Origin of the sequence: uncultured Rothia sp. (assembly GCF_916049665.1) — a bacterium.
Taxonomy (GTDB): Bacteria; Actinomycetota; Actinomycetes; order Actinomycetales; family Micrococcaceae; genus Rothia.
In genome coordinates this window covers 1-42,406 of the sequence record NZ_CAJZIE010000008.1, presented here as the reverse complement: position 1 = coordinate 42,406, position 42,406 = coordinate 1, and the positions used below count along the sequence as shown (strand labels likewise).

The 42,406-nt window shown below is 61.7% G+C and carries 34 protein-coding genes and 1 CRISPR repeat array; of the genes, 28 read left to right on the top strand and 6 right to left on the bottom strand.

Annotation, left to right across the window (positions count from 1 at the left end):
• Positions 1-329: 329 nt before the first annotated feature.
• From QZ540_RS01515 to QZ540_RS01465, 11 genes are all read left to right on the top strand, one after another.
• Positions 330-2,009 carry a transposase gene (locus QZ540_RS01515; RefSeq protein WP_294627191.1) on the top strand — a complete coding sequence of 560 codons (1,680 nt, stop codon included), beginning with the start codon at positions 330-332 and terminating at the stop codon, positions 2,007-2,009.
• Between the two features lie 120 nt (positions 2,010-2,129).
• Positions 2,130-2,399: a CRISPR direct-repeat array (repeat unit 19 nt; unit sequence TTTCCCCGTATGCGCGGGG).
• A 141-nt stretch (positions 2,400-2,540) separates the two neighbouring features.
• Positions 2,541-3,677 (top strand): acetate/propionate family kinase, encoded by a 1,137-nt coding sequence (locus QZ540_RS01510; RefSeq protein ID WP_294627189.1) that lies wholly within the window; start codon positions 2,541-2,543, stop codon positions 3,675-3,677.
• A 239-nt stretch (positions 3,678-3,916) separates the two neighbouring features.
• Complete coding sequence (locus tag QZ540_RS01505; protein ID WP_294627188.1) at positions 3,917-5,512, top strand: M48 family metallopeptidase; 1,596 nt, start codon at positions 3,917-3,919, stop codon at positions 5,510-5,512.
• A 201-nt stretch (positions 5,513-5,713) separates the two neighbouring features.
• A complete protein-coding gene (locus QZ540_RS01500) occupies positions 5,714-6,703 on the top strand; it encodes a bile acid:sodium symporter family protein (RefSeq protein WP_294627186.1) in 990 nt (329 codons plus the stop codon).
• Positions 6,704-7,353: 650 nt separating this feature from the next.
• Positions 7,354-8,700 carry a glycosyl hydrolase family 28-related protein gene (locus QZ540_RS01495; protein ID WP_294627184.1) on the top strand — a complete coding sequence of 449 codons (1,347 nt, stop codon included), beginning with the start codon at positions 7,354-7,356 and terminating at the stop codon, positions 8,698-8,700.
• Positions 8,701-9,112: 412 nt separating this feature from the next.
• On the top strand, positions 9,113-10,441 hold the full coding sequence (locus tag QZ540_RS01490) for a glycosyl hydrolase family 28-related protein (protein WP_294627182.1): 1,329 nt from the start codon (positions 9,113-9,115) through the stop codon (positions 10,439-10,441).
• Positions 10,442-10,944: 503 nt separating this feature from the next.
• On the top strand, positions 10,945-11,754 hold the full coding sequence (locus QZ540_RS01485) for an S-layer homology domain-containing protein (protein WP_294627180.1): 810 nt from the start codon (positions 10,945-10,947) through the stop codon (positions 11,752-11,754).
• Positions 11,755-11,957: 203 nt separating this feature from the next.
• Positions 11,958-12,758 (top strand): exodeoxyribonuclease III, encoded by an 801-nt coding sequence (locus QZ540_RS01480; RefSeq protein ID WP_294627179.1) that lies wholly within the window; start codon positions 11,958-11,960, stop codon positions 12,756-12,758.
• Positions 12,759-13,087: 329 nt separating this feature from the next.
• Complete coding sequence (locus QZ540_RS01475; protein ID WP_294627178.1) at positions 13,088-14,050, top strand: metal ABC transporter substrate-binding protein; 963 nt, start codon at positions 13,088-13,090, stop codon at positions 14,048-14,050.
• Between the two features lie 163 nt (positions 14,051-14,213).
• Positions 14,214-15,029, top strand: a complete 816-nt coding sequence (locus QZ540_RS01470) for a metal ABC transporter ATP-binding protein (RefSeq protein WP_294627177.1) — start codon at positions 14,214-14,216, stop codon at positions 15,027-15,029.
• The gene (locus tag QZ540_RS01465) at positions 15,030-15,914 is read left to right on the top strand and encodes a metal ABC transporter permease (RefSeq protein ID WP_294627176.1); all 885 of its coding nucleotides are present in this window, start codon (positions 15,030-15,032) and stop codon (positions 15,912-15,914) included.
• A 147-nt stretch (positions 15,915-16,061) separates the two neighbouring features.
• On the opposite strand, the gene QZ540_RS01460 is transcribed toward QZ540_RS01465, so the two are convergent.
• The 5 genes from QZ540_RS01460 to dacB form a co-directional block, all read right to left on the bottom strand.
• On the bottom strand, positions 16,062-16,793 hold the full coding sequence (locus QZ540_RS01460) for a metal-dependent transcriptional regulator (protein WP_294627175.1): 732 nt from the start codon (positions 16,791-16,793) through the stop codon (positions 16,062-16,064).
• Positions 16,794-17,014: 221 nt separating this feature from the next.
• Positions 17,015-17,635: a hypothetical protein gene (locus tag QZ540_RS01455; RefSeq protein ID WP_005507641.1), complete on the bottom strand. Its 621-nt coding sequence runs from the start codon at positions 17,633-17,635 to the stop codon at positions 17,015-17,017.
• A gap of 241 nt (positions 17,636-17,876) precedes the next feature.
• Positions 17,877-19,118, bottom strand: coding sequence for an MFS transporter (locus QZ540_RS01450; protein WP_294627174.1), 1,242 nt, complete (start codon positions 19,116-19,118; stop codon positions 17,877-17,879).
• A 423-nt stretch (positions 19,119-19,541) separates the two neighbouring features.
• On the bottom strand, positions 19,542-22,571 hold the full coding sequence (locus QZ540_RS01445) for a DEAD/DEAH box helicase (RefSeq protein ID WP_294627173.1): 3,030 nt from the start codon (positions 22,569-22,571) through the stop codon (positions 19,542-19,544).
• 211 nt (positions 22,572-22,782) lie between these two features.
• Positions 22,783-24,339 carry a D-alanyl-D-alanine carboxypeptidase/D-alanyl-D-alanine-endopeptidase gene (gene dacB / locus QZ540_RS01440; protein WP_294627172.1) on the bottom strand — a complete coding sequence of 519 codons (1,557 nt, stop codon included), beginning with the start codon at positions 24,337-24,339 and terminating at the stop codon, positions 22,783-22,785.
• Positions 24,340-24,670: 331 nt separating this feature from the next.
• Between dacB and ppa the strand changes: the two genes are divergently transcribed.
• The 8 genes from ppa to folE all read left to right on the top strand — a co-directional run bounded on the left by ppa (position 24,671) and on the right by folE (position 32,839).
• Positions 24,671-25,156, top strand: coding sequence for an inorganic diphosphatase (gene ppa, locus QZ540_RS01435; RefSeq protein ID WP_012902761.1), 486 nt, complete (start codon positions 24,671-24,673; stop codon positions 25,154-25,156).
• 249 nt (positions 25,157-25,405) lie between these two features.
• Positions 25,406-26,236 (top strand): S-layer homology domain-containing protein, encoded by an 831-nt coding sequence (locus QZ540_RS01430; RefSeq protein WP_294627170.1) that lies wholly within the window; start codon positions 25,406-25,408, stop codon positions 26,234-26,236.
• 238 nt (positions 26,237-26,474) lie between these two features.
• Positions 26,475-27,305 carry an S-layer homology domain-containing protein gene (locus tag QZ540_RS01425; protein WP_294627168.1) on the top strand — a complete coding sequence of 277 codons (831 nt, stop codon included), beginning with the start codon at positions 26,475-26,477 and terminating at the stop codon, positions 27,303-27,305.
• A 258-nt stretch (positions 27,306-27,563) separates the two neighbouring features.
• Positions 27,564-27,788: a helix-turn-helix domain-containing protein gene (locus tag QZ540_RS01420; RefSeq protein WP_005504337.1), complete on the top strand. Its 225-nt coding sequence runs from the start codon at positions 27,564-27,566 to the stop codon at positions 27,786-27,788.
• A gap of 32 nt (positions 27,789-27,820) precedes the next feature.
• Positions 27,821-28,954, top strand: a complete 1,134-nt coding sequence (gene tilS, locus QZ540_RS01415; protein ID WP_294627166.1) for a tRNA lysidine(34) synthetase TilS — start codon at positions 27,821-27,823, stop codon at positions 28,952-28,954.
• A 196-nt stretch (positions 28,955-29,150) separates the two neighbouring features.
• Entirely contained in the window at positions 29,151-29,702 is a 552-nt protein-coding gene (gene hpt / locus QZ540_RS01410) for a hypoxanthine phosphoribosyltransferase (protein ID WP_005504342.1), read from the top strand.
• A gap of 325 nt (positions 29,703-30,027) precedes the next feature.
• Positions 30,028-32,268, top strand: a complete 2,241-nt coding sequence (gene ftsH, locus QZ540_RS01405; RefSeq protein WP_294627164.1) for an ATP-dependent zinc metalloprotease FtsH — start codon at positions 30,028-30,030, stop codon at positions 32,266-32,268.
• A complete protein-coding gene (folE, locus tag QZ540_RS01400; protein WP_005504347.1) occupies positions 32,255-32,839 on the top strand; it encodes a GTP cyclohydrolase I FolE in 585 nt (194 codons plus the stop codon). Before ftsH ends, folE begins: the two co-directional genes overlap by 14 nt.
• A 155-nt stretch (positions 32,840-32,994) precedes the next feature.
• Here the strand turns inward: folE and QZ540_RS01395 are convergent, their stop codons facing one another.
• On the bottom strand, positions 32,995-33,201 hold the full coding sequence (locus QZ540_RS01395; protein WP_294627161.1) for a hypothetical protein: 207 nt from the start codon (positions 33,199-33,201) through the stop codon (positions 32,995-32,997).
• 157 nt (positions 33,202-33,358) lie between these two features.
• Between QZ540_RS01395 and folP the strand changes: the two genes are divergently transcribed.
• From folP to lysS, 9 genes are all read left to right on the top strand, one after another.
• On the top strand, positions 33,359-34,309 hold the full coding sequence (gene folP, locus QZ540_RS01390; protein WP_294627159.1) for a dihydropteroate synthase: 951 nt from the start codon (positions 33,359-33,361) through the stop codon (positions 34,307-34,309).
• A 50-nt stretch (positions 34,310-34,359) separates the two neighbouring features.
• The gene (folB, locus tag QZ540_RS01385; protein WP_294627157.1) at positions 34,360-34,773 is read left to right on the top strand and encodes a dihydroneopterin aldolase; all 414 of its coding nucleotides are present in this window, start codon (positions 34,360-34,362) and stop codon (positions 34,771-34,773) included.
• The gene (gene folK, locus QZ540_RS01380; protein ID WP_294627155.1) at positions 34,773-35,378 is read left to right on the top strand and encodes a 2-amino-4-hydroxy-6-hydroxymethyldihydropteridine diphosphokinase; all 606 of its coding nucleotides are present in this window, start codon (positions 34,773-34,775) and stop codon (positions 35,376-35,378) included. The genes folB and folK overlap by 1 nt, the downstream gene beginning before the upstream one ends.
• Before the next feature lie 45 nt (positions 35,379-35,423).
• A complete protein-coding gene (locus tag QZ540_RS01375) occupies positions 35,424-35,942 on the top strand; it encodes a DUF3180 domain-containing protein (protein WP_005507616.1) in 519 nt (172 codons plus the stop codon).
• Complete coding sequence (locus QZ540_RS01370; protein WP_294627153.1) at positions 35,929-36,762, top strand: PH domain-containing protein; 834 nt, start codon at positions 35,929-35,931, stop codon at positions 36,760-36,762. The genes QZ540_RS01375 and QZ540_RS01370 overlap by 14 nt, the downstream gene beginning before the upstream one ends.
• A complete protein-coding gene (locus QZ540_RS01365; protein WP_294627151.1) occupies positions 36,762-38,636 on the top strand; it encodes a PH domain-containing protein in 1,875 nt (624 codons plus the stop codon). The genes QZ540_RS01370 and QZ540_RS01365 overlap by 1 nt, the downstream gene beginning before the upstream one ends.
• A gap of 133 nt (positions 38,637-38,769) precedes the next feature.
• Entirely contained in the window at positions 38,770-39,732 is a 963-nt protein-coding gene (locus QZ540_RS01360; RefSeq protein WP_294627149.1) for a Rossmann-like and DUF2520 domain-containing protein, read from the top strand.
• A complete protein-coding gene (gene panC, locus QZ540_RS01355; protein WP_294627147.1) occupies positions 39,729-40,676 on the top strand; it encodes a pantoate--beta-alanine ligase in 948 nt (315 codons plus the stop codon). Before QZ540_RS01360 ends, panC begins: the two co-directional genes overlap by 4 nt.
• 103 nt (positions 40,677-40,779) lie before the next feature.
• Positions 40,780-42,312: a lysine--tRNA ligase gene (gene lysS / locus QZ540_RS01350; RefSeq protein ID WP_294627193.1), complete on the top strand. Its 1,533-nt coding sequence runs from the start codon at positions 40,780-40,782 to the stop codon at positions 42,310-42,312.
• Positions 42,313-42,406 lie beyond the last annotated feature (94 nt).

Here is a 42,406-nt window from a genome sequence, read left to right as displayed (position 1 = left end):
GTCTAGCACCCTAACTGCCTATTTGTGACCTGGATTATGAAAAAATCGCCGATTTTTTCACTATTTTCTGAGAATTAGGGGGATAGTGAAAAAATGGCGATTTTTTACACTATTTTTCTCGCTGCCACCCCGGTGTAGTCCTCGTTTCTAAACGTTGCACCCCAACAAAAATCCCATGTATCGGTTCTGTGGCTGTGGAAGAATTTATTTTCAAAATATTCTTGGGTACCCCAAAATACCCCTTATCTTGTCAGGGGTATCCCCTACGGTTGTTATAAGAGATTTCCAAACAGCTTATCTCTATAGCTCGTAGAAGAGGAGGAAAGGCCATGGCTATGAAAATCAGCACCGACGCTGACACTACGCTCCGCGCCTATAAGTTCCGTCTCGACCCCACCCAGGCACAAAAAATTGCCCTGGCACAATGCGCAGGCGCAGCACGCTACGCCTACAACCTCCTCACTGCCCACAATCTCGATGTCTCCCGCGCCCGAGCAGACTACTGGCACGCCCGCATTGACGCAGGCGACGACGAGGCCACGGTTAAGGCTGAGCTCAAGACTTTATCCAAAAGTGACGCAACGTATAAGTCCATTGGTTATGGGGCATACGGAACCAATTACCTGACCCCTGAAATCAATCGTCACCGAGCCGCAGGCAAAGCCATCGACGCCGGTGCCGACCCCACCACCGTATGGCCCGAGACCGAGCGGTCCTCCGAGCCGTGGATGCACACCATCCCCCGCCGAGTCCTCGTCTCAGGGCTGCAATCTGCCGATAAGGCGTGGAAAAATTTTTTCGATTCCCGTACCGGTGCTCGTGCTGGCCGACTCGTCGGCACGCCCCGCTTCAAGCGCAAGGGTGCTAGCCGTGATTCTTTCACTATCCCCGCCCCGGAGACTATCGGCGCCTACGGCACCGCATACCTACGCGGCGAGCCCGAATACGCACGCCGCAAGGCGCAGCTGAAGCGCCGCGGCATCAATACTACCCCGACCATTGAGGACTACCGCCACGTGCGCCTCTCGCACCTGGGTGTTATCCGCACCCATGACACTACTCGTCACCTCGTCAAGGCGGTGCGTGCTGGTGCTGAAATTCGTTCCTACACGGTATCTCGTGCCGCTGACCGGTGGTATGTCTCTATCCTCGTGGAGCTCACCCGCCCGTCTACTACCCCTACCCGCGCCCAGCGTTCTGCTGGTGCTGTCGGTGTAGACCTGGGCGTACGCTACCTCGCCGCGCTCTCTGACGAGCAGGCACCGCAACGTTTCGCGCGGTACCCTTCCCTGGAGTTCACTGGTGACGGTGACCCTACCCTGGCTAATCCCCGCTGGGCACGTACCGCTGAGAAACGCCTGGTGCGTCTTCAGCGTGCCCTCGCGCGCGCTCAGAAGGGCTCTAAGCGTCGTGCCCGTATCGTGCAGCAGATTGCACGGCACCACCACCTGGTAGCCTTGCGCCGTGAGTCTGGTTTGCATCAGGTTTCTAAGCGCTTGAGCACTGGGTATACCCTCATTGGGCTTGAAGACTTGGCTGTGGCGGGTATGACTGCCTCAGCTGCCGGTACCGTTGAGGCACCGGGTAAGCGTGTGCGCCAGAAGGCCGGGCTGAACCGGTCCATTCTGGACGCCGCTTTTGGTACACTGCGCCGTCAGCTGGAGTATAAATCCAGCTGGTACGGCTCGCAGGTACAGATTATTGACCGCTTCTTTGCGTCCTCTCAGGCGTGTAGCGCCTGCGGAGCACGAGCGAAAACCAAGCTCGACCTTCGCGTGCGTGTCTTTGAGTGCGCGGCCTGTGGTGTGCGGATTGATCGTGACGTGAATGCGGCACGTAATATCCGTGCGGAGGCCGTGCGGATGCATGAGGCGCAACTCGCCCCCGGCACGGGGGAGAGTCTAAATGGACGCGGAGTTGCTGACTCTGATGCCGCTGTTTCGGTGGTGTTGGGGGATGCGGCGTTGGATGCGTCAAGGCCAGCCGCCACGGGCGGCGGGTCACCGTAGGCGAGTAATCGTCTACTCATCCCTTTTATATATGTATACGTGTGGAAACTGAATATTTTTTTTGGTCTTTGGATGGGTATTATGCCTTGTCAGTCAGCCACTCGTCGTAGAGGGTCATGTTTTCCCCGTATGCGCGGGGGTGAGCCCGTGCGCCAGAAGGCTGGGTTGAACCGGTCTATGTTTTCCCCGTATGCGCGGGGATGAGCCCTAGTCACGCTTACGGTTCTTCAAAGCAGAAGCGTTTTCCCCGTATGCGCGGGGGTGAGCCCGCTGTCCGGGATCGTGTACTCGGTGACGCACTGTTTTCCCGTATGCGCGGGGATGAGCCCCGACTCACGCACACCCGCATCCTCAACCGAAAGCGTTCCCCGTATGCGCGGGGATGAGCCCCCGCGCCTCCTGCCCCCGTTAATGCCCTGATACCGCCCGCGACAAAAACCCCCGCCAAAAACACAGTCGGGGCCGTCTCGCACGCAGGCTCGAAAAGTGCGAGAATGGAACGAAAAGAAAACTACGAAAGAAGATACTTTCATGCTTATTCTCGTTGTGAACGCTGGTTCTTCCTCCCTGAAGTACCAGGTGCGTGACACCTCCCTGCCCGAGGCAGAGCAGATGCTGACCTCCGGCCTCGTCGAAAACATCGGCACCGACGTCCCCAACCACGAAGTCGCATTCGACATCATGTCTGAGAAGCTTGAGCCCGTCCTGCACGGCCGCGAGCTGCAGGCAGTCGGCCACCGCGTGGTGCAGGGTGCAGAGAAGTTCACCCACCCCACCCTGCTGACCGAGGAAGTTGTCCAGCAGATCGACGACCTCTCCCCGCTGGCACCGCTGCACAACCCCGCACACGCTCAGGGTATGCGCGCAGCAATGCACAAGTGGCCCTCCCTGCCGCAGGTTGCTATCTTCGACACCGCGTTCCACTCCACCATGCCTGAAGAAGCATGGCGCTACGCAATCCCCTACGACCTGGCTGACAAGTACAGCATCCGCCGTTACGGCTTCCACGGCACCAGCCACGAGTACGTCTCCCACGTTGCAGCTGACATGCTCGGCATTGCACGCGACGAGTTCAACGGCATTGTTGCTCACCTCGGTAACGGCGCGTCCGTGACCGCTGTGAAGGGCGGCAAGTCCGTCGACACCTCCATGGGCTACACCCCGCTGGCTGGCCTGATCATGGGTACCCGCTCCGGCGACATCGACCCCTCGGCACTGACCACCATCCTGGTTCGTGAGGGCATCGACGGTGCACGCCTGGACACCATCCTGAACAAGGAGTCCGGCCTGCTCGCACTGGCTGGCTCCAACGATATGCGTAAGGTCGTTGAGGCTGCACAGTCCGGCGACGAGCGTGCACAGCTCGCACTGGACATGACCTCCTACCGCCTGATGAAGTACATTGGCGGCTACAACCTGGTCGTTGGCGGCGCGCAGGCACTGATCTTCACCGCTGGTATCGGTGAGAACTCTGGCGACTTCCGCAAGCTGGTCCTGGACCGCCTCGGCCCCCTGGGCATCAAGTACAACGAGGAAGAGAACGCTAAGCGTTCCCCCGAGCCCCGCGTGATTTCCACCGAGGATTCCGCTATCAAGGTGCTGGTCATCCCCACCAACGAGGAGAAGGCTATCGCTGAGGCTACCGAGGAACTCGTCAAGAGCCTCTAAGCCCCGCGCACCCCGCCGTGTAGGCGGTACAGCGTAACGTGATCCGCCGTGGCGCCCATTCTGTATGGGTGCCGCGGCGGATTACTTTATACCCGCGAGGCGGTATGCCCCTTGCGCTGTGGCGCACTGTAGCGTCGCGAATGGGCATTCTATGAGAAAAAGCGCATTCACATTCACTAGTAAGTGCCCAAAAACGATAGAGTGGAATCAGATAACACTCGATACGAAGCGGACGAGACATGACTCAACCTCCCGAAAACCACCAGCAGCCCGGCGGGCAGTTCAACGCCCAGCCCGGCCAGCAGGCATTCCGTGCCCCCGGTGACCCCCTCCCGCAGGACCTCTCCGCCGGCTGGCTCCCCGAAGACGAGCGCCAGAAGCCGGTCAGCCCCCTGCCCCAGCCGAAGCTCTTCGCCTACCAGTCGATGCTGCCGCCGAAGGTGCTGCACGCGCTGCGTCACCCCTCCGAAATTCCGTGGCTGGTCGCCGCCTACGCGGTCACCGCGGTCGGCTACATTGTGCTGTTCATGGCGCTTGCCGACCTGTTCAGCTCGATGATGCGTTACCTCTTCAGCTCAACCGGTGAAGGTTCGGTTCGAGTACCTTCTTCCGGTAGCACCTCCGCGAGCCTGGAAGACCTGATTTTCCAGACGGTTGGTCTGCTCATCCTGGGCCCGATTGCCGTCTTTATCGTTCGTGCAATCTACTACGCGCAGCAGCGTGTTCACGGTGTGCGCATCACCCCGACCCAGTTCCCTGAGGCGTACCAGATGCTCGCCGAAGCAGCTGAGGCTGCGGGCCTGCGCCGTGTGCCGGATGCGTACGTCATCCTCGGTAACGGCACGATGAATGCTTTCGCGGCAGGTCACGGTTTCCGTCGCTACATCTGCCTGTACTCCGACCTGTTCGAAATCGGTGGTAAGTCCCGTGATCCGCAGGCGCTGCGCTTCATTATCGGCCACGAGGTGGGCCACATCGCCGCAGGTCACGTTGGTTATTTCCGTCTGATTTTCACTACGCTGTTCAACCAGATTCCGGTGCTGTCGAGTGCGCTGTCCCGCTCGCAGGAGTACACCGCCGACAATTTTGGCTACCGCTTCTGCCCCGAGGGCGCTGAGGGCGCTGTCAAGGTGCTTGCGGCGGGTAAGTACCTGAACAAGCAGGTCAACTTCGATGAGCTCGCCGACCGTGCCGTCACCGACCGCGGCCTTGCCGTCTGGTACGTGAACCTGCTGGCAAGCCACCCGATTCTCACCTGGCGTGCGCACGCGCTGCGTGACCGCACCCAGCCCGGCCGCCTGTTCTGGCGTCCGACTGAGAACCCGGTCAAGGACACCGCACCGCGCGTTCCGGTCCTGATTCCGGCGTCTGAGCCGGTGCACATGTGGCCTGACCCGATTCAGTCCACCGAGTTCATGCGTGAGCACCAGGACGCGTGGGCTGACCACACCCTGGAAACCGTGGACGTGTACCCCAAGCCCGAGAACGCCCCCGAGTTCGATGCGAACTCGACCCTGTTCGCTGGCTGGCTCACCGAGCAGGCTCGTGCCTTCCACGGTCAGCGTTGGGATGCGTACGCCGCCGCAGGTGGTATGCCGGCACCGGGTGCGCCCGGTGGCCCGCAGGCGACCGCACCGGGTCAGCCGTCTTACGGTCAGCAGCCCGGCTTCGGTCAGCCTGCAGCTGGTCAGAACGGTGCAGGTCAGCCTGCTCCCGAGCAGCCTTCTACCGGTCAGCCTAACGGCCAGCCCGAGCAGTACGGTTACGGCCAGTACGGTAGCGGCTCCTCTGAGGGCGGCTCGTACGGTTACGGCTTCGACGGCGATAAGAAGTAGCCACTGAGCCTACTCTGAACGCCTGACCTGAGCCGCACAGCTCAATAACCTTCACGAACCCGTCGGGGTGCTAAGGCACTCCGGCGGGTTCGGCTGTTAACCGCCTCCTGCACACTCCTAAGCTCTCCCTGCGTGACCCCCAGGTGAGAAGAAGCACCCGCCCCAGCGTCCGCCGCGGGGTGCAGTTCTAGAATGGAAACCATGCTTTCATCACTTCGCTCCATCAAACTCGACCCGCTGCTGACCATGCTCATTAGCGCGGTCATCCTCGCAATTATCGTGCCAGCGCGCGGCGACTTCGCCGACTGGTTCAGCGCCGGAACGAAGTTCGCGGTCGCCCTGCTGTTCTACCTGTACGGCGCCCGCCTCTCCACCGCGGAGGCGATTCGCGGCCTGACCCACTGGCGTCTGCACCTGATGATTCTGAGCTGCACTTTCGTGCTGTTCCCCTTGGTCGGTTTGGCACTCTCACCGCTGCGTTTTGTGCTCGGTGACGGGCTGTACATGGGCATTCTGTTCTTGACTTTTGTTCCCTCGACCGTGCAGGCGTCGATTGCGTTCACCTCGATTGCGGGCGGTAACGTGGCGGCGGCGATTGTGAGCGCCTCGCTCTCCTCGATTGTGGGTGTGGTGGCGACCCCGCTGCTCGCCATGTTGCTGATGAACACGGGGCATATTGAGTTCTCCGGCACGGTCTTCCTGGACATCGCCATTCAGTTGTTCTTGCCGTTCGTGCTCGGTCAGCTGACGCGCCGCTGGGTGGGGGAGTTCGCGAAGAAGCCGACGACCAAGTGGCTGGATAAGTTCTCGGTCATGATGATTGTGTATTCGGCGTTCTCCGCCTCGGTGGTGCAGGGCGTGTGGACGCGCGTGGCGTGGTGGCAGATTGTGCTGCTGGTCGTGCTCATGGCGATTATCGTGGTGTTCATGCTGTGGCTGACCGACCAGTTGGCTAAGCGTCTGGGCTTTAACCGTGCCGACCGCATTACGATTCAGTTCTGCGGTTCGAAGAAGTCTCTGGCGGCTGGCCTGCCGATGGCGATCATTATTTTTGGTGCTGGTTCGCTGGGTCTGATGATGCTGCCGATCATGATTTTCCACCAGGTTCAGCTGATGATTTGTACCTGGCTTGCGGGCCGCTATGCGCGCCTGGATGTGGTGGGTGCCGCCTCCGCGAAGGAAGTTCAGTAGGGGCTTGAACCCTATCTGCTGGGGCGCTCGCCGGGTGCCTGCTAGGGTGGCTAGCGGGCTCCCTGGTGGGCATCCCGGCGGGCACTCCGACGGATACGTGCGGCACCTCCGAACCTGTGCGATAAGCCTCTGATGAGGGGTTTTAATGGGTTCTTTGGGTCTGGATGACCCGTCTATGAAGTGATATAGCGCGCACTCATCGAAAAACTCTCTGACTAGTGCATTTACGTGCAAAATGTGGTATTTATACTGGTCAGTTGGTTTTCTGTGGGTTATCTGCACTCTATTGCACCAAAGTGACGAGCGAGACAATCAACACTATCGGGTGTTGGGCGGCGAAAAATCCCCAATTTTGCCCTAGAATGTTTTGTCGTGGGTTAGACAGATTCGCATCCTGCATGCAAGAATTTATGACTCACATGGGAATGGTTGAGATTCACTCCCTCACACCACCCACGAGCATTGATGCGGCGGACTCACTCCCCGACCGCATCCCACACCGGAAGAGACTCACTCACTCAACCGGAAGGAAGCTCAAAATCACTTATTCACTCAAACACAACTGGATACACTCAGCTTAATGACGCGCGTAGAAGACACTATCTATGCGCTAATCGCTGTTCTGTATCCGCCAAGAAAGAGGACACTCCATGGCTACCATCATGAGCGTGAACGTATGCGATTCCAAGTACAACGCTGACCCCACCGGCGTACGAGACTCCACTAGCGCTATCCAGAAGGCTATCGATGATGTTGCTGCGCAGGGCGGCGGCTCTGTGGAGATTCCCGGCGGCATGTACCGCGTCTCCTACCCCTTCATCGAAATGAAGCACCGCGTCGAGATCTTCGGCCACGGTCAGGCAACCCGAATCGTTGCTTTCACCGACAAGAGCATCCCCTCCACCAAGAACGGTAGCTACGAATGCACCGGCGTTTTCCACACCGGTAGCTACACCACCCCCATGAGCGGTGGCACCAACCAGAACAAGCCCATGCGCATGGGCGTGCGTGACCTGTTCATCCGCACCAACAAGTACAACCTGCCGCTGGATTCTAAGAGCAACCAGATTTTCCTGGAGAAGCACACCCAGCCCGTCGACAACGTTGCAGGCGTCATCTTCCACACCCGCATTGCGGACGCTAACCCCGGTGAGCCGGACGCAGTGCCCACCCTGTCCAACATCGAAATCTGGGACACCGCCATCGGCGTTGCCATCCTGGGCCTGGACGACCAGGGCATGAAGATTGATAAGCTGCGCATCCGCCAGACCCTGCGCCAGGGCCTGCTCGTCGGTAAGCCCGTCGGCCACCCGCTGCGTGCCCGCGAGGGTGACACCCCTGGCGCGGCAGACAACAAGTTCTCCATGATTGACGTCTCTGACGCAAACATGAGCTTCGGCACCTACGCGGGTATCGAGATTTACACTTCTCAGTCCAAGTTCGAGGCGTCCACTAGCTGGTTCAACAAGCGTAACCAGGGTAAGAACGCCCTGTACGAGGTGAAGACCCGCCACGTGGGCGCAGGCTGGTTCATTCAGGGCACCCGCAACATGTTCATTGGCTGCACCGCCCAGGAGAACGCCGGCCACGGCTGGCTCGTGGAGTGGGGCAACAACCAGTTCATTGGCTGCCTGGGCGAGTCTTCCAGCTTCCAGGACGCTGTTACCGGCGCCGCTAAGGGTGACGAGGCAGCGAACTGGTACATTGGCCGTAACGCACGCGGTAGCCGCTTCGTGGCTCCTCGCTCGCACAACCCTTACAGCTGGGCGAAGGCTTCCCTGTACGGTTTCTACATTGAGAACAACATTCGCGATATGCACATTACGACTGCGTCCGCGAAGGATGACCGTATTGGTGATAACAACATGGTTGGCCGCCGCGTTCACGTGACTGGCGCGATGGGCGATAACGTGCTCATCGAGGTGGACCACATCCGCCACGCAACCTTTGCGCCGAAGCAGCTGGAGAAGCGCGGCAACGGCGTGTTCATGGGCTAACCCTCACGGGTTGAGCCCTGCGGGCTGAGGCTCGTGATCACAAAATCTTAAAACGCATACGCATGAGGGGCGGGGAGTAATCCCCGCCCCTCAGACGTTTAACGCCTCGCACGATGCGGCGGTAGAGGGTGTTGGCGAGAGCCGCTTGAGGCGGCAGGGGAGTGGGCATCACAGTGCCCGGTCATCGCCCCCACACGCTCAATGCGGTACCCTTGAGCAGGGGCAGGTCTGCCGGTGCACAGACCCGCACACGCCAACACATCCGCAGAAATGCGCCCAACACACCGCACCACACAAACTCAACACTGCACCCACGCAGCACCGTATTCACCGCTGCCGTATTCACTCAATTCACTCACCCGCGCCGCCTTCAGCACCGAACGCGGTACCCATCGAAAGAATTGAGCCCCTCATGCCCGATACGCCCATGAGCATCAACGCCATCAACTACGGCGCAGACCCCACCGGTGCCAAAGACTCCACCGCAGCCATCCAAAAAGCAGTCGACGACGTCGCCGCACGCGGCGGCGGATCCGTAGAACTACCCCGCGGCATCTACCGCGTCTCCTACCCCTTCATCGACATCAAGCACCGCGTCGAAATCTTCGGCTACGGCTCCTCAACCGTCGTCATCGCGCACTCCGACCGCGCCATCCCCACCACCACCAGCGGCCACACCGAATACACCGGCGTGTTCCACGTCGGCAGCTACACCACGCCCGTCTACGGTAGCTACAACGCCAACAAGCCCATGCGCATGGGTGTGCGCAACCTGCACATCCGCACCAACGCCGCCAACACCCCCATCAGTAGCTACTCGCTGGATGCGCACACCGCCCCGCTGAACAATGTCGCCGGCGTCATCTTCCACACCCACCTGACCGGCGACCTGCTCAACGAGCCGGACATCGTGCCCGTTATCGCCGGCGTGGAAGTCTGGGACACCGCCATCGGCGTTGCCGTGCTCGGCCTGGACGACCAGGGCATGAAAATTGACGACGTGACCATCCGCCGCACCCTCAACCAGGGCCTGCTGCTCGGCAAGCCCGCCGGCCACCCCCGCCGCCCCAACGAAGGCCAAAACTCCGGCGCGGCAGACAATAAGCTGCGCGGCGTAGACGTTGCCGAGGCGAACCTCAGTGGCGGCTCCTACGCCGGTATCGAGGTGTACGCGGCGCAGGCGAAGTTCGAGAACTGCTCCAGCAACAGCAACCACCGCACCAGCAACAAGAACGCCCTCTACGAGCCCGCCACCCGCCACGCAGGCGCAGGCTGGATCGTGCAGGGTGAACGCAACATGTTCATCGGTTGCACCGCACGCTCGAACGCGGGTCACGGCTGGATTGTTGAGTGGGCACACAACATCTTCGTCGGCTGCGAGGCGGAAGGCTCCAGCTGGGCTGGCACCGTCAGCGGTGCCGCCGGTGCCGACGAGGCAGCAAACTGGTACATCAGCCGCAACGCGCGCGGTACCCGCATGGTTGCGCCCGTCTCCTACAACCCGCCGGAGAAGCCCGCCTCCTTGTACGGCTTCTACATTGAGAACAAGATTTACGACCTGCGCATCACCGAAGGCACCGCCAAGGATGACCGCATTGGTGAGGGTAATATGCTCGGCCGCCGCGTGTACGTTACCGGCGCAATTGGCGCGAACGTGGTCATTGAAATTGAAGAGTTGCGCCACTCCACCTCGCCCGCCGGTCAGCTCACCAAGGAAGCCTACAACGTGATGCGCGGTTAGCAGTAGCTAATAGCGACTGGCGGCGGCTAGCAGACACGCCCGAACAGGTTCGGAACTTTCCTGTGAATCGTAGACCGGCGCGTGTGCCCTAGTGGGTGCGTTATACCGCTATATATCAGCTAAAAATCAAAGCAGCTGTGAATGGAATACATACCATTCGCAGCTGTTTTGTCATTTAGAACAATGTTTAATTTTTAGTTGATAAAAGTCTCAATTAAATATTGAATAAAATATCAATATGTACTTTAAACTTTCTATGGTGGTGTAAAACAGTCCATTCACTGCGCACCACCATAGCCGTGCGACAGCATGCGGAATAGCTACCCGCAGCACACACAAACCTGCATCGCCGCACGTTAGCCCCTATTCATTGCCGCTTCTCACTATTCCTCAACGCACTCCTTTCCCCTTTTCTTATTCGCTCCATTTAGCGACCCCAAATTCGACCCTAAAAACCGGTTCCTTCCGGCCGGTTATCAACCACAATTACATAAGGACAACCCATGTTTTCGGTTATCTCCCGAGCACTCACACCCGCTCCTCGCGCACGCCGCGCCCTTGCCCTCACCCTCGCGCTTGCCCTCGGTGCCGTACCCGTCACCTCCGCAGTGAGCGCACAGCCTGCCGCCCACGCCGCAAAACCCGTCGTGAACCTGCAGCTCGTCATCAAGGCAGAGCAGCCCAAGGATGACCCCAGCTACGTCGAATGCGTCGCCAACTTCCTCGGCACCATGAGCGCCACCCCCGGCGTGTGGGCGGTCTGCCACGGCTACCTCGACAGCGAAGAATACATCGTCACCCGCCGCCACAGCAGCGCAACCGTCACCCGCGGCCAACTCGTGCGCATGCTCTACCGCATGGCGGGATCGCCGACCGTCAAGAACCTGCCCACAACCTCCCCCTACAAGGATGTGGCAACCACCGATCCCGACTACACCGCCTACATTTGGGCAGCGGACGCGGGCATCACCTCCGGCTGGGATGACGGGCTCTTCCACCCGGACGACTACGCCACCCGCCACACCCTCGCCGCGTTCCTGTACCGTGCCGCCGGTAGCCCCGACGGTGCCGCACGCCTGCGCCAGATCCGCCGTCCGCTACGTGCCGAAGTTAAGAAGACTGAACAGTTCAAGACCGAAAACCGCTGGGCGACCCGCACGCTCGGTGCCTACCCCGAAGTCGACCGCGACGGTGACGACGCGGCAGACGTGGTGGACCCCGCCAGCCCCCTGTACTTCTCCGATGCCCTGTACATGCTCAAGGTGTACGGCGATAAGGGCCTGAAGGTTGTGGGCACCCCCGCCGTTGACTAGGAGTAATGCCGACTAACGTTGTTGCTGGCTAGAATCAGCGCTGACTAGCGCATATATTCACCGCCCGCCGGTGCGACCCAATGGGTTGCGCAGGCGGGCGGTGCGCTGTTTTTGGCGGGCGGTGCGCTATTCTGGCAGGTTGCGAGCGCCCGCGCCGCCGCGTAATGAAAGGCGGTTGCGCTGCACCCGCTAAGCTAGAAAGCATGAAGATTGCCACCTGGAACATCAACTCAATCCGCGCCCGCGAAAACCGCGTCGAAGACTGGCTCGACGAACACGACGTTGACGTGCTCGCCCTGCAAGAAACCAAAACCAAAGACGAGACCTTCCCCTTCGACCTCTTCGAATTCATGGGCTACGAGGTCGCGCACTTCGGCCTGAATCAGTGGAATGGCGTGGCAATCGCCTCCCGCGTGGGCCTTGAGGACGTGCAGCGCGGCTTCGACAATCAGCCGCACTTCGGCAAGCCCGGCGAACCCGAAGTCCTGGAGGCGCGCGCGATTGGCGCGACCTGCGGCGGCGTGCGTGTCTGGAGCCTCTACGTGCCTAACGGCCGCGGCCTGACCGACCCGCACATGGACTACAAGCTCCGTTGGATGGAGGCGCTGCGTCAGAACGTGCACAACGAGCTTGCCGCTAACCCGCAGTCGCAGCTCGCCCTGGTTGGTGACTGGAATGTGGCACCCGAAGACACCGACGTGTGGGATATCGATTACTTCCGCAACAACGAGCTGACCCACGTCTCCGAGCCCGAGCGCCACGCCTTCGCCGCCCTGCTCGATGAGGGCATGGTGGACGTAGTCCGCCCGCACACCCCGGGCGAATACACCTACTGGGACTACCAGGCGGGCCGCTTCGCCAAGGATGAGGGCATGCGCATCGACTTTCAGCTGTTCTCGCCCGCGCTTGCCGCACGCGTGGAACGCGCCTGGATCGATAAGGTGGAACGTGCCGGTGAAGGCGCGAGTGACCACACGCCGGTCGTGGTTGAGATTGCCGACTAGATAGCTTGCCGTAGAAACGGTATGCAGTAAGGAGGCGGGGGAGGGGACCCTCGCCTCCTTTGCTGTATCTGCTGGTGCTTCTGTGTGCCTGTCTCTGGGTGGCTGGTCCTATGCCTGCCCCTGGGTTTCTGCCAATATTTCAAGGTTTTCTGTGTGGCTTAGTTGAAAAGTTCGGCTAGCCGAACTATTGTTAAATTCCGCCCGGGACGACAGGCAAAAGCGCATTATGATGCCTGCGCAGACACCACCGTGTCCCTAGCGTCCCGGCGCGGCACATCCCACACATCAACCACATACTCAAACCCGTGACTTCCAACGAAGGATGCCTCATGAACGCTCTCACCCCCGCAGGCAGCAACGCACGCCGCCTCGTCCAGGCGCTCTGCGCCGCCCTCGCACTCACCCTGCTACTCGTACTCACCGGCTGCGGTAGCACCGCCAGCACCACCGACGGCGCTAAGAGCAGCAGTAGCAAGAAGACCGTGCTCACCACCTTCACCGTGCTCGCAGACATCGCCCGCAACGTGGCAGGCGACGACCTGAACGTCGAATCCCTCACCAAGCCCGGCGCCGAAATCCACGAGTACGAGCCCACCCCCTCCGACTTGAAGAAGGCGCACGCCGCCGACCTGGTGCTCGACAACGGCCTGAACCTTGAATCCTGGTTCGCGAAGTTCGTGGAAGAGTCCCACGCCAAGCACGTGACCGTCTCCGAGGGGGTTACGCCCATCTCCATTACCGAGGACGCCTACGAGGGCAAGCCCAACCCCCACGCCTGGATGAGCCCCAGCAACGTGCAAAAGTACGTGGACGTGATGATTCGCGAATTTAGCGCCCTCGACCCGGCCCACGCCGCCGACTACAAGTCCCGCGGCGAAGCCTACAAGAAGCAGCTGCAGGGCGTGCGTGACGAGCTCGTCAAGGAAATCTCCACCCTGCCCGAGAACCAGCGCGCACTGGTCACCTGTGAAGGTGCCTTCTCCTACCTGGCGGCAGATGCGGGACTGAAGGAAAAGTACATTTGGGCGGTCAACTCCGAACAGCAGGCGACCCCCTCGCAGATTTCCTCCGCGATTGATTACGTGCGCCAGAACCAGGTGCCCGCCGTGTTCTGCGAATCCACCGTCTCTGATAACCCGATGCGCCAGGTCGCAGACGCCACCGGCGCACGATTTGGTGGCGTGCTTTACGTGGACTCGCTCTCCGAGGCGAACGGCCCTGTGCCCACCTACCTGGACATGATCCGCTACGACGCACGCACCATCGTGGCGGGCCTCAAGGGCAACTCCTAGACCCTGAATACCCCCGGGTAAACCCTAAACCCCCGATAGGATAGGAGGGGCGGTCGCCTTCTTGGCTCCGCTCCTCCCACGCCGTTAACACCCGCTCACACAAGCAACTCATCAACACAAGCAATTCGCTAACACACCGAAGAAACCCCGAAAGAGCCACCGAATGTCACTTCTCACCTGCGATAACGTGCACGTGAACTACGGGCCGGTCCGCGCCCTCACCGGCGCATCCTTCACCCTGGACGCCGGGCGTATCTGCGGCCTGATCGGCATGAACGGCTCCGGCAAATCCACCCTATTCAAAGCCATCATGGGGGTCGTGCCCATGCACGCCGGAAGCATCACCCTCGACGGGCAGCCCGTCGGCGGTAACCACGGCAAGAGCGCGCATCACCACCGCGCCGGGCTCGTCAGCTACGTGCCGCAGAGCGAAGAAATCGATTGGACCTTCCCCATCTCCGTGCGTGAGGTCGTCAGCATGGGACGCTACCGCAACCTCGGCATCACCCGCCGCCTGCGTGCCGCAGACCGTGCCGCCGTGGATGAGGCGCTCGCCCGCGTGGAACTGACCGACCTTGCCGACCGACAGATTGGGGCGCTCTCGGGCGGCCAGCGTAAGCGCGCCTTCGTGGCACGCGCTATTGCCCAGGGTGCCCAGCTGCTGCTACTGGACGAGCCTTTCGCCGGTGTGGATAAGCGCAGCGAGGCGATGCTCATGCAGGTCATCAAGCAGCTGCGTGACGAGGGCGCGACCGTGCTGGTTTCCACGCACGATTTGGCGACCCTGCGCCAGTTCGCCGACGAGGCGCTACTGCTGCGCGGTGAGATTCTGATGCACGACACCCCCGAGAAGGTGCTCGCCCCCGAGAACCTGGTGCGTGCCTTCGGCATGGAGGTGGACGCCGGTGCGCCGACTGCCGCCTCCAGCGCTGCCGCCTCCGGCACTACTACGAACAGCTCTGCGGAAGGGAAGAACTAAATGGACATCCTCAACTTTCTGGTGGAGCCGCTGACCCTGCCCTTCATGCTCCGCGCATTCGTGGTCACCGTCATCGCCGCCGCCGTCTGCGCCCTGCTCTCTTGCTGGCTCGTGCTGCTCGGCTGGTCGCTCATGGGTGACGCAATCTCGCACGCGGTGCTGCCCGGCGTGGTGCTCGCCTACATTTTCGGTGCCCCCTTCGCGGTGGGTGCGGTCGTTGCCGCGCTCCTGGCAGTGGCGCTCATCGGCGGGGTGCGGCGCAGCGGACGCGTGCGCGAGGACGCCGCGATCGGCATCGTGTTCACGACCATGTTCGCGTTCGGTCTGGTGCTGATTTCGGTCACGCCGTCGAATACCGACCTGAACCATATCCTCTTCGGTAACGTGCTGGGTGTGTCCTGGTCGGACGTCTGGCAGGTCGCTATCCTCGCGGTGGTGGTTGCCGCCGTGCTGCTGGTCAAGCGCCGCGACTTCGTGCTGTACGCCTTCGATCCGGGCTTCGCGCAGGCGGTGGGGCTGCGTCCGCGTCTGCTCGGCGCGCTGCTGCTCATTATGCTGGCGCTGACTTCCGTGGTGGCGTTGCAGATCGTGGGCGTGGTGCTGGTCGTGGCGATGCTGGTTATCCCCGGCTCCACCGCGCGCCTCATTACCGACCGGTTCGTGCCCATGCTCGCGGTGAGCGTGGGAGTCTCCCTGGTGGGCACGCTGACCGGCCTGTACGCCAGCTACCACGCGGATGTGTCCCCCGGCGGTGCCGTGGTCGTCACGCAGGGCATACTGTTCGCCCTTGCGTACGTGTTCGCCCCGCGCTACGGTCTGCTGGGCAGGATGCGCGCCCGCCGACTCAGCACCGTTGCAACAGAAACTGAGCCCTCAGCTTCCTAAGGAAGCCCACTGAACACACTCACCAAATACAGCAATAGGCGGAAAGTCCCACCGTGGGGCTTTCCGCCTATTGCTATCTTCTGAAGTTCTTGGGGCGCGTTCCCGCCCGTATTACCGGGCTAGAAACCCGCCGCTAACGCCCTGTATCTACCGCACCGTGCGGGACACAAACAGGGAGGCGGTCGCCTCCGCCCCCAACGGAATGATGGTGCCGCCGGGCTTCACCGCACCCTCTGCGTCGGTCTCGTGCAGGTTGCCGGAACCGGCACCGACCACGCTCACGTTCACCGCCTCCGAGAAGGGCGCACCCTCCTCAATGTGCAGGCGCACGCCGGGCACAAAACCGTGGCCCTGCAGGTAGCGCAGCAGGCGCGGGTCATCATCGTTAATGCGTTCGAGCACGACTGTTTCGCCGGGTTCGCACTGGCTCAGCGGCACGGTCTGCGGAAAACTAATATGCCCCGAAGAGTCCGGGATTGGGTCGCCGTGCGGGTCGCGGGTCGGGTGCCCCAGCAGGGTGTCGATGCGGTCCACCATGAAGTCGGATACCGCGTGCTCCAGAACCTCCGCCTCGTCGTGCACACGGTCCCAGGTGTAGCCGAGGGTCTCAACGAGGAACGTCTCAATGAGGCGGTGGCGGCGAATCATCGCCAGGGCGTAGGAACGGCCGGTTTCAGTGAGCTCAATAGCACCGTAGGGCTGATGCTCGATCAGGTCGGCGGCGGCGAGGCGCTTGAGGCCGTCAGATACCGAAGAAATGCGCAGGCCCATGCGCTCTGCCAGGGCGGATGCGGTGGCAGGGGTTTTGGCCCATTCTTCGAGGCTCCAGATTTCCTTGAGGTAGTTCTGGGTGCTGACGGAAAGTTCTGAAAGAGGCATAAAGATAAGTTTACCTTTTCTCTAGTTTTGCCTGCCGGGGAAGTGGTTACGGGAGCGCGAGTATCCGAGTTTAAAAAGCGTCCCGCCCGGTGGTCCACCCCTGGCAGGGGGTGCAACCATCACGGGCGGGATCAGGTGTTCGGTTCCGCGCTGACAGGCACGAAAGGCTGGTAGGCACTATAGGCTGGCAAGCGCGAAAGAATGAGGGATGCGCGGCGGCGTTAGGTGGCGCGGCGGCGCGAACGGTCAATGCGGGTCAGCAACTCGATGAGTGCACCGCGTGCCGCCTGCTCCTCATGCCAGAGGGAGCGGACGAGGGTGCGGCTGACTGCCTGGGTGGTGATGCCGAGTGCGGTTGCGGCGGCTTTCTGCTGGCCGCGCACGCCGGGTACGAGCAGGTTGACGACGCGCCATTCGGCGTCGGTGCGGTCGGCGCATACGCGGTAGAGCAGGCGTGCGGAGCCTGCTGCGAGGTCGGCGAGGTGGCGGTTGTCGGCGCTGACGCTGATGCAGCGTACGGGTGCGCCTCCCTGTGCTTCTTCGACGGCGAGGCGTGAGAATTCGAGGGCGTCGCCGGTGCAGTCGGTGGTGCTGACGGCACCGAGTGCGCCTGCGAAGCGGGGGATGTTGAGCTCGCCGATTCCGATGCCGACCCAGAAGCCGTTATCGCGCGCGGCAATGAGCGCCGCGTGCAGTGCGTCGCTGGCGCGGTCGAAGGCGCCCTGAATTTCGTCAGGGTATGTCTGGGCGAAGGCAACACGCGGGTTGAGCTTTGCGAGTTCGTCCGACAGTGCAGTGAGTGAGTGCTGTGCGGAACGTTGAATAAAGGTTAGAACGAACACCTTCCTATTATGCCGTAAAACCTTCAACAAGCGGCGTAAGGTTCGCCGTAATACCGGCAACATTTAAACCCCTAAAAATACGCATTGATAAGGGGAATTATCATGAGCATGCACTGTGTGCAGAAATCCTCAAAAGGACGTAGAACACCCCCGAAAGGAAAATAATTTTCATGCAAGTGCACGTTGAATTATTCGCTTTCGGGGGCGTTGAGATGAGTTGATAGACGGGGCTACCGCGGAACTACTGTGCGGTCGGTACCTGCGAGATATGGGGCAGCTGACGCAGCGGCTTCTGGAATACCATCACCACCAGCGACAGGAAAATGAACACCGCGTAGAACAGTGCCGTGTACGTAATGCCCCAATCAACAATGAGGAAGCCTGCCAGCAGAACAGCCAGCGGGGTCAGCGCCATGTTCGGGATGCCCTGCACCGAGTGCACGCGACCGATCATATGCTCCGGGGTGGATGCGTTAATGTACGCAATAATGCTCGAGTTGAAGGAAGGGAGCACAATACCCGCCAGCACAATCAGCAGGCACACCGCCCACAGCATCGAATGAACCACCGGCAGCAACAGGTAGCACGCCGACATGATGGCAAGCGAGGTGATACCCAACGGGCCGAGCGCAAACTTCTCGGTCAGCGGGCCGACCAGGAACGAACCGAGCAGCACGCCCACGCCGAAGGCGCTCGCAAAGATACCAATGAAGAGCGGGTGTGCGCCCTCCAGGGTGTAGTAGTAGATGAAGGTGAGCGGAATACCGACCGTTCCAAAGTTCGCGAGCGTTGAAACGAATGCAATGGACACCAGCACCTTGTTCTTCAGGATGTACTCGAAACCGGCTTTTGAGTCCTGCCAGAAGCTGGTTTTCTCTCCTTCTTCCTCTTCTGCGGGCTGCCGACTAGCACCGTAGCTCTTGGGTGCGACGATGAACGCCAGCAGGTTCACAATCGCGTGAACGGCGGTCATGAGCACGGTCGAGAAGCCGATAATGATGCCCGCGATCGGGCCGCCCAGCAGGTTAGCGGTGGACTCGCGCGTCTCACCCATACCGGAGGCGTACCCCAGGTGTTCCTTGGGGACTACGCGGGTGATGATGGACTGCTCACTCGGGTAGTCGAAGGTAGAAATAATGGCGGCGAGAGAAATCGTAATCACCAAAACGTAAATGTTGGTGACGTTGAAAACGAGGTAGAGAAGAATCGCCACCCAGGACAGCGCCTGGCCAATGCAGGACAGTGCCAGGCACTTTGAGGGGCCGATTCTATCAACCCACGTTCCGGATATCGCCCCGGCACAGGTGGCAAGAACACCCGCGACAAAGAGGGTGATACTCGCGGCCTCGGGGGAGCCGGTCAGCGCCAAAATAATGATGGGCGTGGTGATATAGCTCATCGAGTCTGAGAGCTGGTTGGCTCCAATGGCGAAAAGAGTATTTCGAAAATCTCTATTCTTGAGTAGCTCGGTGTTGACACTCATGGGGGACCTCCACGATGGGGTTTATGGTGTCGCGCGGTGTGCAATCCGCTGTGTGTAATCCGTGAGAGTGAATACCTCGACGGGCTACTGCGCCCGCCGGTAACGATAGGGTGGTTGAGGATGCACGGAGCGGCTCATCGGGAGCCACCCCCCCCGCACAAGAAGTGTGTCGCGCGATACTTTAGATTCTATGAGAGATGTGAATCATATGCATGAGGGCACGTCGAAAAACTTTCCCCATTTTGAGTATTGACATTAGGGTTAGGGTGACTATAATTCAGTCTTGGTGCTTCCGCCCAACTAAGCCTTGGCTGAACCCGAATCAGGGTACGCCAAAGGCACCCACTACCAGGCTCCGCCAGACCCCGCAACACAGCGGGCGGGGGAGTGTAGAAGAGTGCAGAATAAGGGCTGCACTAGGCACTACTCCACCAGGCCCGCGAAACCCGACAGAGCCAGCACCTCCTCAACATCCTGCGGCACCGAACGCGCCACCAGCGGCGAATGCACCAACACCGCCCGCCACTGACCGCGCGACACTGCCACATTCAAACGATTCGGCGAGAGCACAAACCCGGCACCGCGTCCAGAATCAACCCGCGACGACGCCAGGGACACCAGAACCACCGCGGCCTCCTGACCCTGGAACTTATCCACCGTGCCCACACGCACGCCAGCACCCGAAGAATCCGCCAGCCCGGCGGCGACCAGCGCCTCACGCACACAATCAACCTGCGCGTTATACGCCGCCACCACAATGCAATCCTCAGCCGCCAGCGGGCGCGGCTCAGCACCAGCCGCCGGAACCCACTCACTGCCCAACAACTCACGCACGCAATCCACCACCGCCTGCGCCTCCTGCACAGACCGCACCGAACAGCCCGAATGCTCCACCGGATACGACACCACACCTGGCTCAACACCCTGCAGGGTGCGACCAGCCGTCGCCGCCGCGCTCGCCAACGCGCCATCGTAGGACAGCCACGAAACCCGCTCGCACAGTGCCGAATCCATACGCCACGATTCACCCAAGAAATAGCCAAAACGAGGATCCAGCGCCGCCGCGCCATCAGACAGCCAACCCAGCGCCGAAACATCCACCGGGTACGGATGCACGCCCGTCGACACCTGCGGCAACTGCTGCGGGTCCCCCAGCAGAAGCACCGAACGCGCCGCACGAGCCGCCGCCACCGTGTTCGTCAGCGAGAACTGGCCCGCCTCATCAACCACCAGCACGTCCAGCGACTCGGCGGGCACGCGACGCTCGCTCACGTAATCCCACACCGTACCGCCAAAGAGCAGACCGCCCTCACCGGAAATCAGCTCCGTCAGCTCGGCATCAGACACCTCAGACCACGGGGCGTCCGGGGTCACCGACTTGCCGCGCAGACGCACCGCGCGGGAGGTATCAAAACCCTCGCGGGCGCAGCACGCCACCATGAGATTCTCAATCACCGCGTGCGACTGAGCCACCACGCCCACCTTCGCGCCCTCCGCCACCAGGCGCGCAATCACGTGCGAGGCGAGGAAGGTTTTGCCCGCACCGGGAGGGCCCTGAACCGCCACATAGGAGCGGTCGAGGGCGCGAACCGCGGCGTGCACGGCATCCACCGTGGGCAGGTCGGAGGCGGGAAAATCAACCTCACGGGGTAGATTTTCTGCATTTTTGGTGTTTGCGGCGCTCTTCTTCAGGCGCGGCGCGCGGCGGAACAGTAGGTCCGCGGAGGCGCTCTTCGTCCCCGTCAGCGAGACCGCCGCATCGAGCACGCTCGGCAGGGTGCGGGGTGCGGCGGGAGCATCGGAGGACTCATCGGATACGGGGAGATCAGGCATGAGGGCGCCGCCGAACAGCAGTCCGTGCACGTCAGACTGCAGAGCCGCTTCAATCGTCGCCGTAGACACCGGATCGCCCGGACCAATACCCGAAGGCAGGGCACGGTGCGGCTCATCCTTTACACGGATGCGCTCCTGCAGAAGCACCTCCAGGAACTCGCCGGTCGACTCAGCCGGCTCTTCGGAACCTGCAGAATCCTCATGCTTGGCACTGAAACCGCCCTGCGCCACCGCCAACACGCGCATGCCAAAGAAACCCGTCGCCGCCAACTCGGCGGGCACACGCTCACCCGGATTCGACGCACGGAAATAATTCAGCTGCGACTCCATACGGTCCAGCGCAATCTGAGGGCTCAACCCCGCCTCATACGCACAAAAAACCGCGTGGTCCGACGGCGCAATCACCAGGCTCGGATCAGCCTCAATTCGCGCACGCAACAGGCGCACCTGCGCGCCGCGCACACGATACCAGCCGGGAGTGTCCGGCACCTCGGCGGGCTCCTTCATAGCGGCGGCAAGCGCCTCCAGGTCGGCGGGGGTGTTCAGAAGGGCATGCGCATGCTCGGTGGTGAGCACCTGCACCCGGTCAAGGTACGCGTAATCGCGGCTCGCCACCCACGCCGTCGGGCCGTCCTCCAGGCGGCGAATGTGCTCGCGCCAGAACGGGGCGCGCTCGCGGCGGTGGTAGTTCGTCATGGACAGCAGCATCGCCGCCTCAAGCTCGCCGGCACCCCAGCCGCGCTCCGCCGCGTGCTCCTCCAGGGAGGCGAGCTGGGCGTCCAGCAGGCACTGCAGGCGGTACTGTTCGCTGTCGTTCTCGACCGCGGCGGGCACACGGTACATGACCGGATGCTCTTCGGTTTCGGGGTCTTCGGTAGCGTCTTCAGCGGCGTCTTCGGTGACGAGTTCCGGGGCTTCGGTCGCGAGGGCAAGGGAAGCCGCCGCGTTCAGGCATGCCGGGCACTCGTCGCAGGTCAGAAAATGCGGGATGCGCTCGGCAAGTTCCGCCGGTTCCACACCCTCGCTCAGGGCTTGGGTGAGCAGGAGGAGGCGCTGCTCTTGCAGTCGAATCAGCGGCAGAATACGCGCCGAATCAACCCGGTGAGGTTGAGGAACGGGGGAGTGGTGCTCGGTGGGCTCCGATTCGGATTCCATGCCGTGCCTCTCTACACCGTGCTCCAGATGGAGATCGATACGGACTGCATTCTTGGCACTCTCGGCGGCACCGGCGGTCAGCAGGTGCGCCGCCAGGGCACCGCGCAACAGTGCCCGATGCGCCGCCTCACCCAGGTGAGGGGTGCAGATAATACGCCCGTGCGCGGTGCTGTCTGCGGGTGCGCTGTTCGTGACTGCGTACTCCAGACGGTCGAGCTCCACCGTGTAGGTCAGCCCCGCCGCGGAGGTCGCCACCAGGGGCACCGGGTGCGCCTTACCGCCCGCATGTTCACCGGTGACCATTCCGCCCTCGGTTAGCACTCGCAGGCACTCGCGGTACGCCTCAAGCTCCGGCTCAGCTGGGCGGCCAGTCTGCTTCTGCGCACGTTCCTGAAGCTCGGTGTAGAGCCGCAGCTCGCAGTCGGAGGTGGCGGTCAGATCAGCGAGGGTGAAGGTAAGGTCCATGGGTGACTTTTCTGCTGGAGGAGAGAGAAACAGGGCGGGTGTGATACCCCGCCGTAGGGAGTGGGTGCGAGCCCCGGTTGAGAGGCTTGCAATAACCCCGAACCACCCCTAACCCCGAGAGGTTGATTTTTAGGTTTCACGTGAAACACTACAGAAAATCAATCTACACAGGATGATTTAGAGGGCTTTCGGGGCTTTCTGGGAGCATCCGCTAGGAGGCTGCACCCGCCACAGGCGCCTCCGAAGCGGGTACCGAAGTAGCCGGCGCTACCGCAGAGGGACCGGCAGAGGCACTCGGCGCGCTCGAGCGGTTCGCGATTGCCGCCGCGGCGGCGTCCACCCGTTCCTTCGCGGCGGGTAGTGCATCCGAGCCGCCCAGGTCGTTCAGAATGATTGCGAAAATCAGGCGGGTGCCGTCGGGTCGGGTTGCCACGCCGCATAGCGAAGATACCGTGTAGAGGGTGCCGGTCTTCGCCTGCACAAAGGTGCGTGCGTGCACGGCGTTTGCCGCACCAAAACGGTCGGTCAGGGTGCCGCTCACGCCCGCAACGGGGAAGGTTTGCATGAGTTGCTCGGCGTGCTCGTCGGCGTTCATGAGCGCCACAACTTGCACGAGGGTTCGGGCGGTTACGCGGTCGGTCAGGGACATGCCGCATACGTCCGCCTGCACCAGGTTTTCAATGTTCACGCCGGCGTCTACGAGCGCTTGGCGCACGGTCTGCTGTGCCGCTTCGCCGCTGCCTTCCTTACCGGCTGTAATGGCGGCGCAACGACCGAGAACCTCAGCGAGAGCGTTGTCGGATTCGAGCATCATGTGCTGCGCCTGCTCGAGCAGGGTTGCCGATTCGACCGCGGCGATTTCGACCGCTTCCGCGGGGGCGGTGCGGCGCTCCGCGAGGGTGAAGCTCAGACCGGACTCCTTGCCAGCGGTGTTGAGCGCATCCACGAACGCCTGCTGGGCGGCAACCGCGGCATCATCCGGGCGTACCGGGTTGCTTGCGGTCGACTTGCCCGGCACGGTGTGCGATTCGAGCGCAATCGGGTGAATGGGCGTGATCTGGCCGGACGCTACGTCGGCTTCTTCCCAGCCGGGGTTCACGCTGGGGCCGCTGAAGAAGGTGCCGTCCAGGTACACGGGTAGCGCGGCGGTGGGCTTTTCGCCCTCGTTCAGCGCTTTAATGGTCTGTTCGGCGAGGGTGGTCAGGCCTGCGCGTCCCACAATCTGCTTCGGGTTGGAGGCGCCCGCACCGAGCAGGGTGTCGCCGCCCGCCATGAGGTACAGTCCGGCGGCGTCGCGGTTCACGCGGGTGCGCAGGCGCGCCTGCAGGTTCGCGTAGTGGTTGAGCGCGAACAGGGTCAGGATTTTGAACGTGGAGGCGGGCACGCGCGCGGTGTCGGCGTTGGCGGCGTACAGGTCGGCGGGTGCGGTGGTTGCCTTGATGCTGGGCAGGTTGCCGTCCATGCCGGTGACGAGCAGGCTGTACTGCGGGTAGGTGCCGTCCGCGAAGAGCGCGGTGAGGGCGTTGCGTAGCTGCCCCTGTTCCGCTTCGGGCAGTGCGGGCGCGAGGCTCGGCGTAGCGCTCGGGGTTGCGGAGGCGGTCGCCTCGGCGGTACCGGACGCACTGCCGCTGGGGCTTGCGGAACCTTCGGGGCGTTTCTGTTCGGTTGCGGCGGATCCGCAGGCGGTGAGGAGGAACATGCCGCCGAGGGTGAGGGCGGCACGGCGGGTGAGGATGGTGGTCTGGGTGTTGTGCTTGTTGGAAGGCATCTTTTGAGCATAGCGGGCGGATGGGGTGCCTATCGAATTTACGCGCCGGTGCTGGGATGCTCATGCCGCGCTCCTGCTACCCCTCACGAACCCTATCTGGGCTGCCCGGCATGGCGGCGAGGTGCGGCGGCGAGGTGTGCTGGCGGGCGTGGGACTAGGCGGAACGTTAACAGTGGTGTGAGCGTGGTAAATTACGCTGGTTTTGGCGCCGAATACGCGGTTTCGGTGTGCGTGAACGGGTTACAATGGGTGAGTTCAACACCTAACTTTCGCACCTTGCGCGCCGAAGTCGCCGCGAAAGTGACTCTAACTCACGAGAAAGAAGGTTCCGATGGAACTCGACGTCACTATTGAAATTCCCCGCGGCTCCCGCGTGAAGTACGAAGTGGACCACGAGACCGGCCGCCTGCGCCTGGACCGCGTGCTGTTCACCTCCATGCAGTACCCCACCGCTTACGGTTACTTCGAGAACACCCTGGGTGAGGACGGCGACCCGCTGGACGCAATGCTGATCCTGGACGTTGACGTGGTTCCCGGCGTGCTGGTTGAGTCCCGCCCGATCGCAGTGTTCAACATGACCGATGAGGCTGGCGGCGACGCTAAGGTTCTGTGCGTTCCCACCGACAAGCGCTACGACCACATCAAGTCCCTGGCTGATGTGCCGGAGCAGCTGAAGGCTGAGATTCAGCACTTCTTCGAGCGTTACAAGGACCTGGAGCCCGGCAAGTGGGTTAAGGGCGAGGGCTGGGAAGACCTGGCTGCTGCTGAGAAGATGGTCCAGGAGGCTATCGACCGTTTCGCAGCTGAGGGTCACTAAGCTGCCGCACCGTTAGGTGCACCCGGTTTTGTAGGGGGCGTGTTCCCCGTGTCTGGTTCGTGCGATTTTTCGTGCGTGCTGGAGGCGGTGGGCACGCCCCCTTTTTTGTTGCATCTTTCGCCTTTGTTGTGTCTTTCGCCGCATCTGCCTGCACGCTGGGTGTAGTTGATTGCGTGAGGCACAGATCCCGGGTATGTTCAAGGGGATTCACTCTTCTTCTACTCTCACATCTTTCACCGAGGATAGAAAATGAAGAAAAACCTTTCGACCCGCGGCGCGGCGGCACTGTTGGCACTGACTATGGGCTTCATGGGTCAGGGTGTAGCCCAGGCGGCATACATTCAGCCGAAATCTGCACAGCCTATTGAAGAGCTGGAATTTGATGTTAATTGTTTTGACATGCACTTCTATTACGGCAAGAACACTATGGGCAGTTTGGATTGGGCGGAGTGTACCGGCCTGATTACGAAGAAGCAGGTTGTTGGGCTGGCCCGAACCCGTGAAGATAAGTTACCGAACGGAGTCATGACCATTTCGCGTGGCCGCTTGCTGGAGTACCTGTACCATCTGGCGGGTTCACCCGAGGTGAAGAACCTGCCGGAGAAGTCCCCGTACACCGACCTGACTCCGGGCGATGCGCGCTATAAGGTTGCTATTTGGGCGACCCGTGTAGGTTTGACCACCGGTTGGTCTGATGGTTCCTTCCACTACGACACTCCGGCGAGCCGTGGTGCCTACTTTACTTTCCTTTATCGTGCTGCGGGTAGCCCCAAGGTGACTCTGGAATCTCTGGATGCGGCGAATGCTGTGCGTGCGGAGAAGGGTGCTACTCCCATTAAGGAAGGGAGCGAGTTGCATCGAGCAATGAGTTGGGTTTATCAGCATGCTTTAAGGAGGCCCGATGATAACCTTGATAGTGTCTGGTTGAGTGTTAGCTACACCGAGTACAATACCTGGGAAATCAATAAAATACCGGATTTCTATTACGCTTCGTACCCTACTATTTTCACCCCTCTCGCGATTCTTGATTACCACGAGGAGTTGGCACCCATTGTCGCTCGTCTGCAGTCGCTGTCCTAGCGGTAGGTGAGCGGGAGGGCTTGCTGGGGGCGTGTTCCCCGTGTCTGGTTCGTGCGATTTTTCGTGCGTGCTGGAGGCGGTGGGCACGCCCCTTTTGCTGCATCTTTCGCCTTTGTTGTGTCTTTCGCCGCATCCGCCTGCACGCCGGGCGTAATTTATTGCGCAGGGTGCAGATTCTGAGTATGGTCAAAGAAATTCACTCTTCTTCCGTTCTCACACCTTTCACCGAGGATAGAAAATGAAGAAAAACCTTTCGACCCGTGGCGCGGCGGCACTGTTGGCACTGGCTATGGGCTTCATGGGCCAGGGCGTGGCCCAGGCCGCGCATATTGATCCGAAACCTGCACAGCCTACTGAAGAACCCAAGGCTAATGTCGACTGTTTCGAAATGTACGGCGAATACGGCAGGAACGCTATGAACAGTTGGCAGTGGGCGGAGTGTACCGGCCTGATTACGAAGGAGCAGGTTGCTGAGCTGTATAACATCGATGAGTGGTCCCTGCCGAATGAGGTTATGACCATTTCGCGCGGCCGCTTACTGGAGTACCTGTATCAGCTGGCTGGCTCACCCGAGGTGAAGAACCTGCCGGAGAAGTCCCCGTACACCGACCTAACTCCGGGCGATGCTCGTTATAAGGTTGCTATTTGGGCGACCCGAGTGGGCTTGACCACCGGTTGGTCTGATGGTTCCTTCCACTACGACACTCCGGCGAGCCGCGGCGCATACTTTACCTTCCTTTATCGTGCTGCGGGTAGCCCCAAGGTAACTCTGGAGCCCCTGGGTAAGGCGAATGCCGCACGATATAAGAAGCGTTTTGCCCCCATTAAGCGGGGTAGTGAGTTGCACCGAGCAATGAGCTGGGCGTACCAGCATGCAATGGCGAAGCGGGAGGATTATGACCTGCCCATGAACTTCAACTACCCCAGGGCCGATTACGTGACATGGGACGCCTACAGGGTGCCGGACTACTACTTCGCTTCGCACCGCACTATTTTTATTCCTCTTATGATTCTGGACAGTCACGAGGAATTGGCGCCCATTGTGGCTCGTCTGCAGTCGCTGTCCTAGCGGCAGGTGAGCGGAGGGCTTGCTGGGGGCGTGTTCCCTGCGTCTGGTTCGTGCGATTTTTCGTGCGTGCTGGAGGCGGTGGGCACGCCCCCTTTTTTGTGTTCCTTGGCCGTGTTTGGGGGTGTCGGAAGGGCATGTTTAACCGAACTATTCTTCGGAAAATAGCCTCAGGGTGCCTCCAAGAGTGCTAATATGGGCATATTACGAAGAATAGTTCGTATAACCTGAGGTTCTGTAGCGGTGAGGAGGGAACCCCCTATGGCATTCGATGCAACAGGGTTCGCGCAAGAATTTGGTGCGCAGGTTCGTGCCGTCCGCAAGTACGAAAAAATCACCCAAATGGAGTTGGCGTGGATGGTCGGGCTCAGCGATAAAACAATCCGCGACATTGAGCGTGGGCTGCCCGGCCCGTCAATTGGTGCGGTCCTCAAGGTCGCCCAAGAGCTCGGCATCGAGCTGGCCATTACTAACCCTCTCACCTAACCCCTCCCGCACGCCTATATAAAGGAACCACCATGCAGAATGGACGCGCAGGACGCCTGCACCCCGCCGTCGGCACTGCCCGCCGCCACCTCGCCGCCGCCCTCGAAAAGCTCCTCGGCGCCGGAAGCATCAAAGCCACCGGACGCTCCCGCACCACCTCCACCCCGGACGCCGCCGACCTGCCCCTGCTCCTGGTCGCCTGCAGCGGCGGCCCCGACTCCCTCGCACTGGCGGCAATTGCCGCGCACTTCGCCCGCCGCGGCGACGTGCGCGTAGGCGCCATCATCGTCGACCACGGGCTACAAGAAAACTCCGCCGCAGTCGCCGCGCAGACCGCGCAGACCCTCACCGACCTGGGGCTTCACCCCGTCATCACCGAAAAAGTGCAGGTTCCCGCCGGTAACATGGGCCCCGAAATGGCGGCACGCACCGCCCGCTACGCCGCCTTCACGAAAGCCGTCGAGGCGACCGGCGCCCGCGCCGTGCTACTCGGCCACACCCTCGACGACCAGGCAGAAACCGTGCTGCTCGGCCTAAGCCGCGGCTCCGGCACACGCTCCCTGGCGGGCATGCCACCCGTGCGCGTCGAAGAGGGCGTCACCTACCTGCGTCCCTTCCTCGGCCTGCGCCGCACCGACATGCTCGACATCTGCGACGCTGAAACCCTCACCCCCTGGATTGACCCGACCAACACCGACCAGTCCCTCATGCGTGCCCGCATCCGCCACAGCGTGCTGCCCTACCTGGAGGAGCACCTCGGCGGAGACGTCGCCCGCTCCCTGGCGCGCACCGCCTCCGTAGCGGGCCCGGACGCCGAGTACCTCGACGAGCAGGCACAGACCGCTTACGAGCAGGCGCTTCTGCCCGCCGGAACCGCCGTGCGCGGCATCGAACGTGAGGACGCCGTGCTGCTGGACCGTGCGCAGGTGGCGGCGCTGCATCCGGCGCTTCGATTGCGTGTGCTTGCGGCCGCCTGCAAGGCCGCCGGGGGAGAGAACCCCGGCTTCGAGCGACTGCAGGCGCTGGACTCCTTCACCGCCGAATACGCGGTAGCCGGGCCCGTTCAGATGCCCGGTCACGTGAGTGCGTACCGCCGTCGCAAGGTTGTGCATCCGGCAACCGGTGAACGCCTGGACGTGCTCGTATTAGTGCCAACTCGACCCTAACTAGGTGCCCAGCTAGATGCCTGTGGAGCCTCCTCAGCGCACACTATCTGCGTGGTGAGGTGCGCCGCGGCGCCGTTTTAAGCCATACTTAAGGCGAACACCATCCACATTATCCGCTGTGGGAAGGCATGAAACCCCGCATCCGGGGCCCCCGGCGGAGGCGCAGAGCGTCTAAAAGAATACGAAGGAATACATCGTGCAGGCTATCGACGTGCAGGACGATATCAAGAACGTTCTCTTCAGCAAGGAAGAGATTAATGCGAAGGTCGCCGAACTGGCGGCGCGCATCGACGAAGACTACGCCGGTAAGGACGTGCTGTTGGTGGGTGTTCTCAAGGGCGCCATCATGATCATGGCTGACCTTTCCCGCGCTCTCAAGGGCCACTACACCATGGACTGGATGGCTGTCTCTTCTTACGGTTCCGGCACCAAGTCCTCCGGCGTTGTGCGTATCCTCAAGGACCTGGACACCGACCTGGTGGGCCGCAACGTCCTGATTGTTGAAGACATCATTGACTCCGGCCTGACCCTGGCATGGCTGCAGCAGAACCTGATTTCTCGCGGCGCAGCTTCCGTTGAGATTTGCACCCTGCTGCGCAAGCCCAAGGTCGTCAAGGCTGACGTTGAGGTCAAGTACGTCGGCTGGGACATCGAGCCCGAGTTCGTTGTTGGTTACGGCCTGGACTTCGCTGAGAAGTACCGCAACCTGGACTGCGTCGCAACCCTGCACCCGCACGTTTACTCCTAAGCCTTCACCTCAGCAGCCACGCTGTTAGGTGGTGACGCCCCGCCTCCTCACTCTTGTGGGGGAGCGGGGTGTTGCTGTACCCGGAGGCATACTGTGGATGCGGCGGATACCCGCCACCGCAGATACCCGCCGCCGCGGATACACGATAAAGAAGATGCACTTTCAGCCCCGCAGAGTGCTACAACCCTTTAGCCCGCAGGTGAAATAGAGAAGCCCTGTACCTAGCCGCCCGCCGGGGTAGGGTACATTTAAGGTTGCATCGTTGGGTGTTCCGGCAGGCATGCCGCACCCCAACGGGTTACAGCCGCAACGTAAGGACAAAGCATTGGCGCAAACCCCCAATACTCCGCAGAAAGGCTCGGAGGGCTTCCTGAAGAAGCTGATTAACGGCCCCTGGTTCTGGCCGGGCGCAGCCGTCATCATCATGTTGGCTTTCCTCATGACCTCCCTCTTCACTCAGCCCTCGCGTCAGGTGGACACCAACGTGGGTCTTCAGCTGCTCAACGACCACCAGGTCAAGAGCGCAAAGATCTATGACGGCGACCAGCGCGTCGAGCTGCAGCTCAAGGACGATTACAAGAAAGGCAACGACAACTACGGTAAGTCGGTGCGCTTCTACTACGTGCAGCCCCGCGGCGAGGAAGTTGCTAAGGCAATGGAATCCGCCGAACTGGAAAGCTACACGGACCAGCCGGTTGAGCACAGCTTCCTGGGCTCCCTGATGTCCCTGCTTCTGCCGATTCTGCTCTTTGGTGCGCTCTTCTGGTTCCTGATGGGACGAGTCGGAGGCGGCTCCTCCGTCATGAGCTTCTCCAAGTCCCGCGCGAAGAAGTTCACCAAGGACAAGCCGGAGGTTCGCTTCAGCGACGTCGCCGGCGTGGACGAGGCGCTCGCCGAGCTGGAAGAAGTCCGCGAGTTCCTGGCTGAACCCGAAAAGTTCACCCGCCTGGGTGCAAAGATCCCCAAGGGCGTGCTGCTGTACGGCCCTCCCGGCACCGGTAAGACCCTGCTCGCCAAGGCTGTGGCGGGCGAGGCTGGCGTGCCCTTCTACTCGATTTCTGGCTCTGACTTCGTTGAAATGTTCGTGGGTGTGGGTGCTTCCCGCGTGCGCGACCTGTTCAAGGAAGCGAAGAGCGACCCCGCCGCCATCGTCTTCGTCGACGAGATTGACGCTGTTGGCCGCCGCCGCGGCGTCGGCATGGGCGGCGGTAATGACGAGCGTGAGCAGACCCTGAACCAGTTGCTGGTTGAGATGGACGGCTTTGACGGCAACTCGAACGTCATCGTCATTGCGGCAACGAACCGACCCGACGTTCTGGACCCGGCGCTGCTGCGTCCCGGTCGTTTTGACCGCCAGATTGGCGTGGACGCCCCCGACATGAAGGGCCGCGAGCAGATTCTGCGCGTGCACGCCGCAGGCAAGCCGATTGCTAACACCGTGGACCTGGCTCAGGTCGCTAAGCGCACCCCCGGCTTCACCGGTGCTGACCTGGCGAACGTCATGAACGAGGCGGCTCTGCTGACCGCGCGCGATAACGGCAACGTGATTGACGACCGCGCTATCGACGAGGCAATCGACCGCGTCATGGCTGGTCCGCAGCGTTCTTCGCGCATCATGAACGAGCACGAGCGTAAGGTCACCGCATACCACGAGGGTGGCCACGCCCTGGTTGCGGCGGCACTGCGTAACTCCGCGCCCGTCACCAAGATTACTATTCTTCCGCGCGGCCGCGCCCTGGGTTACACCATGGTCATGCCGCAGGACGACAAGTACTCCACGACCCGCCACGAACTGCTCGACCAGATGGCGTACGCGATGGGCGGCCGTGCGGCTGAGGAGATTGTCTTCCACGACCCGTCCACCGGTGCGTCTAACGACATTCAGAAGGCAACCGACACCGCCCGCAAGATGGTCACCGACTACGGCATGAGCGCCGTGATCGGTTCCGTGAAGCTCGGCGGCGAAGACACCGAACCGTTCCTCGGTGGCGGCGGCGCCTCGGCACGCAACTACTCCGACGCGACCGCGGCAAAGGTCGACGCTGAGATTCGCGCCCTACTGGAGCAGGCACACGATGAGGCGTTCGAGATTCTGGTGGAGAACCGCGACGTGCTCGATCGCCTGGCGTTCGCCCTGCTCGAGAAGGAAACCCTGCTCGAGAACGAGATTGCCGAAATCTTCAAGGACGTTCGTAAGCGCCCCGAGCGTGAGTACTGGTACTCCAAGCCGACCCGCGAGCGCACCGACATTCCGCCGGTGAAGGCACCGAGCGAGCTGGCGAAGGAAGCCGAAAAGGCTGCGGAAGCACCTGCCGAGGCACCGACTGTTCCCGTAGCGCCGACTGCTCCTGTAGCACCGGCAGCACCCGCGCAGCAGGTTCCGACCCAGCAGGCGCCTGTAGCACCTACGCAGCCGTTGCCGCCTCAGGCGCCCCTCAGCGACCCGGACGCCGACCCGACCGTCGCAATGCCCACCCAGCAGTACCCGAACTACCCCGCCCCTCCGGCGCAGCGCCCGGAGAACGGCACCCCGAACCAGAATGGAGCAGAGAATGAGCGAGGCTAAGAACGCTGTCGACCAGCCGCGTATTGAGGCGGCTGTGCGCGAGATTCTGCTCGCGATCGGTGAGGACCCGGACCGTGACGGTCTGCAGCAGACCCCGGCACGCGTGGCGCGCGCCTACGCGGAGTTCTTCTCAGGCCTGCACCAGGACGCCGGCGAGATTCTGGGTACAACCTTCGACATTGCCCACTCTGAGATGGTGCTGGTGAAGGACATCCCGTTCTACTCGACCTGCGAGCACCACCTGGTGCCCTTCCACGGCGTGGCGCATGTGGGTTACATTCCCGGACCGGACGGTAAGGTGACCGGCCTGAGCAAGCTCGCCCGCGTGGTGGATATGTATGCCCGCCGCCCGCAGGTGCAGGAGCGCCTGACCACGCAGGTGGTGGAGGCTCTGGAGGAGCACCTGAACCCGCGCGGCGCGATTGTGGTGATTGAGGCTGAGCACATGTGCATGTCGATGCGCGGTGTGCGTAAGCCGGGCGCGAAGACCGTGACCAGCGCGGTACGCGGTGCGTTGATGAACGGCGCAACCCGTGCGGAGGCGATGAGCCTGATCTTCTCGCAGCGCTAAGCACTCGATAGACACGCTGAAAGGGGCGGAGGTGAAAACCTCCGCCCCTTTTCGCATCGCCAAAGTGCTCCGAGAGTGTGTTCTGAGCCGGGTGCCTTCCGCAGCCGTGGCGGCGCCGATAGCGCCTTACCGCAGAAGCTAGAAGAGCCCCGCCGCTAACGCTGCAGGCGGCCCTTCGCCTCGCTCGGATCATCCCAACCCAGGGCAAGCGTCACGATCAAGCCCACAGCAATAAAGCCGCAACCGGTTGCGGTGCCGAAAGCAATCCAGCGGACCGCGGGGGCGCCTTCAGCAAGCACAATGGTCACAAGCGCAGCAAGAGCCACCAGGGACAGGATCCAAGCGCCGGTCTTCATATTCACGATGAGTCACTTCCTAGAGTATGTATGTGTATGAGGTGCCCAACCCACACCGCTGTGACGCAGGCAGAGCATACCCTCCCAGGATACCCCTAAATCGGTATGCCATATGCAAATATGGCGCGCTGTGTCATCCGGCAGATTCGGTACGATTAAAACCATGACCGAATCCACCCGTGTAGCCCTCCTGCCCTGCGACGCGCTCGCCGCCGAACGCACCCTCGTCATGGGCATCCTCAACGTCACCCCCGACTCCTTCAGCGACGGCGGCAAGCACTACGCCGCGACCGACGCTATCGCCCGCGCCGCCCGCATGATTGCCGAGGGCGCCTCCATTATCGACATCGGCGGCGAGTCCGCCCGCCCCGGTGCCGTGCGCATCAGCGTGGAGGAGGAACAGCGCCGCATCCTGCCCGTCATCGAGGCGGTCGCGCAGATGGGCACCACCATCAGCGTTGACACCATGAACCCGCAGACCGCCCGCGCCGCCATCGCCGCCGGTGCGCACATCATCAACGATGTGTCCGGTCTGAACGTCAGCGACGAAATGATTGAAACCGCCGCCGAGCTGCAGGTGCCGTACATCCTCATGCACGCGCGCGGCACCTCCCAGACCATGGACAGCCTGGCAGAGTACCCGCGCGGCGTCGTCACCGAGGTGGTGGAAGAGCTGACCGGTCTGCGTGAGCGTTTCCTCGCCGCCGGTGTGCTACCGCAGAACCTGATTCTTGACCCGGGCCTGGGCTTCGCGAAGGGCGGCATGCAGGACTGGGAGCTGCTCGCCGCCATTGACGAGCTGCAGTCCCTGGGGCATCGCCTGCTCATCGCCGGTTCCCGCAAGCGTTTTATTGCCAACGCCCTGACGGCTGCGGATGCGGCCCTGGCCGAGCGTCTGAACGCGAGCGGCTTCACCGCAACCGATGCGGGTGAAGCTGAACGCGAACTGTGGCAGTCGCTGTCGGAGCCGCGCCCGGCTGAGCATCGTGCCGCAGCTTCGGCGGCGGTGACCGCCCTGGTGGCCGCCCGCGGCGTGTGGGCGGTGCGCGTGCACGACGTGCCCGCCAGCGTGGATGCGGTGACGGTCGCCTCCGCGCTGCGTTCTGTCAGCTAGAACCACCACCCGCAACCGCCGACTACCCGAATACCCTCTAGGAGACCCCAATGACCCAGGCAGATTACGCACGCCACGACCGCATCACCCTCACCGGCATTACCGCCAAGGGTTACCACGGCGTGCTCGATTTTGAGAAGCGCGACGGCCAGCCCTTCGTCGTGGATGCGACCCTGTACAGCGATTTCTCCGCCGCAGCTGCGACGGATGACCTGACGAAGACCACGAACTATGCGCTGGTGGTGGACCTGATTCACCGCCACATTACGAACGGTTCGCTGGATTTGATTGAGACCCTTGCCGTGAACATTGCCGAGGGTATCCTCGCGATGTTTGAGCACGTTCAGGCGGTTGAGATTACCGTGTCGAAGCCGCAGGCGCCGATTGAGTTGCCGTTCGGTAACGTGGCGGTGAGCGCGTTCCGCGAGCGTGTTACTGAGCGTACCGCTGAGGACGGCCGCTAGTGGCGGGCACGCAGAAGCCCGATACGCAGAGGCACCGCGCGGTGTTGGCGTTGGGCTCGAACCTGGGCGAAAGTGAAGACACCCTGGAGCGTGCCGTCGCCGATTTGGTGGCGGGCGGCGTGCAGCTGGTGCGCGCCTCCGGGCTGTACCGTACTGCCCCGGTGGGTGGTCCGGTGGGTCAGCCGGATTTCGTGAACGCGGTCATTGAGGTGACCACCGACCTGGGCGCCTACGAGCTGCTGAAGCTGTGTAATGCGGTGGAGGCGGCGCATCACCGTGAGCGCCTGGTGCGTTGGGGTCCGCGCACCCTCGATATTGACGTGATTGACTATGACGGCGTGATCTCTGAAGATCCGGTGCTGACTTTGCCGCATCCGCGGGCGCAGGAGCGTGCTTTTGTGCTGGTGCCGTGGGCGCAGATGGACCCGCAGGCGTACCTGACGGTGACCCGGCGTGCGGAGCCTTCGGGGGAGCGGCCGGATGAGGTTCCCACACCGCTGAGTCGCGAGGTCGTGAACGTTGCGGAGCTGTCCCGCACGCTGCTTGGGGCGGATGAAGACGCTATTAGCTATATGCGTGAGATGCAGGTACCTGATCAGCCTTAAATGTGGCACTCTGGAAGGTAGAGGAACCTACCGAAAGGAAACACCATGAAGCCCCTGAGTTATCGGGCGATTATTGTGGCGGCTGTGTGCGGTGCCGCTGCCGCTCTTATGGTGAATTCCGTGATGATTGGCGCCGGTTTTGGTGAGCTGAATTTTTCGTGGATGCTCGGCGCGGTGTGCCTGCTGGTTGCGGCGGGTGCCGTGTGGCTGGGTGTGCAGGTGGCTCGTTATCGTCGTATTCAGACGCGTGAGAAGGTGCCGCATATGGGCCCGATTCTTGCTGCGCGTGCGGTGGCGTATGCGCAGGGTTCCATCATGACCGGTGCCCTGTTGACGGGCTGGTGCGCTGCGATTCTTGGTTACCATGTGGCGATGGTGTCTGTGCGCGGTTTTTCGGTGGTCTTTTGGGAGGTTCTTGTTAATTGTGTGGGCAGTGTTGCCCTGCTGATTGCTGGCCTGTGGGCTCAGCATTGTTGTCGTATTCCGCCGGAGGATGATGAGGATGCGGCCTCCTCTTCCGGTGCTGTCAAGCCGCGAGAGGGAGGAACCTATGTCGGCTCCTAACCAGAATAGTTATTCGCCGAATGGCCAGTATGGGCAGGACGCCCAGAACGCCCAGAACGCCCAGAATGCTCAATACGGTCAGTATGGGCAGAGTCAGCCCGGTCAGCAGGACCAGTACGGGCAGTACCAGCAGGCGGCTTACGGTCAGCCTGGTGCCCCGTATGGACAGCAGGCACAGCATGACCAGCAGGCGCAGTATGTTCAGCAAACCCAGTACGGTCAGCAGGTTCCGCCCGCTGCCGCGTACCCGAACGCGCCTCAGCAGGTTCCCCCGCAGTCGGCGCCCGCTCAGCCGGTAAGCCCCCAGCCGGTTACCTCTCAGCCCGCGCCGGAGCCGCAGTGGGTGCCCGCTGCCTCCCGCTACCTGACGGTTCGTTATATTCACACTCTTTCTGCTTTGGCGCTCCCGATTCTTGCGGGTGTTGCCCTGTATTGTGCGGGTGCGTTCTTCGGCGGCCCGGAGGTGCTGCGCATCGTCGGCCTGGCTGTGATTGCGGTGTTTGGTCTGTGGGGTCTGTGGTGGATTCTGACCACTCCGCGCCGTACTCGCGCGCTCGGCTACGCCCTGGAGTCGAATCACCTGATGGCGCGCCGCGGCATCGTGTTCCGTTCGATGAGCTCTATGCCGTACGGTCGCATCCAGTATGTTGATGTGGATTCGGGTCCGCTGGAGCGCATGTGCGGTGTTGCCCGCCTGACGGTGCGCACCGCGGGTACGACCACTGGCACGATGGTGCTATTCGGTATTCCGCTGAACGTGGCGGAGGAGCTGCGCGCGGATCTGGTGCGCCGCGCCGATGAGCGAATGGCGGCACTCTAATGAGCACCCCGGTTCCGAATAATAACGCCCCAAACACTCAGGAGCAGAAGTGGTGGCGTGCCGATATCCGCACGTTCATCATGAACCTCTGGTTCGTTATTCTGCTGGCGTTCGGCTTCTTCCAGAGCATCATCCTGAATATTCTGACCACCCCGCCGAACGAGTGGGGCGCGCGCCTGACGCAGGCATTCGACGAGAACAGTAGCTACTTCAGCGCAACGTACTCGCAGCTTATCGGCTTCGCCGTGCTCGTGCTGATTCTGGTTGGCGGCTCGATTGATTGGTGGTTTACCCGCTACAGCCTGGACGATTTGGCGATTCACCGCCGTAGCGGTTTTCTGTTCAAGAAGAACCGCACAATCCGCCTGGAGAGCGTGCAGAGCGTGGACATTTCGCGTCCTCTGGTGGCGCGCCTGCTGGGTCTGTCGGAGCTTCGTTTTGAGGTTGCTGACGGCTCTTCGGAGGCGCTGCACATCAAGTACGTTTCCGCCCGCAAGGCGGAGGTTCTGCGCCGTACCGCGATGGCGAGTATTAATCTGCTGCGTTCGGAGGCTGCTGGTCGCCCGGTCGATGTGCTGCCCGAGAGCATGCAGATTTCGGCGGAGCGTATGCCGGATGCGGATCAGCTGCATCAGCCGTTTGAGGCATCTTACGAGGCGTCCTATGGCGCACCCGTGCAGGACGGCACCCAGCCCGCTCATCAGCAGGTAGCGCCTCAGCAGGGCGGCTACTCGCAGCCCGCACCCGTGCAGCCCGCACCCGTGCAGCCCGCACCCGTGCAGCCCGCACCCGAGCAGGGAATCCAGCAGCCCGTTGCATCCCGCCGCGGCGCTCGCCGCCCCATCCCGCTACCGGCTGACCCCTCGCAGCCGCCGATTTTCCGCATCTCGAATATGCGTCTGGTTGCCTCCATCATGCTGGAGCACCTTGTGTGGCTGGTGCCCGCCGTAGCTCTCATGGTTGGTGCCGCGGTCATTGCCGCGATCCTAGATGGCGAGAGTCCGTTCCTGATTTTCATGGCGTTGCTACCCGGCACCTTCGTACCGCTGCTCGGTTACTTGGGTACGTTGTGGGCACGTTTTGATGGTGCCGCGAACTTCAAAATCACCCCGAGTGGTCAGGGTGGTGTGACCCTGCGGTACGGTTTCACCGGCACGCACACCCAGAATGTGATGGTTGAGCGTATTCAGGCGCTGGCGGTGGAGCAGTCCATTCTGTGGCGTGTGTTCGGCTGGTACCGCATCAAGATGACCATTGCCGGTATCGGTGTTGAGCAGAACGACAACCAGAAGCTGGTGACCCGCAATATTGCTCTGCCGGTTGGTAATAGGCAGGAGACGCTGATGGTGTTGCGTCTGCTGCTGCCCGCTCTGGATGAGGCGCAGGCGCAGGTGCTGCTGGATACCGCCAACGGTTCGCTGAAGAGTCAGCAGCCGCAGGTTCCGGCAATGATTGTGACCCCTTCATCGGCGCGCTGGATGGACCTGCTCACCTGGAAGCGTAACGGCGTGACCACGGTCGGTTACACTGCCGGTTCGGTGCAGGCGACCACCCGCATTGATTCGGACGCCGCACGGGCGAGCGTTGGCGAGCATACGCAGGGCGACCTGCTGCTGATTCGTGGCGGCTACTTTATCCGTACGCTGTCGATTGTTCCGGTCAGCCGCGTGCTGAGCGTGAGCTGGGGCCAGGGCCCGCTACAGCGTGCCTTCGGATGCGCGAGCGTGCATTTCGGTACGGTACCCGGCCCGGTGCGCACGCTCATGATGCACCTGCCGCCGCGCGTCTGTGAGGACCTGGTGTGGCTGATGACGGTTCGCCTGGAGGGTATTGAACCCTACTACCGCGTACCGGTGATGAGCGGGCGCCCCTAAGCCAGCCCGCCAGCTCAGCTAACCCGCTAGCTCAGCCAGACAACTAGCAAAACTGCAGAACGCATCCTGCCGTCGGTCGTCTTCGTGACACCGGCGGCAGGGCCTGCGTGAAAGGGAGAATATACTTAAAGCCGTGATACAGCATTCAAAACCTGCGCGTTTGGGCATTGGAATTATTTCCGCCGGGAGGGTTGGCGCCGTCCTCGGTGCGGCTTTGCGCGCCTGCGAACACACGATTGTGGGTGTTCACGCGGTGTCTGAGGCTTCTCAGGAGCGCGCCGCGATGCTGCTTCCCGATGTGCCTCTGCTGCCTGTGGAGCAGATTGCCGAACGTAGCGAATTGCTGATTCTTGCGGTTCCCGATGATGAGCTGCCGGGCCTTGTCACCTACCTGGCGTCTTCGGGGAGCCTGACCGCCGGTCAGATTCTGGTGCACACCTCCGGCCGCCACGGCACCGAGGTGCTCGCACCGGCGACCGCACTGGGTGCTATCGGTTTGGCGATTCACCCCGCCATGACCTTTACCGGCATGTCCGTGGACCTGCAGCGCCTGAACGGCACCTGCTTCGCCGTGACTGGACCGGCGCCTTTCATCCCGATTGCTCAGGCACTCGTGGTGGAGATGGGCGGCGAACCCGTACACGTTGCCGAGGTTGACCGGGCGCTCTACCACGCAGCCCTGGCGCACGCCGCGAACCACCTCGTGACCATCCTGGGTCAGTCCCAGCAGATGCTCGCATCCATCGGTATTGAGGACCCGGCACGCTATATGGGGCCGCTCGTTCGAGCCGCCGTGGACAATGCGCTCGCCAGCGGCGAGGGTGCCCTGACCGGGCCCGTGGCACGTGGAGACGCAGGCACTGTGAAGGCTCATCTGCATGCTCTGAATGAGTACTCAGAGCATGAGAAAACAGGTGATATTACAGACTCTTATGCCGCTCTGGCACACGCAACCGCAAAAAGAGCGCATAATAGAGGTTTGTTAAACGATGAACAACTGGGACGAATTGAGAATCTGCTGGGCAATTCTTCGGAATGCAACCACCCCGGCGATATTGATGATTCAGCCCCCGAAAACAAGGAGTTCTCGTCATGACTGAGACTTCGAAGCCCCGAGTCGTGACCACCATTGCGGAGTTCCGCACGGCAATCACCGAATCTCTTGCCGCAGCGCAGGAGGAACTGGACCGGGCCGCCCGCCAGGAGGCGGAGCAGAACGGCACCGCAGTTCAGTACAAGAACGCATCCCTGGGCTACGTGCCCACCATGGGCGCCCTGCATGACGGCCACGCAACCCTGTTGCGTCGCGCCGCTGAACAGAATGATGTAGTGGTCGCCTCCATTTTCGTGAACCCGCTGCAGTTTGGCCCCGGCGAGGATTACGAAGCATACCCGCGCACCCTGGAGGCAGACGCTGCCCTGGCTGGTGCTGCCGGTGTTGACATTATTTTTGCCCCCGAGGTTGAAGAGATGTACCCCGACGGTGACCCGCTGATCCGCATTTCGAGCGGCGAGCTGGGCACCAAGTTTGAGGGTGCGACCCGTCCCGGCCACTTTGATGGCGTGCTGACCGTGGTCAATAAGTTCTTCAACATTATTCGCCCCGCTGCCGGTAACCACCCGGTGAATGCGTACTTCGGTCAGAAGGACGCTCAGCAGTACATCCTGATTCAGCGTATGGTGCGCGACTTCAACCACGACGTGACCCTGCGCCCCGTGGCGATTGTGCGCGACGATAACGGCCTGGCGCTGTCTTCGCGTAACAGCTACCTGTCGGATGAGGAGCGCGAGTCTGCCCTGGTGCTCTCCCGCACCCTGGCGATGCTGCGTGAGAATTCGCTGAACCGTGGCTTCCACGAGATTGATTTGGAGGGTGCGCGTGAGCGTATCAACTCCACTCCGGGTGTACGCCTTGACTACCTGGAACTGGTCGACCCGATGACTTTCGGTGAGCCGACTGAGGAGTCGGAGCGAGTGCTGGCACTGGTTGCCGCGTTCGTTGGCCCGACCCGCCTGATTGACAACATGGACCTGCGCTAAGCGTTCGCTCGTTTAGAAGAGTCCCCAACACACTACACAGATAGGTATCACTGTGAGCACTGAGCACACTGCCGCACCGGCGATTGCTGATATGTCCGAGCAGATGCAGATTCGCCTGGAGAAGCGTGCGAAGCTGATCGAGTCGGGTCGCGAGGCATACCCGGTGGGTCTGCTGGATTCTGAGGGTAACCGCGTGGAGCCCAACCACATTGAGGATTTGCGCGCCGAGTACGATCCGAAGCTGGCTGCTGAGGAGCTGAAGGCTGGCGACGAGACTGACCGTGTGGTGCATGTTGGTGGCCGCGTGGTGTTCGTCCGTAACACCGGTAAGCTGTGCTTTGCGACCCTGCAGGGTGGTACCGAGGGTAAGCGCATCCAGGCGATGCTGTCGCTGGCTGAGGTTGGCGAGGAGTCCCTGGCTGAGTGGAAGTCCCTGGTTGACCTGGGCGACCACGTGTTCGTGACCGGCCGCGTGATTGTTTCTCGCCGTGGCGAGCTGTCCATTATGGTGACCGACTGGAAGATGGCGTCGAAGGCGCTGCGCCCCATGCCGGTTCTGCACAAGGACCTGAACGAGGAAACCCGCGTTCGCCAGCGTTACCTGGATCTGATGGTTCGCGAGGAGGCTCGCGAGCTGGTGAAGAAGCGCGCCCTGATTACCCGCACCGTCCGCCGCGTGCTGGAAGATCACGGCTACATTGAGGTTGAGACCCCCGTTCTGCAGCTGGTGCACGGTGGCGCGACTGCCCGCCCGTTCCGCACTCACCTGAACGCTTTCGACCAGCCGATGACCATGCGTATTGCGACCGAGCTGCCGCTCAAGCGTGCAGTGGTTGGTGGTATCGAGCGCGTGTACGAGATTGGTCGCGTGTTCCGTAACGAGGGTGTGGACTCGACCCACAGCCCCGAGTTCACCACCCTGGAGTGCTACGAGACCTACGCAGACCAGTTCGTGATGGCTGAGCGCATGAAGGAGATTATCCAGAGCTGCGCGAAGGCTGTTGGTACCGAGCGTATTGAGACTGAGAACGGCACCATCGACCTGTTCGGTGAGTGGAAGTGGGTTGGCGTGTACCCGGGCCTGTCTGAGGCTGTGGGCGTTGAGGTCACCCCCGAGACTGACGCATCCGTTCTGCGCGAGATTGCTGAGAAGCACGAGGTTGATATCGACCCGAAGTGGGACGCTGAGAAGCTGGTGACCGAGCTCTTCGGTGAGATTGTTGAGCCGACCCTGGTGAACCCGACCTTCGTGTACGATTACCCGCCGAGCGCTCAGCCGCTGGCTCGTCCGCACCGTTCCGGTGAGCCTCTGATTGAGGCGTGGGACCTGATTATTGGCGGTATGGAGCGTGGTACCGCGTTCTCCGAGCTGATTGACCCGGTCATTCAGCGTGAGCGTCTGACCGCTCAGTCGCTGCTGGCTGCTGCCGGTGACGATGAGGCGATGGAGCTGGATGAGGACTTCCTGCGCGCCCTGGAGCACGGTGCACCCCCGATGGGTGGCCTGGGTCTGGGTATTGACCGCCTGATTATGCTGCTGGCGGGCGACCAAGATCCGGAGCGTCCGGGTACTGTGGTGCGTCAGCCCGGTATTCGTGAGACTATTCTCTTCCCCCTGATGAAGCCGGAAGCCTAAGCTTTAGCTTCACCTTGAGAGGCGATAATGCGGCGGGTGCCGCGGATACGGTTGTATCTGCGGCACCCGCCGTTTTTGCGTGCACTGTTTTGCA

What these genes read in the sequence shown, in the direction of transcription:
- QZ540_RS01375 (WP_005507616.1), top strand. Translation starts at nt 35,424, where the DNA reads ATGAAGCCCCTGAGTTATCGGGCGATTATTGTGGCGGCTGTGTGCGGT.
- tilS (WP_294627166.1), top strand. Translation starts at nt 27,821, where the DNA reads ATGCAGAATGGACGCGCAGGACGCCTGCACCCCGCCGTCGGCACTGCC.
- dacB (WP_294627172.1), bottom strand. Translation starts at nt 24,339, where the DNA reads ATGCCTTCCAACAAGCACAACACCCAGACCACCATCCTCACCCGCCGT.
- QZ540_RS01515 (WP_294627191.1), top strand. Translation starts at nt 330, where the DNA reads ATGGCTATGAAAATCAGCACCGACGCTGACACTACGCTCCGCGCCTAT.
- QZ540_RS01480 (WP_294627179.1), top strand. Translation starts at nt 11,958, where the DNA reads ATGAAGATTGCCACCTGGAACATCAACTCAATCCGCGCCCGCGAAAAC.
- QZ540_RS01490 (WP_294627182.1), top strand. Translation starts at nt 9,113, where the DNA reads ATGCCCGATACGCCCATGAGCATCAACGCCATCAACTACGGCGCAGAC.
- QZ540_RS01425 (WP_294627168.1), top strand. Translation starts at nt 26,475, where the DNA reads ATGAAGAAAAACCTTTCGACCCGTGGCGCGGCGGCACTGTTGGCACTG.
- QZ540_RS01430 (WP_294627170.1), top strand. Translation starts at nt 25,406, where the DNA reads ATGAAGAAAAACCTTTCGACCCGCGGCGCGGCGGCACTGTTGGCACTG.
- folB (WP_294627157.1), top strand. Translation starts at nt 34,360, where the DNA reads ATGACCCAGGCAGATTACGCACGCCACGACCGCATCACCCTCACCGGC.
- QZ540_RS01475 (WP_294627178.1), top strand. Translation starts at nt 13,088, where the DNA reads ATGAACGCTCTCACCCCCGCAGGCAGCAACGCACGCCGCCTCGTCCAG.
- QZ540_RS01450 (WP_294627174.1), bottom strand. Translation starts at nt 19,118, where the DNA reads ATGAGTGTCAACACCGAGCTACTCAAGAATAGAGATTTTCGAAATACT.
- QZ540_RS01485 (WP_294627180.1), top strand. Translation starts at nt 10,945, where the DNA reads ATGTTTTCGGTTATCTCCCGAGCACTCACACCCGCTCCTCGCGCACGC.
- QZ540_RS01470 (WP_294627177.1), top strand. Translation starts at nt 14,214, where the DNA reads ATGTCACTTCTCACCTGCGATAACGTGCACGTGAACTACGGGCCGGTC.
- panC (WP_294627147.1), top strand. Translation starts at nt 39,729, where the DNA reads ATGACTGAGACTTCGAAGCCCCGAGTCGTGACCACCATTGCGGAGTTC.
- QZ540_RS01420 (WP_005504337.1), top strand. Translation starts at nt 27,564, where the DNA reads ATGGCATTCGATGCAACAGGGTTCGCGCAAGAATTTGGTGCGCAGGTT.
- ppa (WP_012902761.1), top strand. Translation starts at nt 24,671, where the DNA reads ATGGAACTCGACGTCACTATTGAAATTCCCCGCGGCTCCCGCGTGAAG.
- folE (WP_005504347.1), top strand. Translation starts at nt 32,255, where the DNA reads ATGAGCGAGGCTAAGAACGCTGTCGACCAGCCGCGTATTGAGGCGGCT.
- QZ540_RS01445 (WP_294627173.1), bottom strand. Translation starts at nt 22,571, where the DNA reads ATGGACCTTACCTTCACCCTCGCTGATCTGACCGCCACCTCCGACTGC.
- QZ540_RS01365 (WP_294627151.1), top strand. Translation starts at nt 36,762, where the DNA reads ATGAGCACCCCGGTTCCGAATAATAACGCCCCAAACACTCAGGAGCAG.
- QZ540_RS01370 (WP_294627153.1), top strand. Translation starts at nt 35,929, where the DNA reads ATGTCGGCTCCTAACCAGAATAGTTATTCGCCGAATGGCCAGTATGGG.
- folP (WP_294627159.1), top strand. Translation starts at nt 33,359, where the DNA reads ATGACCGAATCCACCCGTGTAGCCCTCCTGCCCTGCGACGCGCTCGCC.
- QZ540_RS01495 (WP_294627184.1), top strand. Translation starts at nt 7,354, where the DNA reads ATGGCTACCATCATGAGCGTGAACGTATGCGATTCCAAGTACAACGCT.
- lysS (WP_294627193.1), top strand. Translation starts at nt 40,780, where the DNA reads ATGCAGATTCGCCTGGAGAAGCGTGCGAAGCTGATCGAGTCGGGTCGC.
- QZ540_RS01510 (WP_294627189.1), top strand. Translation starts at nt 2,541, where the DNA reads ATGCTTATTCTCGTTGTGAACGCTGGTTCTTCCTCCCTGAAGTACCAG.
- QZ540_RS01465 (WP_294627176.1), top strand. Translation starts at nt 15,030, where the DNA reads ATGGACATCCTCAACTTTCTGGTGGAGCCGCTGACCCTGCCCTTCATG.
- QZ540_RS01505 (WP_294627188.1), top strand. Translation starts at nt 3,917, where the DNA reads ATGACTCAACCTCCCGAAAACCACCAGCAGCCCGGCGGGCAGTTCAAC.
- QZ540_RS01500 (WP_294627186.1), top strand. Translation starts at nt 5,714, where the DNA reads ATGCTTTCATCACTTCGCTCCATCAAACTCGACCCGCTGCTGACCATG.
- QZ540_RS01460 (WP_294627175.1), bottom strand. Translation starts at nt 16,793, where the DNA reads ATGCCTCTTTCAGAACTTTCCGTCAGCACCCAGAACTACCTCAAGGAA.